We start from the raw sequence: 56,072 nt of genomic DNA on the forward strand, positions 1-56,072 counted from the left end.
GCGGCGGGGCCGCTGTCGGCCCGGCGGCGGGACCGCTGTCGGCCCGGCGGCGGGGCCGCTGTCGGCGCGGGGCCGGGACGGCGGCCCTGCGTCCCCCGCAGGGGCGGCGGGCTACGACGCGCCGTGGCCGGGGGCGATCTGTTCGACGCGTTCGGCCAGGGCGAAGTCCTTCGCGGTGACCGCGCCGCCCGCGTCATGGGTGTGGACGGACAGGCCCAGGGTGTCGTAGCCGAGGGTGAGGTCCGAGTGGTGGTTCAGCTCGTCCTGGATCCGGGCGATGTGCACGGCCATCGCGGCCGCCGCGAAGTGGCTTCCGAGTCGGTACGAGCGCGTGATCCGGTCGCCTTCCAGGGACCAGCCGGGGAGCTCCCGCAGCCGGTCCTCGATCTCCTTCTGCGACAAGGGCTCGGTGGGCATGGGCGGCATCCCTTCCTGGAACGGGGCGGACTGCGGCGGTGGCAGCCACCATAGGGCGGGCGCAGCCTTGCCGTCTTCAGGCGCTCCCGCGTGCGGCGAGGACCTGTTCGACGGTGTCGGCGTCGGCCGCCGGCTTGTCGGGGCGGTGGCGCAGCACGCGGGCGAAGCGCAGGGTGACGCCCGCCGGGTAGCGCGGGGAGCGCTGGACGCCGTCGTAGGCGATCTCCACGACGAGCTCCGGGCGTACGGTCACGGTGAATCCGTCGTCGTCGAGGGCGAGTTCCCGCAGCCGTTCGGTCTGCCAGCTCAGCATCTCGTCCGTGAGCCCCTTGAACGTCTTGCCGAGCATGACGAAGCCGCCGTCGGCGGCGCGGGCGCCGAGGTGGAGGTTGGACAGCAGCCCGGTGCGTCTGCCGTGCCCCCATTCGGCGGCGAGGATCACCAGATCGAGGGTGTGCACGGGTTTGACCTTCAGCCAGGAGCGGCCGCGGCGGCCGGCGCTGTAGGGGGCGGCCAGCGACTTCACCAGGACGCCTTCATGGCCGCGGCGCAGCGTCTCGGCGAAGAACTCCTCGGCGGCGGCGATCTGCTCCCCGGACACGGGGTCGTCGACGACGGCGCGGCGCACCCGCATCGGCTCGGGGACGAGCCGAGCCAGCACGGTGTGGCGCTCGCCGCCCGGGAGGTCGAGCACGGGCTCGCCCTCCGCGGCGAGCACGTCGAAGAACACCGGCGAGAGCGGCAGCGCGGCATGGGCCGCGACCACGTCGGCGCGGGAGCCCACCCGGGAGGCGACGTCCTGGAATGCCACGGGCCGCCCGGCGGCGTCGAGGGCGATCACCTCGCCGTCCAGGATGAACCGGTCCCCCGCCAGCCCGGCAGCGGCGGCGCGGACGTCCGGCAGCCGTTCGGTGATGTCGTCGAGCGAGCGGGTGTAGATCCGCACCTCGCGGCCGGAGACGTGGACCTGGACGCGGATGCCGTCGAGCTTCTCCTCGACGGCGCAGGCGGCGTCGAGGGTGCGCACGGCGTCGTCGACGGAGGCGGCGGTGTGGGCCAGCATCGGCTGCACCGGGGTGCCCACCCGCAGCCGGAACCGGCCGAGCGCCCCCGGCCCCTCGGCGAGGACGGCCCGGGCGACGCGGGGCAGCGAGCCCTCCAGCATCACGGCTCGCCGCACCTCGTCCGGCGGGGCCCCGGCGGCCCGGGCGACGGCCTCCAGGGCGATGGCGTCCAGGGCGCCCTGGCGCACCTCCCCGGTGAGCAGCCGGTGCAGAAAGCGCTGTTCCTCCTCGGTCGCCGCGCCCATGAGCCGGTCGATCAGCCTTCTGCGCTCGCGCTGCGCGCCGGGTCCGGAGACCCGGGAGAGGGCGTCGAGGGAGGCGTCCACCTCGGTGACGGTCAGCGAGGGAGCGGCGGCGGGCGGGACGGGCTCGCTGAGGGTGCTCCAGCCGACGCCGATGCGGCCCTGCGGCACGCGCCCGGCGAGATACGAGATGACCAGGGGCGCTTCCTCCGGCCCGGCCGCGGCGAACAGCCGGGCCAGCGCGGCGGTCTTCCGCGATCTGGCCGGGGCGGCGGCGACCTCGCGTGAGACCTCGGCGAGGCGGGCGAACAGCATGGGCCCATCCTCGCCCGCGCCGCACCTCCCCGCACGCCGGAGGGCGCCGCCTCGCCGCGCCGTACCGCGTCGACCGCATCGGCGCCCGCGCCGTGTCGACCGTGCCCGCGGACGGCTGGACCCCGTCTCCCCTTGTTCACTCAACTCCCCTACGATGCAGCCGACTTGAGGGAGTCATGACCACCTCAAGGCACCCGCATCCCATCGACGTACAGACAGGGGACCCATGGGGAAGCTCTCGCGCGCCGCCGCGACCGCAGCCGCCGCGACCGGACTGCTCGCGGCCGCGCTCACACCCGCCCAGGCGACCGCCGCGCCCCGCACCGCGCACGCCGGCGAAGCGAGTTACGCCGCATCGACCTGGGTGGGCGTCCACAACGCGTATGAGAAGGACAAGTTCGGATACTTCGCCGACGCCCTCGACTCGGGCGCCGGCATGCTCGAACTCGACGTGTGGACCAATGGGCTGGGCCGTTCATGGCGCGTCTCGCACAGCAACCCCTTCGGCAACGACAACAACTGTGAGAACGCCGCCCACGCGGACCAGTTGCGCACCCGGGCGAGGAACCAGGACCTCGGCGGCTGCCTCGCCGACATGCGGGCCTGGCACGACGCCAACCCCGGCCACCGTCCGATTCTCATCAAGATCGAGATGAAGGACGGCTTCCAGGGGAAGCGCGGGCGCGGCCCCGCCGCGCTCGACGCGCTGCTCACCGCCCGCCTGGGCGACGCCCTCTTCCGGCCGGCCGATCTGGCCGGCGGGCATCCCGACCTGGACACAGCGGTCCGGGCGGACGGCTGGCCGAGCCGCTCGGCGATGGCGGGCAGGTTCGTCGTCGAACTGATCCCCGGAACACTCGAGGAGCGGAACCCCTTCGACTCACTGTGGACCGACCGCGAGTACGCCATGCATCTGCGTTCCCTGAAGGCGGCGGGCCGGCTCGGCGAGGCGGCCGCGTTCCCGGCGGTGCACGGAGCCGCCTCGGGCGATCCGCGCACGCGGTACGCGGACGCCGGGCTGCGGCCCTGGTTCGTCGTCTTCGACGGCGACGCGAACGCATACGCGGGAGGCTCGATCGACACCGCCTGGTACGACCGGAACCGCTATCTGGTCGTCATGACCTCCGCCCACAACGTAGCGCCCGCCATCGACGCCGTCCGCCCGACGGAGGCCGAGGCCCGGGACCGGGTCTCCCTGCTGGCCGGCCGGCACGCCAGCGTCGTCTCCGCCGACTGGTACCCACTGCCGTCCGTGCTGGCCGCCGTGGTGCCGAGAGGCGGGCAGCCGTAGCCGCACCCCCGGCGCAGGGCGCCACAACATGATGATTTAAGCTTCATCTACACAGACCGCCCCGGCCGGTGGCCCCCGTGCCGGCCGGGGCTTCTTCACCGAGTGACGCAGATCACATCACTTACTCATGGGTCGCCTGTAATCGCTCCGCCCTTGGCGGCGTCGTAAGGAGAACAGGGTCCGTTCGCACCCTGTGGACCTGTCTCATGGACGCCCGCAGCCAAAGGAGCGAGTCGATGTCCTCCACCGTCGCGCAGTCGGTCCCGGCCCGGCTCATCAACGATGCCGCCCCGCACACCGGCCCCGCCATTCCGGTGCGGCTGCGGTACACCGCCGAGGACCCTTACGCGATGCGCATGGACTTCCCGGCCGAGGCGTCCCTCGCCGACACCGGCGTGACCTGGGTCTTCGCCCGCAGTCTGCTGGAGTCCGGGCTGAGCAGCCCGTCGGGCGCCGGCGATGTGCACATCTGGCCGTGGGGACCCGCCCAGACCATGGTGGAGCTGCGCTCCCCCGAAGGGGTGGCGCTGCTCCGGTTCGGCACGGCCGCCCTGCGGAGCTTCCTGGTCCGGTCCTACGGCGTCGTGCCGGCCGGCGGCGAGGCGGACGGCATGGACGTGGAGGAGGCACTCGCCCTGCTGCTCGGGGAGACCCACGGCTGATCTGCCCGCCCGCGTCACGCCCCGCCGACGCGGCGTCGTACCGCGGTCGGGACATCGCCATCGCCGAAACCGCTCCCTCCGGCCGGGACACGCCCCCCTGAGCGGGGCCGCTGCTACGCGGGCGCCGTGAGCGACGACTGCCGAGCCGGCGCGAACCCGCCCTGCTCGCCCACTCGTCGGCGTACCCCTGACGCCCCGCGGCGTCAGGGGCCCACTCCCGCGCGGGGCCCGCGCCTCAAGCCCGTCGACGCTTGAGGCGCGGAAGCAGCACCACCAAGCCCCGCCGGCGATTGAGGCGCGGGGGTCCGGGGCGGAGCCCCGCGCGGGGGCCGGGGGCTCCGCCCCCCGGGGAAGGGGATCAGGCCCCGGTCGGGGCCTGCGGCGGGCGGCCGCGGCCGCGGGTCAGGCGGTGGCCCCAGACGCCCGCCAGCGCCGCGACCAGTCCGCCCGCGGCCGTCCAGATCCACCGGTCCGTCCACCATCCGGAGGACCAGCCGCCCTCCGGCGCCGCGGCGTCGTCCCCTTCCGTCCCGGCGCCGGGCACAAGGGGCGCGCCGAGGACGCCGTCCACCGCGTAGGCGCCGCCGCGTTCGGCAGAGGTCGCCTCGATGCGGGCGGTCACCGGCTGCCCGAGGTCCTCCTCGGGCAGCCGGGCGACGGTGAGACGGATGTAGTACGTGCCGGGGAGCGGCTCGTTCGACCAGGTGTCCGCCCAGGAGCGCACGGTGCGCAGGGTGCAGGTCAGCTTGACGGAGGAGGCGTCCTGCGCGGCCGTACGGCTGGGCATGCCGTATTTGCAGGGCTGGTGGCGGCGCAGCCCGTCGTAGACGTCGAGCCGCCAGGTCGCCGCGCCGTGGCGGCTCGCGGCCTCGGGCAGCGTGACCTCGGCCTCGATCACGGGGCGCTGTCCGGCGTCCGCGGGGAAGGACCAGTAGAGGTAGTCGCCCGTGGACCCCTGCGCGGTGGCGGGCCGACCCTGCTCGACCGCCGTCGCGGTACGGAAGGAGGTGCCCGCCTCCGTCGGACCGGCCGCGGGCTCGGCGTCGTCGGCCAAGGCGGGTGTGGCCGTGGTCAGCAGCGCGGCCGCCGCGAGGGACAGTGCCGCCATGCGGGTGAACACGCGCATCAGTGGGTCCTCCAGACGGCGACGCGCCAGCGTGAGATCCAGCCCCAGAGCAGTCCGGTGAGCAGACCGGCCAGGGCGAGGACGGCGAGCGGCCACCAGCCGCGGCCGAGGCCGAAGGCGGCGACGTCGGACGCCTCGTCGGGGCCTTCCACCAGGTCGATCGCCAGCTCGACCGGCAGGCCCGGGGTCTTCTTGACCGCGTCGGGGGCCGAGAAGGAGCTGCTGACTTCCAGGCAGACGGTTTCCGCCGCCGGTTCGCCCGTGCCGTTCGCGTCGTCCTCGTCGTCGAGCGGCGGCTTCGGGTAGCGCAGCCCGGTGGAGATGACGTCGGTGCGGCCGTTGCCCGCCTCCGCGCCGCGTACGATCTCCCGGCCGTGCACGGTCACGGCCCGCAGCAGCACTCCGTAGTCGTCGTCGACGGCGCGGTCCGCCGCGATGCTCACCGAGGCGCGCAGCTCCCGTCCGGGCGGTACGTCCACCCGGTACCAGCGGTGCTCGCCGAACTCCTCGCGGTCGGTGTAGAGGCCGGGGCGGAGCTGCGGCGCGTCCGTGCACTGGGCGGCGCCCTCGGTGGCCACGGGGGTGACCACGGGGTCGGCGGCGCGGTCGACGAGCTGGCTGACCCTGCCGGACAGTTCGTCGGTGTGCCGGACGGAGGTGTAGGTGCCGCCGGTGGCCTCTGCGATGCAGGTGAGCTGGCGGCGGGTCTTGGCGTCGGGGACGAGCCCGAGCGTGTCGATGACGAGATGTATGCCCTTGGCGGCGATGTCCCGGGCGACTTCGCACGGGTCGAGCGGCGCGCAGGTGTCCTCGCCGTCCGTGATGAGCACGATCCGCCGGGTGCCGTCGCCTCCCTCGAGGTCCTCGGCCGCGCCGAGGAGCGCGGGTCCGATCGGCGTCCAGCCGGTGGGGGCGAGCGTGCCGACGGCGGTCTTCGCCTCGGTGCGGTCCAGCGGTCCGACCGGGTAGAGCTGCCGGGTGTCCTTGCAGCCGAGCTTGCGGTCCTCGCCCGGGTAGTTCGCGCCGAGCGTGCGGATGCCGAGCCGCACCTCTTCGGGTACGGCGTCGAGCACCTCGTTGAAGGCCTGCTTCGCGGCGGCCATCCGGCTCTGTCCGTCGATGTCGCGGGTGCGCATGGAGCCGCTGACGTCGAGGACGAGGTCGACCTTCGGAGCTGGTCCGGAGGAGGGTTCGGCATCGGCGGCGTCGGCGGCCGCGCCGGAGGGGAAGAGCCCGACGGCGAGGGTGGCGAGCAGCCCGCACACCCCGGCCGCAAGCCGTTTTCTTGTGATCATCCGCGGATCGTATTGACGATCGCGCGTCGGTCCAAAACCCGGTGTCACATCCCTCGCGGAACCGGGTCAGTTGACCGCTGTCGTCTCCAGTACGCGGTCCGCCGCGGCGGAGGCCGGCTCCGCGGGGGCCGGCTCCGCGGGCAGCGGCTTCGCGGGCAGCGGCCTGAACTCCCGTACGGCGTCGAGCGGAACGAGCGAGGACCGCGGCACCCGCTGAGCGGCCTTCACGCGTCTGCTGAACCAGATCACCTTGCCGGTCGCGGTGGCGCATGTCCCCCAGCTGTCGCTGAGGGCGGCGACCGTGGCCAGCCCGCCCCTCGCCGGGTGCGGACTGGTCAGCTTGGGCATCCGGCGATCGGTGTCCGCGACGGAGGCGATCACATGGCGGCCGGTCCAGCGGAGTTCCACGACGCAGCTCTTGTCGCCGGTCACATGCCGCACGACGTTGCCGACGAGTTCGTCGACGGCGCGGCAGACCGGCGCGATGTGCGCGTCGAGACTCCAGTATCGGAGATGCGCCGCGAGAATGCGCCGGATCTGGGGGATCCGCTCGATGGATGCCTGCACGTCCAAGGTGTAGCGGCAGGCGGACTGGTGGTCCATGACCAGCTCCTCACCGCGACCTGCCACCCGTTCGGCTCTGAGCCCCGAGTGCGAAGAGTGAGCGTGTGTCGCTTATGGGTCATTAACAGGGTGACGTCACACCGTCGCCCGCGCAACACAGAGCGTTCGCGCGGGAGCGGACGCGGCGGCGGAGCGGCGCGCTCGCCGCGACGGGCTTATGGTGACGTCGGCGCGGGAGCCGAGGGCTCGGCGGCGCCGGCGTCGTCCGTGCCCGCGGCGGGTATCCGCGGTCCACGCCCCGGCCCGCGGCCCTCCGCCAGCCAGCGGCGCAGCACCCGGTGCAGCTGCTCCGCGCCGACCAGCTCCGCGCCGTCCGCCACCGGCGCGGACAGCTCCGCCGGGGACAGCAGGAACGCATGGGACTGCTCCCCGCCCAGACCGCCGTGCGAGCCGATCTGCGGCTCGAAGGCGTGCACCGTGCCGGCAACCGGGTCGTACATCGAGTTGACCATGATGTCGGCGACATGCGGGAAGCCGTCGGTGCGGCGTACGGCGGCGGCCGATCCGCGCCCGAAACCCGTCAGGGGCGGTACATCGTCGGCGAGTTCGGCCAGCGGTGTGGCCGTGCCGTCCCGCCCCAGCGCCACCGAGCCGTGCTTCTCGCTGCGCACCAGCAGGAACCCGATGCCCGGATGGTTGGCCAGGGTCCGCAGCAGCGCGGGGTGGCGGCGGTCGATCTGCTCGCGGCTGAGCCGCTCATCGGTGTCGGGGAAGGAGATCAGCGCCAGATTCCCGGAGGCGAGCACGATGGGCTCCGAGCCGGTGGGGGGCTCCTGCTCCGCACCCTCGTCGACCGTGCGGTGCAGAGCGCTGCGCAGGGCGTCCCGGGCAGCGTCACGCGCCTCCGCGCCGCTCTTGGAGCGTTCGGCGCGCCGGGACACCGGCAGTCCGCAGCCGGCCCGTACGAGATCCTTCAGCGTCAGCCCGTACGCGGCTTCGAAGGTCTCGCCGGGACTCTGGCCGTGGTCGGACAGCACCACGATCCGGTAGCGGCGGGGCGCGTGTTCGGCGACCTTGGCGATCAGCGCGAGCGACCGGTCGAGGCGCTCAAGCACCGTCGAGGCGTCCTTGCTGTGCGGCCCGGAGTGGTGGGCCACCTCGTCATAGGCGACGAGGTCGGCGTAGACGGCGCTGCGCCCGGCGAGCATGTCGCCCATCACCGCGGCGACCACCACGTCGCGTTCGACGACGGTGGCGAAGGCCCGGATGAAGGGGTAGAGCCCGCCGCGGCCGACCCTGGGCCGGTCGCCGCGCATCCGGGACCGGGTCGACTGGCCGATCTCGCGGAGCACTTCGGCGACAAAGGACACCGCGGTGCGGACCGCGTTGGCGGGGTCGGAGAAGTAGGCGAAGTAGCCTGCGCGGGAGCGGTTCGCCCGGCCGCGGCGCGCCGCCACGGAGAGCACCAGGGCGAGCTGGTCGGCGCCGCCGCTGAACAGGTTGCCGCGGCTGGCCCCGTCGGAGGCGAGCAGCCCGGCGTCGCCTGTGCGTTCGACGGCGCGGCGCTGGAGTTCGCCCGCGCTGGCGGGCCGGTTGCTCACCATCAGCCGGCCGCGGTCCTTCTCGTACCAGCGGAAGGCGGGCACATCGTAGGTGGTGCCGTGCAGTATGCCGAGCTGGCTGGCGCCGGTCTGGGAGGACCAGTCCGTGTGCCAGGGGGTGAGCCGGTGCGTGGTGTCCAGCCACTCGGCGACGGTCGGCATCACGCCGTCGGCCGCGGCGCGCCGCAGCACCTCGCAGCCGACGCCGTCGAGCTGGACGAAGACCGTGCCGGGCGGCTGCTCCTCGCCGTCGCCTTCCGCGCCGCTCGGGCCGCGCCGCCGGTCGCGGCGGTGGGCGAGCCGGTAGAGCCTGCGGCGGTAGGCGTCGTCGTCGCGCACGGCCAGGGCGGTGGAGGTGGCGGAGGCCACGGCGGACATCACGGCCGCGACGACGACCGCCGTCTCCGGGTCGGCGGCCCCGCGCCCGTCCGGGATCAGCCAGAGGGCGATCAGCAGCAGGGATCCGTTGAGGAAGAAGACGAGCATGCCCAGGACCAGGGCGGGCACCAGCAGCAGCGCGCGTACGACGACCGGCCACACCAGCGCGGTGAGCAGACCGAAAGCGCCCGCGCCCCAGGCGGCGGTGACGGCGGTCCGGGTGATGCTGTCGCCGTCGGGTGATTGGAGTTCGAAGTCGGGGAGCAGCCCGGCGAGCGCCAGCATGGTGACCGTGGACGCCGCCCACACCAGGGTCACGCGCAGCAGGGCCCTGCCCGCCGTCCGCCATCGCCCCGTGCCGCCCACGCCGCCGTCACCCCGCCTCTCGCCGCGCGCTCCTGGCTCCGTACTCCGCCAGCCGCTCTCCAGCCTGGCACAGCGGAGGCCGTGATCCGGTGGAGCGGTGTGAGGGGCGGCCGACATCGCGTTCGCATGGTCGGGCCTACCGCGGACGTCCGCCGCCGGCGGACGTAGGGAGAGGCCGCCGCGCGCCGACGCCGTGGGTCGGCAGCCGTCGTAGCCGGCCATCGGCCCCTCTGGTCCCGGGGCGGCGGGTGGTCCCGGGGCGGCGGGCGGATGCGTCCCGTCCGCCTCGGCGCCGGCCGGGGCCGTAGCCGGACGGACGGGCGCTCGGCAGTCCGCGGGAAGCACGGGACGGCGCGACAGGGCAAGGCCCGTCGGCCGCGCCGCTAGTCTCGTAGGAAAGGGCGCCGGGACGGGGTCCGGAGACGGCGTCCGCCGCGGACGGCGCTCGGCACAACGGCGAGGAGGCGTGCTCGTGCCGGTGGAGATCACCTGGTGGGGCCATGCCACCTGCACCATCGAGGACTCCGGGGTCCGGCTGCTGACGGACCCGCTGTTCGTGTGGCGGCTGGCGCATCTGCGCAGACGGCGCGGGGCGCTGCCTCCGCCGCGGGCGGCCGCGGCGGAGGCGGTGCTGGTGTCCCATCTGCACGCCGACCATCTGCATCTGCCGTCGCTCGCCCGGCTCGCCCCGGGCACCGCGCTGATCGTTCCGCGCGGGGCCTGCCGTGCCGTGCCCGGTCTGCGGCGGCTCGTGGAAGGCGCCGGGTTGCGGATCACGGAGGTGGCTCCGGGGGATGAGGTGACGGTGGACGGGGGTGTACGGGTGCGTGCCGTGCCCGCGCTGCACGACGGGCGGCGGCTGCCGGTGGGGCCGCGCCGCTCGCCGGCGCTCGGCTATGTCGTCGACGGGGAGGCGCGGACCTACTTCGCGGGCGACACCGGGCTCTTCGACACGATGGCCAAGGAGGTGGGCCCGGTGGACGTGGCGCTGCTGCCGGTGGGCGGCTGGGGGCCTTACCTGGGCCACGGCCATCTGGACGCGGCCCGCGCGGCGCAGGCGCTGGCGGCGCTGGGGCCGAGCGCCGCGGTGCCGGTGCACTACGGCACGTACTGGCCGATCGGGATGGACGGCGTCCGGCCGCACGAGTTCCACGCTCCGGGTGTGGAGTTCGTACGCAAGGCGGCGCTGCTGGCGCCGGATGTGACCGTCCACCGGCTCGGGCATGGCGAGGGGTTCCGGCCGGGGGCCGTCCGGTGAGCCCGTCGCGCTTCTCCGATCTGGCCCGGGGCGTGTCCCGGAGCGTGTCCGAGGGGTTCGGTCAGCTGTCGGAGTCGGTGACGCGGCTGCCTCCGGAGTCGACTCAGCAGGCGGTCGGCTATCCCTCTCTGTTTCTGCTGGTGGCGCTGGGTTCGCTGGTGCCGGTGGTGCCGACGGGGGCGGTGGTGAGTTCGGCGGCGGTGGTGGCGTTCCATCAGACGTCCCCGCTGGCGCTGCTGTTCGTGTTCCTGGTGGCGGCTTTCGCGGCGTTCCTCGGCGATGTGGCGCTCTACTGGCTCGGCGGGCGGGGCGTCCGCTCGAGGAACGGCTCGCGTTGGCTGGCCGCGCTGCGGGGTCGGGCCGCCCCCGACCGCCTGGAGCAGGCGCAGTGGAAGCTGCGGGAGCACGGGGTGACGGTGCTGGTGCTCTCCCGGCTGGTGCCCGCGGGGCGGATTCCGGTGATGCTGGCGTGTCTGCTCGCCCGAATGCCGCTGCGGACGTTCGTGCGGGGCGACGTGCCGGCTTGTCTGGCGTGGGCTGCGACGTATCAGCTCATCGGGATTCTGGGCGGCTCCCTCTTCGACGAGGCGTGGCAGGGCGTGCTGGCGGCGGTCACGCTTGCGCTGCTGGTCAGCGTGGCGCCGACGCTGTGGCGGCGGCTGCGTGGAGCGGGCGGCGACGGAGGCGACGGCCCGGACGGCGGCCCTGAGGACCCCCGCCCGCGCAGCCTCCAGCCGGACGGCCCGCAACCCGGCGACTGACGCCGGGCCGCGCCCCTGCAGGTCCGGGGCGAGATCCGGCCCCCCGTACGCCTTCGGCCGTGCCCTGCCCTGCCCTGCCGGACCGTGCCGGGCCGCGCCCCCGCAGATCCGGGGCGAGGTCCCGGCCCCCCGTACGCCTTCGGCCGTGCCCTGCCGTGCCGGGCCGTGCCACTACGGCAGCGTGCGCGAGCCTCCCACCGGCAGGTCCCACAGCTCGTCGCGCGGGCGGCCCGTACGGGACCAGGCGGCGCGGACGCGGGTGAGGGGTTCGAGCACCGGCTCGGCGGAGAGCACGAAGGTCGCCCAGTGCATGGGCGCCATGTGTCGCGCCCCGAGGACCTCGAAGGCGCGCACCGCCTCCTCCGGGTCGGTGTGCACATCGCCGAGCCACCAGCGCGGCTCATACGCGCCGATCGGCAGCAGCGCCACATCGAGTCCGGGGTGGCGGCGTCCGATCTCCTTGAACCAGTGGCCGTAGCCGGTGTCGCCCGCGAAGTACACGGAGCGGCCCGAGGAGGCTGTGAGCACCCAGCCGCCCCACAGGGAGCGGCAGGTGTCGGTGAGGGTCCGCTTGGACCAGTGGTGGGCCGGCACGAAGTCGAAGCGCACGCCGCGCCCGCCGGGCGCGGGCAGCTCGGCCCCCTCCCACCAGTCGAGTTCCGTCACCCGGGTGTAGCGGCGGCGCCGGAACCAGCGGCCCAGACCTGCGGGGACGAACACCGGCGTGCCGTGCGGGAGCCGCCGCAGCGTGGGCGCGTCCAGGTGGTCGAAGTGGTTGTGGCTGATGACGACGGCGTCGACGCGCGGCAGATCCTCCCAGGGCACCCCGACGGGCGTGAGCCGGGCCGGGGTGCCGAGGATGCGGCGCGACCAGACGGGGTCGGTCAGAACGGTCAGCCCGCCGATCGACAGCACCCAGCTGGCGTGCCCCGCCCAGGTGACGGCGAGACCGGAGGGGTCCGCAGCCGGCAGCGGACCGGGGGCGAAGGGCAGCAGCGGGGTGTCGCGCAGCCCCTCCGCTCCGGGACGCACGGCGCCCTCCCTGGCCAGGCGCGCAAGCGCCCGCACACCGGGCAGCGGCGCGGTCAGCCGGTCGGCGAAGGAACGGGGCCAGCGGCGCAGCTCGTACAGCGGGCGGGTGCGGGAGCGGGGCGGCGGCGCATCGCCCGGTCCCCCGGGCCGCTCCGGCCGCGGCCGATGCGGGGGTTCCGTACGCTCCGCGTGGTCCGTCATCGCGGCTCCGTTCAACGCCGTTCACGCGGCGCCGGTCATCCGGCGCGGTGTCGTCGGGTCAGCTCGTCGCTCAGCTCGTCGAAGACCGATGCGAGAATCCTCAACGCGTCTGCGACGTGCGGCAATTCCAGTGGCGCCGGAGTGGTGAGGGATTCACACCGCTGGTCGTGACTGACTCCCAGCAGCGGCCCCGTGGCCAGCCGCACGCGCAGGGCGCCCAGTTCGTCCCCGAACCGGTGCCCGCCCGGCGCCGGCGTGCCGAGCCGCCGCGTCAGATACTCCTCGAGCTCCATGGAGTCGGTGACGCCCCGCTCCGCCAGCGGGGCGCGCAGCGGGCCAAGGTCGGCGTAGAGATGGCGGCCGGCCTGCGGCGGGCGGGCGAGCGCGCCGGAGCCGAGCACGGCGCGGTGCACGGCGGCGGCGATCCGGGCGTGCAGCGCGGCGGCGCGTACGGCCCTCTCGGCGACCGGCGGCGGTTCCCCGAGGGCGTACGCGGCAGCGGCCGCGACCGGGCCCGCCGCCTCCGCCCCCAGCGCGGTGAGGATGTCGAGGGTTCTGGCGCGGCGCGCGGCCGCCCGCCCGGTGTGCGGGAACCGGGCGACGGCGACCGGCCAGGCCGCCGGGGCGAGCGCCCCGGCGAGGTCGCTGATGACGGTGACCTCCTCCGGCCACATCTCGGCGGGGCTGAACAGCACGGTGTCGTGCGGACGGTGGAGGGTGTCCCGCCAGGTCTCGTCGCTGATGATGTGCAGGCCCTCGCCGACGGCCGCTTCACATGCCTCCCGGACGGTCTCCGGCGGAGCGACGGTGGCGGTCGGGTCGTCGGCGACGGAGAGCAGCAGCAGGCGCGGCGAGCCTCCCTCGGCGCGCACCCGCCGCACGGTCTCCAGCAGGGCGTACGGGTCGGGGACGCCGCCGCACTCTGCCGGGGTGGGCACATGGTAGGCGGGTCTGCCAAGGAGCCGCGCCTGCGGGGTCCACCAGGCGGGGCAGGGCCGGGGCATCAGCACATCGCCGCCGTAGGCGGCGATCAGCGCGAACAGCAGCGGCTGGGCGCCGGGAGCCGCTGCCACCTCCTCGGGCCGGGTGCGCAGTCCTCGCCGCTGCCAGTAGGCGCAGGCGGCCTCCCGCAGCCGCGGGCCGCCGCCGGGCGGCTCGGCCGGCTGCCCGGCCGAGGCGGCGAGCACGGCGGCGAGTTCGGGGAGGACGGGCAGCCCGGTCTCGGGCGCGGAGGGTCCGTAGCGGACGGGCCCCCGGCCTTCCGGAGCCGTGTGCCGCATGCCGTCACCTCCGCCGCGCCTGGGCCGCCGCGGCTGGCCGTCGTGCCCCGGCTGTCACACCCGTCTCGCCGTACCTGCGCCGCCGTACGTCTGCCCCGTCCATGAGCCCTTTATACGAAGGTTCGCACCATCCCGCCGGGCGGGCCGGGCCGCAGGGCCGTGTGGGCGTACCGGCGGTTCTCCCCCGTGGCCCGCCCCGTCCGCCGGGGTACACGCGCGGTATGTCCGACCGCCCTGCCGCTCCCCGCACGCCGAGGCTCGCGCCCTCCGGGCCTCAGCCCGGAGCCACACCGAGGCCGCCCGGAACACCCAGGCGGCTCGGATTCCTCGGGCTCCTCAGGCCGCCCGGGCTCCTTGTGCGGCTCAGGCAGCTCAGGCACCCCGGCGACCACAGGCGGCTCGGGCCACTCAGGCAGCTCGGGTGCCGCGGGCAGCCTAAGCGGCTCCAGCCGCTCAGGCGGCTCAGGCAGCTCAGGCGGCTCAGGCAGCTCAGGCGGCTCAGGCAGCTCGGGCCGCTCAGGCACCCCGGCGGCCACAGGCGGCTCGGGCCACTCACGCCACTCAGGCAGCTCGGGTGCCGCGGGCGGCGCAAACGGCTCGGGCCACTCAAGCAGCTCGTGCCGCTCAGGCCCTCGCGGCCGTGGGCACCAGTCACCCGGATCCCCGCGGTGCTCGGCGGCTGGGACCGGCGGCTCCTGCACGCGGTGGCCGACCGCGAATGGCCGGGCGCCGAGCGGGCGCTTCCCCTCCTGAGCCGCAGCGCGAACCACGGGCTGCTGTGGTTCGGCACGGCCGCCGCCATGGCACTGCTGGATCGCAGGCCACGCACCCGCAGGGCCGCCGCGCGGGGCGTGGTGTCCCTGGCCCTGGCCTCCGCCGCCATCAACACGGTGGGCAAGCGGTCGGTGGGCCGGGCGCGGCCCGTGCTGGACGCGATCCCCGTGATACGGCGGCTGAAGCGGCAGCCCTTCACCACCTCGTTCCCCTCGGGCCACTCGGCTTCGGCCGCCGCCTTCGCGACCGGGGTGGCTCTGGAGTCCCGGGGCTGGGGCGCTGCGGTGGCTCCGGTGGCGGTCGCGGTGGCGGCGTCGCGGGTCTACACGGGCGCGCACTATCCGGGCGATGTGCTGGCAGGCGCGGCACTGGGGGTGGGCGCGGCCTGGGCGGTCCGGGGCGTGACCGGACCCGGGCCGCATCCGTCCGCCGCCGCCCCGCCGGCGGCGGACGCGCCGGCACTGCCCGGCGGTGCGGGCCTGGTGGTCGTGGTGAACGAGGGGGCCGGTTCGGCCGGTTCCGCGGCGGCGGTGCGCGAGGCGCTGCCGCACGCCGAGTATGTCCGGTGCGCGCCCCGCGCCCTGCGGCGCGAGTTGGAAGGTGCCGCGGCCCGGTGCCGGGCCCTGGGGATCCTGGGCGGTGACGGCACGGTCGGCGTGGCTGCGGCCGCGGCCGTGGCGTACGGCGTGCCGCTGGCCGTCTTCCCCGGCGGCACGCTCAACCACTTCGCGCAGGACCTGGGCGTCGAGTCGCCGCTCGACGTGTGCCGGGCCGTGGAGCGCGGCACGGCGGTCCGGGTGGATCTGGGCCGGTTCACTCCGGGGCCGGGCGGCGCCGCGGAGCCCGGCTGGTTCGTCAACACCCTCAGCCTCGGCGTCTACCCGGAGCTGGTCCGACTCCGTGAGCGGTGGTCGCACCGGATCGGCGGCTGGCCGGCCGGGGTGCTGGCGGCGGCCGCGGTGCTGAGGGGCGAACACCCGCTCCGGGCGCGGGTGCAGGGCCGGGACCGTGCCATGTGGCTGCTGTTCGCGGGCAACTGCGCATACGGGCAGTCGGGCCCTTCACCGGGCCGCAGGAGCGACCTGGCGGACGGCCTGCTGGATGTGCGGGTGGTGCACGGCGGCTGGCTGCCGGGGCTGCGGCTGCTGGCCGCGGCGCTCGCCGGACCGCTCGGCCGCTCGCCGGTGCACGCGGCCCGGCGGCTGAGCACCCTGCGGATCTCCGGGATCGGACCGGGGACGCCGTTGGCCTACGACGGTGAACTGGCAAAGGCCCCGCAGGAGCTGACGGTGGACAAGGTCGTGCGGGCACTGACCGTCTACCGGCCGCTCCCCACCGCCGGAGTATCCACATAACGAGACACGCATCTCGCATTCTGGCCAATGGGCGTACGGTGGCCTCATATCGGCCCCCAGGCCGCCAGGGCCGGGGTGCAGGAGAGGAGTCCGGCCGTGCCGAAGGAGACCGCCGTCTACACACACGGGCACCACGCGTCCGTGCTGCGCTCGCACCAGTGGCGGACCGCCGCCAACTCCGCCGCGTACCTGGTCGGCGAACTCAGGCCGGGCATGGAGGTGCTGGACGTCGGATGCGGTCCCGGAACCATCACGGCCGACCTCGCGGAACTGGTCGCGCCGGGCCGGGTGACCGGCGTCGACGCCGCCGAGGACGTACTGAGCCGGGCACGCGCGACCGCGGAGGCGCGCGGTCTGGACACGGTCCGCTTCGCGGTCGCCGACGTCCACGCCCTGGACTTCCCCGATGACTCGTTCGACGTGGTCCACGCCCACCAGGTGCTCCAGCACGTGGGCGACCCGGTCGGGGCGCTGCGCGAGATGCGGCGTGTGTGCCGGCCCGGCGGGATCGTCGCCGCGCGCGACAGCGACTACCAGGCGTTCACCTGGTTCCCCGAAGTCCCCGGTCTCGACGCATGGCAGCGGGTGTACCGGCAGGTGGCCCGCGCGAGCGGCGGAGAGCCCGACGCCGGCCGTCGGCTGCTGTCCTGGGCCCGGCAGGCGGGGTTCGCGGACGTCACGGCGTCGGCCGACGCCTGGTGCTTCGCCGACGAGGAGTCACGAGCCTGGTGGAGCGGCCTGTGGGCGGAGCGGACGACCGAATCCGACTACGCCCGGCTCGCGGTCGAGGGCGGTCACGCCTCCGCCGAGGACCTGGCCTCCTTCGCCGAGGCCTGGCGAGCCTGGGGCCGGGCGGAGGACGCCTGGTTCATGGTCCCGCACGGTGAGATCCTCTGCCGTGTGTGAACCGGCCGCTGCGGTCGAGCCGGTCCGGCGGCGGGGCGAGGGTGCACCCGGCCGGTGATCCGGCGCGCCTCGGCCGACGCGGCTGGACGATCCCGTGTCAGGAGGAGCGTGGCACTGCCTCGGTGCGGCCTTCGGCCGTGTCCTCAATCTCCCCCGGCTGCCTCCCCCGGACTCCGTCCGGGGTCCCCCCCGAAGGTGCCCCCAGGGGTACCCCGCGGGGGCCCCGGCCGGGCTCCGCAGAAGCCCGGCCGCCCGATTGAGGACACGGGGTCCGGGGGCGGAGCCCCCGCAGGGGGCTGCGGCGGAGCCCCAGTTCGGGGAGGGGCGGGGAGGGGAAACATCCCCCGGAGAGGCCCTACGCTCGCAGGTATGGAGATCCTCGGTACCACGCTCCGCATCTGCGTCGACGACCTGGAGGCGGCCGCCTCCTTCTACGAACAGCTCACCGGCGCCTCGGCGCAGCGATTCGAGCGCGGAGGGGTCTCGGCGGCCGCCGTCGGCTGCTTTCTGCTGATGAGCGGCCCGGAGTCGGAACTGGAAGTGCTGCGCAAGGTGTCGGCGACGATCGCGGTCCGCGATGTGGAGCAGGCCTGCGTCACGCTGGAGGCGGTGGGTGCGCGGGTCGTCGCGGGCCCGCTGCCGACCCCGGCGGGGCGCAATCTGATCGCCGTGCACCCGGACGGCTCCGTCTTCGAGTACGTGGACCGCGGCCCGGCCGCATGACGTCACCGTACGGGCGCACCGGCGGTCATCTCCTGGGTGATCGCCCAGCGTTCGTGGTCGCGCCACGCCCCGTCGATGAACAGATAGTCCGGTGAGAAGCCCTCGAGGCGGAAGCCCGCCCTCCGTACGAGCGCGACCGACGGCGCGTTGCCGGGCTGGATGTTGGCCTCCAGCCGGTGCAGGCCCATCGGCCCGAAGGCATGGCGCAACACCAGGCGCAGCCCCTCGGACATCAGCCCGCGGCCGGCGGCGTGCGCGAACGCGCCGTAGCCGAGGAAGCCGCAGCGGAACGCACCGCCGATGATGCTGTTGACGTTGACGAAGCCGGCGATCGCCCCGGTGTCGCGCATGCAGACCAGCAATCCGGCATGCGCCGGGTCCTCGATGAGCCGGCCCGCGTAGGCCGCGTACTTCTCGGCGGTCTCGGGCGGAAACAGCCAGGGCCGGCAGTGCTCTGCGCTCTCGCGGGCTCGGGCGGTGAACTCCTCGCCGTCGCCGTATGAGATGAGGCGCAGTCCCACCCGGGGACCGACGGCGAGGAACTCGGACGGGGCTGCGGAGCGGGGTGCTGACGGTTCGTGCATCGCGGCAGCGTAGCCCGGGCGGTCCTGACGGCCGCTCACCGCACGCGTCTGCGGAAGAGGTAGCCGCCGCACAGCACGCCGACGGCGAACATCGCGAGCAGCGCCAGATAGAGCGGCATGGTCACTTCGGGGATCAGCAGCCTGATCTTGACCTGGCGGGTGTTCTCGAAGATGAAGATGATCGCGAGGAGCGCGATCACGAGGACAGTGGCCCTGGCCGGGGTGAGCCAGTCACGGATGCCGCCGCCGCGTCGCCTGCTGCCGCCGCTGCTCGATGCTTCCCTGGGGCTCATGGGACCAGGATGGACGGATCCTGGCCCCATGAGCGTCTGGAGCGGGCCGTACGGGTGACGGGGTCCGGCGGCCACGGTCCCGGCAGGCCCGGCTGAGGGTCGGGTCAGTGGTGCGCGAGCACGAGCTGCGGCTCGTCCTCGTCGCCGGCGGACCGCGGCGTGCCGCCGTCCTCGGGCCGCTGGATCAGCAGGGAGGACACCACGCCGAGCGCCAGCAGCGCCAGCGCCGCGTACATCGCGTGCTGGTAGCCCGCCTCGGTCGGCCCCTGCGCGTCGCTGCCCGCCGTGATCATCGCGGAGGCGAGGGCGATGCCCAGCGACGCCCCGATGCCGAAGCAGGCTCCGTTGAGGCCGGAGAGGGACCCCGGCTTGTCCTTGGGGGCGGTGGTGACGGCCAGGCCGTTGAGGCCGGTCAGCATAAAACCGCCGTAGGTGACGCCGAGCGCCGCCAGCGAGGCGATGAGGATCCACTCGTGGTGCAGGAAGAGCGTGGCGAAGAGGAAGATCGCGAAGTTGGCGACGGCTCCGGCGACCACCACGGTGCGCCAGCCGATCCGGGGTCCGAGCCGCCCGGTCAGCGGTGCGGAGATGACGCCGATCAGCTGGATGGGGGTCAGGAACAGCACGGCGGCGGCGACGGCGGAGAGGCCGAGCCCCACGCGCGTGTCCTGGGAGAACAGCGGGATGGTCAGGGCGATCGCGCCGAACGCGCCGCCGAGCGTGCACACGGTGGTGATCAGCAGCGGCCAGGCGCGGCGCGAGGACAGCACCTCGATGTCGATGACGGGGTTGGGCGCGCTCTTCTGCGAGACGACGAAGACGACGAGCGCGGCGAGCCCGCCGAGCAGGAAGGCGGCGGTGAGCGGCGAGGTCCAGCCCCAGCTCGCACCCTGCGCCAGACCGACGAGCACTCCGGTGAGGCCGAGGGCGAGCGCGGTGATGCCGCGCGAGTCGAAACGGCCGTCGGCGGCGGTCGGCGGGACGTCGGGGACGTACCTGCGGACGCCGAACAGCCCGGCGACTGCGATCAGCGTCGAGCAGACGAAGATGCCGCGGAAGCCGATGGTGTCGGCGATCTGGCCGCCGGCGATGGCGTCGATTCCGGCGAGACCGCCGTTGACCGCGGTGATGATGCCGGCCGCCTTGCCGAAGCCCGCCGGGCTGAGCAGCTGGTTCAGGGTGAGGAAGGTGAGCGTGAACATCGCGGCGGAGACACCCTGGAGGATGCGGCCCGCGATGAAGATCTCGATGTTCGGCGCGAAGACGCAGAGCAGATTGCCGATGATCAGGACGAAGGCGCAGAGGATCATCATCGGCTTGCGGCCGCGCTGGTCGCTGAGGCGGGCGAGGGTGACCTGGCCGATGGCCGCCATCAGGAAGAACAGCGTCTGGGAGAGGCCGGCGGCCGCGGTCGAGGTGCCGAGGCGCTCGATGACGTCGGGCAGCGCGGGGCTGAGCATCGTGGCATTGATCTGATAGCCGAGAACGGCCAGCACCATGGCCAGCAGCATGCTGCCCCGGCCTGTGAGATCGGATGCGGCCCCGGACGGTGTCCGGCCGAGCCTGGTCGACATGTCGGCCCCTTTGCCTCGGATGTCTTGCGGTCTTGCGGTCTTGCCGTTCCGGATACTTGTCAGACAAGTAGCCTCACACAGAGTGGAATCTACGTGCGTAGAACGTCAAGACCTTCCCGCCGTGAATTGCGCAGCAGCCTCGTTTTCGGCTGAAATCGCAGCTCGGACCGGTGGTCGTCGACACATGGGCGATTGCCCGGCCATCGGAATCGGCATAGCGTGATGACGAGAGCCAGCTGACAAGTGGGCCGAGGAGGGGCAGTGGCAGTCAGCGGAGCCCAGCGCAGACCGGTCGTCGCGCTGTACGAGCGGATCGCGGACGCCATCCACGACGGCACCTATCCGCCGGGGTCCACCCTGCCGTCCGAGCCCCGGCTCGCCGGGGCGCTGGGAGTAAGCCGACCGGCCCTGCGCGAGGCGCTGCTGCTGCTCCAGGAGGACGGCCTGCTGACCGTGCGCCGAGGCGTGGGCAGAACGGTCAACGACCGTGCGCCCCGGCGGGGCTACGAGCGCATCCAGCCGCTCGAGGAGCTGCTGTCGGCGGGGGCCGCCCTGCGGGTGCGCCCGCTGTTGCGCGCGGTGGAGGAGCCCACCGACTTCACCGCCCAGCATCTGCTGGCCGCGGCCCGCGCCGAGCTGCGGTTCTGGGAGTCCCTGCTGACCGGGGAGGGCACGGCGGCGGCGCTCAGCCAGGAGTGGGCGGCGGAGGAGGAAGTGCTGGAACGCGCCCATCCGGCGTTCGCGCGGGCCCTGCGTGCCGAGCCCGCCCCGGCGGCGTCCATGCTCTCGGTGCTCGCGGCGGCGTCCCGGGGCGTCCAGCTCACCGGTCACAGCGCGGTGACGGCGACCGTGCTCGGTCAGCGCCGCGGCGAACAGCTGGACCGCTCGGCGGACACACCCGCGGTCCTGGTCACCCAGGTGATCCGGGTGGCCGAGACACCGGTCCTCGCGGCCAAGCACATGCTGCCCACGGGCGCGCCGGCGCTGCCGGTGCTGCACACGACGTAACCGGGGGCGGGGCTCCAGGCCCCCGCGCCTCGATCTCCTCCGACTTCCTGCGCCGGGCTGGGCTTGCCCGCCCGGCGCTTGAGGGCCGGGGCTCCGGGGGCGGAGCCCCCGGGGAGGGGTCGGCGGCGTGCCGTACACTCAGCGGGTATGCACTTGTCTGACATCCTGCGCGCACCCAAGGCCGTCCTCCACGACCACCTCGACGGCGGTCTGCGCCCCGCCACCATCATCGAACTGGCCCGTGAGTGCGGATACCGCGGGCTGCCGACCGAGGACCCCGAGGCGCTCGGCGTCTGGTTCCGGGACGCCGCGGACTCCGGATCGCTGGAGCGCTATCTGGAGACCTTCGCCCACACCTGCGCGGTGATGCAGACCCGTGAGTCGCTCGAGCGGGTCGCCGCGGAGTGCGCCGAGGATCTGGCCGCCGACGGCGTGGTGTACGCCGAGGTGCGGTACGCCCCCGAGCAGCACCAGGAACGCGGCCTGACCCTCGACGAGGTAGTGGACGCGGTCAACGCCGGCTTCCGGGAGGGCGAGCGCCGCACCGGCGGGCGGATCACCGTGCGGGCGCTGCTCACGGGCATGCGGCACACGGACCGCTCCCTGGAGATAGCCGAGCTGACCGTCGCGCACCGTGAGCGCGGGGTGGCGGGCTTTGACATCGCAGGCGGCGAGATCGGCAACCCGCCCGCGCGTCATCTGCCCGCCTTCCAGCACCTCAGGCGGCACAACTGCCACTTCACGATCCACGCGGGCGAGGCGGTCGGCGCGGAGTCGATCCACGAGGCGGTGCAGATCTGCGGCGCGGAGCGCATCGGCCACGGCGTGCGCATCACGGACGACATCACCGTGCACGACGACGGTTCGGCGGCGCTGGGCCATCTCGCGGCCTACATCCGCGACAACCGCATCGCACTGGAGGTCTGCCCGACCTCCAATCTGCAGACCGGCGCCGCGAAGGACTACGCCACCCACCCCATCGACCTGCTGCGCCGCCTCGGCTTCCGGATCACGCTGAACACCGACAACCGACTGGTCTCCGGCACCACCATGAGCCGGGAGTTCCAGCACATGGCGGAGGCCTTCGGTTATGGCCCGGAGGTGTTCGAGGAGTTCACCGTGGCCGCGGTCGAGTCGGCGTTCCTGCCGCTGCCGGAGCGCCGCAGGCTGATCGACGAGGTGATCCGCCCGGGGTACGCGGCGCTGCGCTAGCGAGCCCCCCGGGCCCCCTCAGTCCCGGGGCCCTCAGTCCCGGGGCCGGACAGGCCCGAGGCCGGAGCGGGCCCCGGATCAGAGCAGGGCGGGCTCGTCCAGCGTCAGCGTGCCGGCGTCGGCGTCCAGTACGGCGCGGACGCCGAGGGGCACGGTGAGCGCCGGGGAGCCATGGCCAAACCCCAGCTCCTCCACGACCGGCACGCCGAGCCCGCCCAGCCGGTCGCGGAGGACCGCCCGCACCCTGTCGTACGGTCCGCACTGCGCCCATGATCCGAGGGCGACGCCCATGACGCCGTCCAGCGTTCCCGCGCGCAGCAGCTGGGTGAGCGCCCGGTCGATCCGGTAGTCCTCCTCCCCGACGTCCTCGATCAGCAGCAGGCCGCCGTGGGCGGCGCGCCGGGCGTGCGGAGTGCCGACGTCGGCCGCGAGGAGGGTGAGGCAGCCGCCGAAGGTGATGCCCGCCGCCCGGCCCGGCACCAGGGTGCGGGCCGTGTCCAGGCCCAGTACGCGCACCGACTCGGGCTCGAAGAGCGTGGCCCGCAACTGCTCCCTGGAGGGCGGGTCGCCGATGAAGCCGGGCGACCCCACCATGGGGCCGTGCAGCGTGGCCAGGCCCATGCGCTGGGCGAACGCCTCGTGCAGCGTGGTGATGTCGCTGTATCCGACGAAGACCTTGGGGCCCGCGGCCCGCACCGCCGTCCAGTCGACCAGCTCGGCCGTACGGGCGGCGCCGTAGCCGCCGCGGGCGCAGAGCACGGCGGTCACGGACTTCTCGCACCATGCCTCGGTCAGCTCGCGCGCCCGCACCGCGTCGGCGTCGGCCAGATAGGGCAGGTCCGGGTGGCGCCTGCGGACATGGGGCGGCGTCACCGGGTCGAGCCCCCAGTCGCGCAGGATGCCGAGTCCGGCCTCGAGCTGTTCCTCGGGGACGGGCCCCGCGGGGGCCACGACGGCGACCCTGTCCCCCGGCCGCAGCCGCCGTGGGCGGGCCAGGGGCGGCGTGGTCACTTCTTCAGCTCCAGCACCGGGGTGTCGGACCGTTCGATGCCGAAGGTCTGGAGGTACAGGGAGAGTTCGGCTTCCAGCGCCCGGATCAGGGTGTCGGCCCTGCGGAAGCCGTGTCCCTCCCCCTCGAAGGCGATGTACGCGTGCGGGATGCCGCGTCCGGCGGTCCGCTCAAGGAACCGCTCGCACTGCACGGGCGGGCAGATCACATCGTCCAGTCCCTGGAGCAGCAGGAACGGCACGCTGATCCGGTCGACGTGGTGGAGCGGCGAGCGCTCCCGGTAGCGGCCGGGAACCTCTTCAAGCGGGCCGACGAGTGACCGCAGATACTGCGATTCAAAGTCATGTGTCTCGCCGTCGGCCCAGCTTTCCAGATCGAGGATGGGGTAGCTGACTGCCCCGCAGGCATAGACGTCCGTGGCGGTCAGGGACGCGGCCGCCGTCCAGCCGCCGGCGCTGCCGCCGCGGATGGCAAGCCGAGCCGGGTCGGCGGTGCCCTCCGCGGCAAGGGTGCGGGCGACCGCCGCGCAGTCCTCGACGTCGACCACGCCCCACTGCTCGCGCAGCCGGTCGCGGTACTCCCGGCCGTATCCGGTGGAGCCGCCGTAGTTGACTTCTGCGACGCCGATGCCACGCGAGGTGAAGTAGGCGATCTCCAGGTCGAGTACCGGCGGGGCATGACCGGTGGGGCCGCCGTGGGCGCGCACGACGAACGGCGGAAGCTCGTCGTCGGGGGCGACCCGGTCCGGGCTGTGCGGCGGATAGACATGGGCGTGGATCTCGCGGCCGCCGGGGCCCGTGAAGGTGCGGAGCTGCGGCTCGGGGTAGTACGCGGGGTCCACCGGGTCGTCATGGGCAGAGCCCACGACCCGGGTGCGCCCGGTGCGGGTGTCCAGTTCCACGATCTCGGCGGCGCTGCGCGGGCTGGCCGCGACGCCGATGACGCGGTCGCCGTGCACGGCGAGGGTGGGCGCCCATGCGGTCCAGGGGCCTGCGGCGTCGACCAGTTCGCCGGTCTCGGGGTCCAGTATGCCGAGGGAGGTGGCGCCCTTGCCGTGGATGACGGCGATCAGCCCGTCGGCCAGCGGGGCGAACCAGCTGAGGCCGATCTTCCACAGCGGTCCGCCGAACTCCTCCTCCCGGCCGGGGCACAGCTCCGTGCGCCGCAGAGGCTCCTGAGGGGTGTCCGCGGCAGCGGCGGCCACCGGCGCGGCGGACCCGGGCGATGACGCGGTCAGCGCGTGCGCCGCGATGCGCTGCGGCTCCCACCAGCCGCCCCGGTCGGAGACGAGCAGCAGCGAGCCGTCGGGGGCCCAGCCGACCTGGGCCACGGATTCGTCGGCGCCGCCGGCCACACAGCGGACCCGGGTGAACTCCGTCCCGCCTGCGCCACTCGAGCCGCCGTCGCCGGCAGCGGCGCCGACCATGTCGCTGACGTCGACGCCGGTGACGTCGACGCCGGTGATGTCGGCGACCAGGACCGAGGTGCCGTCCCACGGCATCTGCGGATGGTCCCAGGCGAGCCAGGCGACGCGCCTGCCGTCCGGCGAGAGCCGTGGCCCGGTGACGAAGCGCCGCCGGTCGTCGGTGAGCTCCCGCAGGGCGGCGCGGTCCGCGGCGGCGGACCCGTCCAGCGGCACGGCGGCGATCACCCGGCGTACGTCGGTGGGCCCCGGGCCGGTGAACTCCTCCAGCACGCACCAGACCTCGCCGTGCTCCGGCCGGATCCGCGGGTCGGCCCAGCGCAGCCCGCCCCCGACGTCCGACACGGGGGTGAGGGGACGCGGCGCGGCTCCGGGAGCGTCGGGCTCATAGGCGTACAGCCGCTGGTCCGGGAGGTGGACGAAGACCACGAGGGGACCGCGGCCGCCGGGCGGCAGGATCCCGGCCCAGGGCTGTCCTCCGTACTCGATGACTCTGCTGCGGACGTTCCACGGAGCGGGCAGCACCGACTCCTCGTCTCCGTCGGCGCGCCGGCGGACCAGGGTCCGCCGGCCGCCTTCCGCCGGGCGCGGCGCGGTCCACCACACCTCGTCGCCGACCATGCCGAGGAACTCCGGCCGGCCGTCGTGCGAGGCGGCGAGCGCCGCGTCGATCGGCGACGGCCACGTCCCGTAGGCCCCCGTGGGTACCATGCCCAACTCCCCCTATGCGGACTTCAGATAGTGGTCCAGAACGTCGACTCCGAAATGCAGCGCCTCGGCGGGGACGCGCTCGTCGACGCCGTGGAACATCGCCGGATAGTCGAAGCCGACGGGCAGCTTCAAGGGTGAGAAGCCGTATCCCTCGATGCCCAGCCGAGCGAAGTGCTTGGCGTCCGTGCCGCCCGACATGCAGAACGGCACGATGTGCGCGTCCGGGTCGAACCGCTTCAGAGAGGCCCTGAGCCGGGCGAAGGTGGCGGAGTCCACCGGGGCCTCCAGCGGGATCTCACGGTGGTGGAACTCCCACTCGACGTCGGAGCCGGTCAACCGGTCCATGGTGGCCGTGAACTCCTCCTCGTGGCCCGGCAGCATCCGCCCGTCCACATAGGCGACGGCGCGCCCCGGGATCACATTGATCTTGTATCCGGCGTCCAGCATGGTGGGGTTGGCGCTGTGCCGCACGGTGGGCCGGACGAGCGCCCCGGCCGGGCCGAGCTTCTGCAGAAGGCCGTCCGCGTCGAAGTCGCGCGCTTCGACGTCCGTGTCGATGCCCTGGAGTGCGGCCAGCTCGGTCAGTGCGGCCCGCACCGTCGCCGTGAGGCGCACGGGCCACTCGTGTTCGCCGATCCGGGCGACGGCCCGGGCCAGCTTCGTCACCGCGTTGGCGGGGTTGGGCTTGGAGCCGTGGCCCGCGGTGCCGTGAGCGGTGAGCTTGAGCCAGGCGGTGCCGCGCTCGCCGGCGGCCACCGGGTAGAGCCGCATGCCCCCGCCCGCGTGGAAGGTGAAGGCTCCGGCTTCGCCGATGCCTTCCGTGCACCCTTCGAAGAGGTCCGCGTGGGCGTCGGCGAGGAAGGCCGCGCCGTCGGAGCCGCTGTCCTCCTCATCGGCGGTGTAGGCGATCACGATGTCCCGCCTGGGCGCGACTCCGGCCCGCGCCCAGGCCCGTACGAGCGCGAGCACCATGGCGTCCATGTTCTTCATGTCGACCGCGCCCCGGCCCCACACCACCCCGTTGCGGATCTCCCCGGAGAAGGGGGGCACGGTCCATTCGGCCGCCTCTGCGGGCACCACGTCGAGATGGCCGTGGACGAGGAGGGCGTCGGCGGAGGGGTCGCTGCCGGCGATCCTGGCCACGACGTTGGTGCGGCCGGGCGTGCGTTCCAGCAGGACGGGCTCGAGTCCCGCACCGGCGAGCCGCTCTGCGACGTACTCGGCGGCGGGGCGCTCCCGGCAGTCGCCTCCCCCGCGGTTCGTCGTGTCGATGCGGATGAGGTCGGAGGTGAAGGTCACCGCCTCGTCGTACGCCTGCGCGTCGACGGACGGGGCCGCATCGGCACGGTCGGGGTGGACGTGGGGGGCTGTCACATCAGCCATACTGCTCCTCCATGGCCGCGGAGACGATCGTTGTGACCGCTTTGAATGTGCGAATGGCCTCATACATCGTCTCGCCGGCATAGGCGACGCGCCGCTCGCCCTCGCATACGACCCCGGGCACCACGGTGGCCGCAGCCCCCAGGTGCTCGGCGTCGAACTCCAGAGCCACGGTGAACGGGCCGCCCCGCACAGGCTCATGGCGCACCGCGAGCGCAGTGGCCTCCTTCGCCGCGGCGCGGATCTCTCCTGCCGTACGCGCCGGGGTGCGGCACACGGCGGCATAGCGGGACACGCAGTCCTTGACCGCGACCTTGCGGGCGGCGGGCGCATAGCCCTCCGCATCGGCGCAGGTCAGATCGTCCCCGGTGATCAGCACCACCGGAACTCCGTACTCCGCGGCCACATGCGCGTTCAGCAGGCCCTCACCGGCCCGCACGCCGTTGAGCCACACCCCGGTGACGGCATTGGGGAGGTAGGTGTGGGCGAGCACGCCGTCCATGCCCGCGCCGGTGTGGTAGCCGACGAAGGCGATGCCGTCCACGTCGCCGTGTTGCACGCCCTCCACCATGGACAGGGACTTGTGCTTCCCGGTGAGCATCTGCGCCCGCTCGTCCAGCCGCTCCAGCAGCAGATTGCGCATGGACCAGTGCGCTTCGTTGATCAGCACGTGGTCGGCGCCGCCGTCGAAGAAGCCCAGCACCGCCGCATTCACATCGGAGGTGAACATGGGCCGGCAGCGCTCCCACTGAGGGGTGCCGGGCAGCACATCGGCCGGCCAGGTGACGCCGGTGGCGCCTTCCATGTCGGCGCTGATGAGGATCTTCATGCCCTGTCACGTTACGCGCCGCGGAAGCGGCGGGCCAAGAGGCCGCGTCACGCCTTGCAGCGATGTGCACACCCGGGAGATGCGACTTCCGGCTCGGCGGCGGCTACGCGCCCGCCACGGGCTGGACGCCGGTGGCCGAGTCACGGACCAAGAGCTCGCCGGTCAAGGCGTCCCTGACGGCCTCAGGCCAGGCCAAGGCCGTGCTGGGCGCGCAGGCGTCCGGGTCCTCACCCGGCGCGCCAAGCGGCGTCCCAGCGGGCGCTTCGGCACGTCGGATCAGCCGTCGTCCCGGCCGCTGCCGCGCCCCACGACCAGCCACCTGGAGGGCAGTTCCAGCCGCGAGCCGTCGGACGCGTACTCGGTGGTGGCCAGCGGCAGCTCCCCCTCGGCGATCACATCGAGTCCCGCGGCGGCGAAGAGCCGAGATGCCTCCGCATCCGTGACGGCACCCGGCACGATGCCGTGCCGCAGCACCGGCAGCAGCTTGGCCGGCGGCCCCGCCTCACCCTGCGCCAGGGCCATGAGCCGCGCCCCCGCGGCTTCGCCGAGCTCCACGACGAACGCCCTGCCCCGCTCCCCCACGAGCGTCGCAATGGTGTCGGCGAGCGCCTGCCGGTCCTTCTCCACGCACTGATGCAGCACCCCGCGCATATAGACATTGGCATCGCCCAGTTCGGCGTGCAGCTGTGCGACCGCGTCGCCGTCGACGGCATCGAGCTCTCTGAAGCGCTGCTCCCCCGAAGGGTCCTGTCGTCTGGCGTGCTCTACCGCGGCCGCCGAGAGGTCCACGCCCAGCACCTGGTGGAAGCGGCCGGCCAGAAAGCGGGTCTGGGTGCCGTTGCCGCAGCCCAGGTCGACCAGGGTCAGGGCGGGATCGGCCACATGAGGTTCGAACAGCGTCAGGTGCGCTCCCGCGGTGACGGCGGGCTCGGCGTCCCAGAGGACCTCCCCGGGAACGTCGGGGGCCTCGCTCCAGAACCCCTCCCACGCGTCCTTGTACTGACTCGTCACGCTCATGACCGCTCCCCAGGGTCGGCACCTTGTCAAGATCGGTCTACCCGTCCCGGGGGCAGACGACAAGCACTCTGACCGCTGAGGGCCGTTCCTTCACGAGGAGTTCGACCGACGGGGAGCATCCCGCCCGGGGCAGGGCAACTCGAACCAGACCGTCTTGCCCTCCGGTGTGTGGCTGGTGCCCCACTCCCGGGCCAGGGCGCTCACCACATGCAGCCCGCGCCCCAGCTCGTCGTCCGGGCCCGCGTCGAGCAGGGCGGGCAGCGCCGGGTCCTCGTCGGCGAGTTCGCACACCAGGGCGTCCGCCCGCACCACACGCAGTGTGGCGCGGGTGCCCTTCGCATGGCGTACGGCATTGGCCGTCACCTCACCGACCAGCAGTTCGGCGGTGTCGGCCACGGCGTGCAGCCCCCATGCGGCCAGCTGGTCCCGGACGAGCAGACGCGCCCGGCGCGCCTCGCGCGGATCGAGCGTCAGCTCCCAGGAGGCGACCGAGCCGGTGTCTATCCCGTTGAGCCGGGCCATGAGGAGGGCCACGTCGTCCTTGCGTCCGCCGCGGGTGTTGAGGGCACGGATGATCGTGTCGCAGGCGGTGTCCATGGAGGCGGCCGGGTGCGCGGCCGACTCGCAGAGCGTCGCCAGACCGACGCCGATGTCCTCGCCCCGCACCTCCACCAGCCCGTCGGTGCACATGATGAGCCGGTCCCCGGGCGACACCGGGATGCGGACGCATCGGAACGGCACCCCTCCGACGCCGATGGGCGCGCCCGTGGGCAGATGCAGCAGTTCGCTGCGTCCGTCGGCGGCGCGCACCAGTACCGGAGGGACATGACCGGCGTTGGCCATGCGCAGCTCGTGGCGGATGGGGTCGTAGACGGCGTAGAGGCAGGTCGCCAGATAGTGCTCGCCGAGCCGCTGGGCGAGGTCGTCGAGATTGCGCAGCAGTTGCTCGGGCGGCAGGTCCAGGGCGGCCATGGTCTGCACGGCGGTGCGCAGCTGCCCCATCATGGCTGCCGAGTTGAGGCCGTGGCCCATGACGTCGCCGACCACCAGGGCGGTCCGGGAGCCGGGCAGTTTGACGGTGTCGAACCAGTCGCCGCCGACCCGGCCGAGCATGGTGCCCGGAAGATAGCGGGTGGCTGTGTCGCAGCCCGGCATGCGCGGGGTGACATGCGGCAGCATCGAGTCCTGGAGGGTCTCGGCGACGGCCTCCTGGTACGTGTACATCCGCGCGTTGTCGAGGACGAGCCCGGCACGTGCGGCCAGTTCGGCGCCGGTGACCCGGTCCATGTCGTTGAAGAGGCTGCGCTCCGGGTGGCGGAGGAGGATCATGAAGCCGAGCACCACGTTCCGTGCCTTGAGCGGCACGACGAGCATGGAGCGGCCGTTGATCAGCGGCCGGATGTCGCGCTTTTCGAACTGTGAGGCGATGGCGGTACCCATCTCCTCACTGATCCGCGGCACCAGCACCGGTTCGCCGGTGGTCATGCACTGGAAGAAGGGCGTGTGCGCGGGGAACGGCATGGACTCGCCGACCGGCACCACATCGTCCCAGCGGCCCGGCTCGTCCACATGCTCGACGGCGACGCGGTGCCACATGGTGGTGGCGTCGGGCGGCCCGTCCGGGAAGCCCTCGCCGGCGATGACCTGCTCGCGCAGATAGGTTCCGGCGACATCGGTGAAGCGCGGCACGACGGCCGCGCTGACCTCCTGGATCGTTCGGGCGAGGTCGAGCGAGGAGCCGATGCGTCCGCTGACCTCGTTGAGGAACTCGAGCCTTTCGCGTACCGCGGCGTATTCGAGGTCCTGCGCCAGGTCGGCGGCGTCCACATGCTCTCCGGCCGCGGCCGCCCGCTGGGCCGCGCGGCGGCGCGCGGCGGCGCGCGGTGCGCTCGACGCGCCTGGGCACGCCCCAGTCGGGGGTGACGGGCACCCGGTCGTGGTGGCTGAACTCCAGTACCGGATAGCCCAGCTCCAGCACCTGGGAGACGATGCGGGAGGACTCCTGCACGCTCATGCTGGGCAGGATCTCGGGCAGTCGCAGCGCGAGTTCGTCGAAGCCGGGGAACTCGGTGTGCAGGGCGAAGCCGGGTGCGATGCGCTCGACGCTCGCGTCGTCGGTCGTGAGCCGGGCGGCGTCGGCGGCGAGCACGAGAAGGCGCTCGGCGCCGGGGCCGACGAGCGGATAGGCCCACCAGAGCACGTCGACGCGGTCGCGTCGCCCGTCCCGCGCGGGCGTCTGCTGGGAGATCCGGGCCCGGCCGGCGGCCGGGTAGGCGGTCAGCCCGTGCAGGGAGGCGTCGAGCCCGGGGCCGGGTGATTCCGTGTCGTACGGGGACGGTTCATGGCCGTATGCGCCCGGGGCGTCGTCCGCGGAGAGCGCACCGGAGACCGGGAGCAGATCGACGACCGGCGCTCCGACCGCCTCCCGCCTGTCCGGTCCGAACAGCCGCCGCGCCCCGGTGGACCAGTGGGACACCAGTCCGTTCCCGTCCACGACGACCACGGCAAGCGGAATCCGCCCGGCTGCGGCGCGCGACGGCGGCTCCGGCGGAACACCACTGTCCATGGGTGTCAGGCTCCTTCCCCGCGGCCCTGGCCGCGGCCTCGCCACCACCGTACGGGTCTTGGTCCGCCGTGTGCGGGGCAACGCGGGAATAGGTCGTGCGCCCGCGCGAATCGATGAAGGAGCTGAAGAGAAGTCAGTCCTCGGGCGCCTCCCGGAGAGCTTTGCGGCCCGTGGCGCGGACGCGCACCACGGACCGCGGCCAAACCACTCGAACCGGTGAGCCCGGTGGCTACTTCTCCACCTCGGCGGCGAGCTTGGCGAGCACCATGTCGTAGATCCGGGCGAGGCCCTTGGGCGCGAAGGTGCGCTCGAAGAAGCCGCCGATGCCGCCGGCGCCGTTCCAGACCGTGGTGACGACGGCCTTCGACCTGCCCTCGCCTGCGGGGGTGACGGTCCAGGTGGTGACCATCGAGGAGTTGCGGTCTTTCTCGACGAGCTGCCCGTCGGTCGGCTCGGTCACCTCGAGCAGGCAGTCGCGGACCCGCTTGCTGGTGGCCTGGAGCTTCCAGTGGACGACGGTGCCCTCGCCGTCGCCGCCCTCCTTGACCTCGTACTCGCTGAAGTGCTCGGGCAGGAGCTTTGCGCGGGTGTTCTCGTAGTCGGCCAGCGCATCGAACACCGTCTCCGCGTCCGCCGAGATGATCCGTTCTGTGGTGGCCTCGACCTGCGCCATTCCTGTTCCTCCAGCATTCGGTTGTTGCTCGGGCAGCGCTAGCCAACCACCTCGGCTGCGGCCGCCCAAATCAGAGGCGCAACGATCAAGGGAACACATGTTCTATTCTGTGGCCAGAGCGACCGAGGAGGCGTCCATGCGCTGGAACCATCTGGCCGAGAACCCCACGGCAGCCGCGGACCCCGCGCTGTTCAGCGCCTCGGCGGTGACCACGAGGACCTTCGACGCCCCCGAGTTCCGGGGGATCACGTTCCACGAGATCCGGGCGCGTTCGATTCTGAACCGGGTGCCGGGGGCGTCACAGATGCCGTTCGAGTGGACCGTCAACCCGTACCGCGGATGTACACACGCATGTGTGTACTGCTTCGCCCGCAAGACTCATGGATATCTGGACCTGGACACAGGACTCGGGTTCGACACCCAGATCGTGGTGAAGATCAACGCGCCGGAGCTGCTGCGGCGGCAGCTCGCCGCGCACGGCTGGCAGGGAGCGCATGTCGCCATGGGCACCAATGTGGACTGCTACCAGCGGGCAGAGGGGCGCTACCGGCTGATGCCGGGGATCATCGAGGCGCTGCGCGACCGCGCGAACCCCTTCTCCATCCTCACCAAGGGCACGCTGATCCTGCGGGACCTCCCACTGCTGCGGCAGGCGGCGGAGGTGACGGACGTGGGGATCTCGGTCTCCGTCGGCTTCACCGACTGCGAGCTGTGGCGCACCGTGGAGCCGGGCACGCCCTCGCCCGAGCGCCGCCTCGATGTCGTGCGCGCGTTCGCCGACAGCGGCATCGGGTGCGGAGTGCTGATGGCCCCGGTGATCCCGTTCCTCGGAGACCGCCCGGACCAGCTCCGCGCGACCGTGCGGGCGATCGCCTCGGCGGGCGCGTCGTCGGTGACGCCTCTGGTGCTGCATCTGCGGCCGGGTGCGCGGGAATGGTTCATGGCATGGCTGGCGCGCACGCACCCGCATCTCGTGGGGCGGTACGAGCGGCTGTACGGGGACGGGGCGTACGCGCCCCGGTGGTACCAGCGGCGGATCACGCGGCAGGTTCACGAGCTGGCCGCGGAGTTCGGCGTGGGGCCCGCGGCGGATCGCGGCGGGCGCCGCGGCGCCCGCCCGCAGCCGACTCCGGTGCCGACACCGGCACCGGAGTCGGAGCGCGGCACACAGCTCACGCTTCTGTGAGCCGGTCCGCCTGCGGGCGTGCGCTTGCCCCTGCCCCGCCCTTCCCGGAACTGGGGCAAGCCCCCAGACCCCCGGTACGGCCTGAAGGCCGAGTCCTCAAGCGGGTGCCACACCCCAGCCCCGCCGGCGATTGAGGCGGGGGGCCGGGGGCGGAGCCCCCGTTCAACTCAGCCGCGCCAGCGCCGCCTCCGCCGCCGCGCACAACCGCGGATGCGTCCGCGCCGTGTCCAGCAGCGGCGCCGCCCGCTTGTCGCCCAGCGCGCCAAGCCCCTCCACGCACGCCAGCCCGACCTTCCAGTACGGGTCTCCGGGCGCCAGCCGGCGGCGCAGAACGGTCATCAGGGCGGGGGCGGACTCCGGGGCCCGCAGCCTGGTGAGCAGGCGCACCGGCAGCAGCGCATAGGCGACGCGCAGCTCGTTCGTGGCCAGCGCGGCCGCCGCCTTCGGGGTGCGGGGGTCGTTCAGGCGGGCCAGCGCCTGGGCCGCGGAGACGTTGCGGGCCGGGTCGCGGTGGTTGAGCAGCAGCACCAGCGCCTCGAAGGACCGGCTGTCACCGGCGCAGCCGAGCCTGAAGGCTGCCATCTCCCTCGCCCACAAGGGGCGTTCCTGTGCCGTGAGCACATCCGCGAGCTCCTCCCCGTCCTCCGTGACCAGCAGCCGCTCGTACTCCTCAGAGCCCCCCGACTCCTTCCGCAGCCGCTCCGCCAGTGACCGTAACTCCGCGTCCATGGCCGTCAGCCTATCGGCGTCCGGCCGGTCGCGACCCAGATCACACTCGCCCAGCTCTGGCGCGCTCGTTACCCGCGAGTTAATCTCAAGTGAGCGGGTTACCCCCGTTCGGCTCCCGGTGGCCTGGTGACGCAGCCGCCGAGAGTCAGGTCGGTTTCGGCATGCAGTACGGCGCGACTCCGGGACAGAGTCCGCCGGCCCTTCACCACGCACTGCCCTGCGCTGCGCGGTCAGCGATTCCCGTGCGCCGCGCGCGCCTCACGGCGTTTCCCCTCATACGCCGTTCATCAGTCGTCACTCATCCCTGGAGTCCTGTGATGGACACGCCTACGGACACCCCTCTGCGCACCGTCGCCGTCGTCGGCCTCGGCACCATGGGCACCGGCATCGCCGAGGTGCTCGCCCGCGCCGGCCGCGAGGTCATCGGCATCGACGTCAGCGAGATAGCCGCCCGCAAGGCGGTCGACGCCCTCGAGGCGGCCACCGCGCGCGCCGTGGAGCGCGGACGCATCACGGAGGAGGAGCGCCGCAACACCCTCGCCCGCTTCCGTACCTTCTCCGATCTCCAGGCCGCCGCGGACGCGGATCTGGTGATCGAGGTGGTCCCGGAGTCGTACGAGGCCAAGCAGCAGGTCTTCCGTGCGCTGGACGCGGTCGTCCGCCCCGACACGATCATCGCCACCGGCACCAACGCCCTCTCCGTCACCCGACTGGCCGCGGACTCCGAGCACCCCGAGCGGGTTCTCGGACTGCACTTCTTCAACCCGGCGCCGGCGATGAAGCTGGTCGAGGTGGTCTCCTCGGTGCTGACCGCCCCGCATGCCGTGGAGGCGGTCACCGCCCTCGCTCGCGAGCTGGGCAAGGAGCCCGTCGCGGTGGGCGACCGGCCCGGTTTTGTCGCCGACGGGCTGCTGTTCGGCTATCTGAACCAGGCCGCCGCGATGTACGAGGCCAGGTACGCCTCCCGCGAGGACATCGACGCCGCGATGAAGCTCGGCTGCGGTCTGCCCATGGGTCCGCTGGCGCTGCTCGACCTGATCGGCATCGACACGGCGCGCACCGTGCTGGAGGCGATGTACGCGGCCTCCGGCGACCGGCTGCACGCGCCCGCGCCGGTCCTCAGACAGCTGAGCGAGGCGGGGCTGACCGGCCGCAAGGCGGGCCGCGGCTTCTACACGTATGCCGCGCCCGGCACCGATGTTCTCGTGGCGGACGAGCTGGCCCCCAAGCAGTCCGCCGCTCAGGCCGTGCCGGCCCGCGAGGTGCGTTCGGTCGGCGTGGCCGGCTCGGGGACGATGGCGAGCGGCATCGCCGAGGTGTTCGCCAAGGCCGGCTACGACGTGGTGCTCGCGGCCCGCAGCCAGGAGAAGGCGGAGACGGCCAAGTCCCGTATCGCCAAGTCGCTCGCCCGCTCCGTCGACAAGGGCAGGATGACGGCGGAGGCGCGCGACGGCGCGCTGGCGCGCATCACCCCGGCCGGCTCGCTGGACTCCTTCGCGGACGTCGATCTGGCGGTCGAGGCGGTCGCCGAGGACCTGGAGATCAAGCAGCAGCTGTTCGCCACGCTGGACAAGGTGTGCAAGGACGGCGCGGTGCTCGCCACCACCACCTCCTCGCTTCCGGTCGTGGCCTGCGCCCGAGCCACCTCGCGCCCGCAGGACGTCATCGGGATGCACTTCTTCAACCCGGCGCCGGCGATGAAGCTGGTCGAGGTGGTCCGCACCGTGCTGACCTCGCCCGAGGTCCACGCCACGGTGCGGGAGGTGACCGCGAAGATCAAGAAGCACCCGGTGGACTGCGGCGACCGGGCCGGGTTCATCGTGAACGCGCTGCTCTTCCCGTACCTCAACAACGCGATCAAGATGGTCGAGGACCACTACGCCTCGCTGGACGACATCGACGCGGCGATGAAGCTCGGCGGCGGCTATCCGATGGGTCCCTTCGAGCTGCTTGACGTGGTCGGTCTGGATGTCTCGCTGGCCATCGAGAAGGTGCTGCACCAGGAGTTCCGCGACCCGGGCCTGGCGCCCGCGCCGCTGCTGGAGCACCTGGTGGCCGCGGGCTGCCTGGGCCGCAAGACGGGGCGCGGCTTCCGCGAATATGCCCGGCGCTGAGCCGTACGGGGGCTGGGGCGGGCTGCTCGATCCGGCGGCCGAGCCGTCGGCGGGCGGCCCCGCCCCCGGCGGCACTCCCGGTCCGCAGGGGCCGCGCCCGGCCCCTCAGGCGCGCTCTCCTGCACGGATGCAGTACGTTCAGGGCATGTCCCAGCCGCCCAAGTCCGCCCAGACGACCGCCGCCGCACCCGACGCCGCCGAGAACACGGCGGGCGGCCGGGCAGCCGCTCAGCGCCTCAGGATGCGCCGTGAGCTGGCGGCCGCGGCCATGGAGCTGTTCGCCACGAAGGGGTACGAGGCGACGACGGTCGACGAGATCGCGGCCGCGGCCGGGGTCGCCCGCCGCACCTTCTTCCGGCACTTCCGGTCCAAGGAGGAGGCGATCTTCCCGGACCACGACGACACGCTGGTGCGGGCGGAGGCGGTGCTGAACGCTGCCCCGGCCCATGAGCATCCGCTGGACACCGTCTGCCGGGGCATCAAGGAGGTCATGCGGATGTACGCGGCCTCCCCCGCGGTCTCCGTCGAGCGCTACCGCCTCACACGTGAGGTGCCGACGCTGCGGGAACGGGAGATCGCGTCGGTGGCCCGCTACGAGCGGCTTTTCACCCGCTATCTGCTGGGCCACTTCGACGAACGCGACCACCACGACGGCAATGACGACCCGCTGCTGGCGGAAGTGGCCGCATCGGCGGTCGTCACCGCGCACAACCATGTGCTGCGGCGCTGGCTGCGGGCGGGCGGCAAGGGCGACGTCGAGGCCCAGCTCGACCACGCCTTCGCGATCGTCCGGGAGACCTTCGGCACGGGCATCGGCGTGGGGCGGGGCATGGCGACCAGAAGCCCCAGGGCCGCCGAGCCCTCGGAGGTGGCGGCGGAGTCCCGCGACGTGGTGGTCACCGTCACCCGAACGGACGCACCTCTGGAAGAGGTCATGAGCGCCATCCGGAAGGCCCTGGCCAAGGGCTGACCGCTCCCGCTGCGACCGCCCCCGCACCCGCAGAACCGCACCTGCCCGGACAACGGCCGCCCCGACGGGGCGGCCGTTGTTGCTCATGCGTGCCCGCGGGATGACAATTGAGAGAAATTGTTGGCACGCAGTGTCTTGCCACCTGGCACGCCGTGCCATACGTTGATGTCGTCCGGGCGGCCGGCGTGCAGAGACACCTCGTACGCCGGCTGTCCCCGCAACCATCTGCGCGCCCGGACGCCTGCGTCACAGGCACCTTTACCGCGCCCACAGCGCGCTGCCACAGCACCACCCGCCGAACCGACGGCACACCACCTCCACAGCAGCAGCAAGCAAAGCTCCGACGTACCCCTCTGCGTTCCCTCAACGCACCGTTTGCCGGAGGCAACACCGTGAAGGAAATCCTGGACGCGATTTCGTCGACGGACAGCACGTCCGCCGACTTCGCCGCACTGACGCTCCCCGAGTCGTACCGCGCGGTGACCGTGCACAAGGACGAGGTCGAGATGTTCGCCGGCCTCGACACCCGGGAGAAGGACCCCCGCAAGTCACTCCACGTCGAGGACGTCCCGCTGCCCGAGCTCGGGCCCGGCGAGGCGCTCGTCGCGGTCATGGCCAGCTCGGTGAACTACAACTCCGTCTGGACCTCGATCTTCGAGCCGCTGCCCACCTTCGGCTTCCTGGAGCGCTACGGGCGGCTCAGCGAGCTGACCCGCCGCCATGACCTGCCGTACCACATCATCGGCTCCGACCTCGCGGGCGTGGTCCTGCGCACAGGACCGGGCGTCAACGCCTGGCGGCCCGGTGACGAGGTCGTCGCCCACTGCCTCTCCGTCGAGCTGGAGTCCTCCGACGGCCACAACGACACCATGCTCGACCCCGAGCAGCGCATCTGGGGCTTCGAGACCAACTTCGGCGGACTCGCCGAGGTCGCACTGGTCAAGTCCAACCAGCTGATGCCCAAGCCCGACCATCTGAGCTGGGAGGAGGCGGCCGCTCCGGGCCTGGTGAACTCCACCGCGTACCGCCAGCTGGTCTCCCGCAACGGCGCGCAGATGAAGCAGGGCGACAATGTGCTGATCTGGGGCGCGAGCGGCGGTCTCGGCTCCTACGCCACCCAGTTCGCCCTCGCCGGCGGCGCCACGCCGATCTGCGTCGTGTCGAGCGACCAGAAGGCGGAGATATGCCGCTCCATGGGCGCGGAGGCGATCATCGACCGCAACGCCGAGGGCTACAAGTTCTGGAAGGACGAGCAGACCCAGGACCCCAGGGAGTGGAAGCGCTTCGGCAAGCGCATCCGCGAGCTGACCGGCGGCGAGGACGTCGACATCGTCTTCGAGCACCCCGGCCGGGAGACCTTCGGCGCGTCCGTGTACGTCACCCGCAAGGGCGGCACCATCGTCACCTGCGCCTCGACCTCCGGCTACCAGCACGAGTACGACAACCGCTATCTGTGGATGTCGCTCAAGCGCATCATCGGCTCGCACTTCGCCAACTACCGCGAGGCGTGGGAGGCCAACCGCCTGATCGCCAAGGGCAAGATCCACCCCACGCTGTCAAAGGTCTACTCCCTCGACGACACCGGCCAGGCCGCGTACGACGTCCACCGCAACCGCCACCAGGGCAAGGTCGGCGTCCTCTGCCTCGCCCCCGAAGAGGGCCTGGGCGTGCGCGACGAGGAGATGCGCGCCAAGCACCTCGACGCCATCAACCTGTTCCGTGACGCGCCGGCGGAGCGGACTGCCGAACACAGCCGGAACGTCTGAGGTTCCTGACATGACAGAGCGCAAGAGGGACCGGCCGTGGCTGATGCGGACATACGCCGGCCATTCCACGGCCGAGGCGTCCAACGAGCTCTACCGGCGCAATCTCGCCAAGGGCCAGACCGGTCTGTCGGTGGCGTTCGACCTGCCGACGCAGACCGGCTACGACCCCGATCACATCCTCGCCCGCGGCGAGGTGGGCCGGGTCGGGGTCCCGGTCTCCCATCTCGGGGACATGCGCCGGCTGTTCCAGGACATCCCGCTGGAGCAGATGAACACCTCGATGACCATCAACGCCACCGCCATGTGGCTGCTGGCCCTCTACCAGGTGGTCGCCGAGGAGCAGGGCGCCGATGCCGCCAGGCTGTCGGGCACGACGCAGAACGACATCGTCAAGGAGTATCTGTCCCGCGGGACGCATGTCTTCCCGCCCGGTCCCTCGCTGCGCCTGACCACCGACATGATCACCTACACGGTGGCGCACATCCCCAAGTGGAACCCCATCAACATCTGCAGCTACCACCTCCAGGAGGCCGGGGCCACACCCGTCCAGGAGATCGCCTATGCGATGTCCACCGCGATCGCCGTCCTGGACGCCGTTCGCGACTCCGGTCAGGTGCCGCAGGAGAAGTTCGGCGACGTCGTCGCCCGTATCTCCTTCTTCGTGAACGCGGGCGTCCGGTTCATCGAGGAGATGTGCAAGATGCGCGCCTTCGGCCGCATCTGGGACCAGGTCACCCGTGAGCGGTACGGGGTCGAGAACCCCAAGCAGCGCCGCTTCCGCTACGGCGTCCAGGTCAACTCGCTCGGTCTGACCGAGGCGCAGCCCGAGAACAACGTCCAGCGCATCGTGCTGGAGATGCTGGCGGTGACCCTGTCCAAGGACGCCCGCGCCCGGGCGGTGCAGCTCCCGGCGTGGAACGAGGCGCTGGGCCTGCCCCGGCCCTGGGACCAGCAGTGGTCGCTGCGCATCCAGCAGGTCCTCGCCCACGAGAGCGACCTGCTGGAGTACGAGGACATCTTCGCCGGCTCGCATGTCATCGAGGCCAAGGTGGACGCCCTGGTCGAGGAGTCGCTCGCGGAGATCGGACGCATCCAGGAGATGGGCGGCGCCATGGCGGCCGTCGAGTCCGGCTATCTCAAGTCGCAGCTCGTCTCCTCGCACGCCGAGCGCCGGGCGCGGATCGAGGCCGGCGAGGAGAAGATCGTCGGTGTGAACTGCTTCGAGTCGACCGAGCCCAATCCGCTCACCGCCGATCTGGACACCGCGATCATGACGGTGGACCCGGAGAACGAGGCGCGGGTCGTCGCCTCGCTGCACGAGTGGCGGGCGCGCCGTGACGAGACGCGGGCCGCCGAGGCGCTGTCCGCGCTGAAGAAGGCCGCGGCCGGCACCGAGAACCTGATGGCCGCCACCGTGGAGTGCGCCCGCGCGGGCGTCACCACCGGCGAGTGGGCCTGGGCGCTGCGGGACGTCTTCGGTGAGTTCCGTGCGCCGACCGGGGTCTCCAGCGCCCCCGTGGCAGTGGCCGCCGAGGCGGGCTCGCCGCTCGCGGTCGTACGGGAGAAGGTCGCCCGCACGGCCGAGGAGCTGGGGTCCGGCCGGCTGCGGCTGCTGGTCGGCAAGCCCGGACTGGACGGCCACTCCAACGGCGCGGAGCAGATCGCCGTACGGGCCCGTGACGCGGGCTTCGAAGTGGTCTACCAGGGCATCAGACTGACCCCGGAGCAGATCGTCAACGCCGCGCTCGCGGAGGACGTGCACTGCGTCGGCCTGTCGATCCTGTCCGGCTCGCACGCCGAACTGGTGCCCGATGTGCTGCACCGGCTCCGCGAGGCCGGGGCGTCCCCCGGGGCAAGCGACGCGGGAGACACCCCCATTCCGGTCATCGTCGGCGGGATCATCCCCAACGGCGACGCCGCCGAACTGAAGGCGGCGGGCGTCGCCGCCGTTTTCACCCCGAAGGACTTCGGCATCACGGAGATCATCGGCCGTATCGTCGACGAGATCCGCAAAGCGAACAAGCTCAGCCCTCTCGAAAACACGGAGGTCCCCGTATGACCCGCCCGTCGCCCGCCACCGCCCAGCCTGACGGCCGCTCCGCGACCGGCCCCTCCGGCGCCGTGAACCGGCTGCGCCCACGCCGCTCCTGCCTCGCGGTGCCCGGGTCCAACCCCCGCTTCCTGGAGAAGGCCCAGGGGCTGCCGGCCGACCAGGTCTTCCTGGACCTCGAGGACGCCTGCGCACCGCTGGCCAAGCCCGAGGCGCGGCACACCATCGTCAAGTTCCTCAACGAGGGCGACTGGACGGGCAAGACGCGTGTCGTCCGGGTGAACGACTGGACGACCCACTGGACGTACCGGGACGTCGTGACGGTCGTCGAGGGCGCGGGCCCGAACCTCGACTGCATCATGCTGCCGAAGGTCCAGAGCGCCGAGCAGATCACCGCGCTGGATCTGCTGCTGACGCAGATCGAGAAGACGATGGGCTTTGAAGTCGGCAGGATCGGCATCGAGGCGCAGATCGAGAACGCGCAGGGGCTGAACAACGTCAACGCGATCGCGCAGGCGTCGCCGCGCATCGAGACCATCATCTTCGGCCCCGCCGACTTCATGGCGTCCATCAACATGAAGTCCCTGGTCGTCGGCGAGCAGCCGCCCGGCTACCCGGCGGACGCGTACCACTACATCCTGATGAAGATCCTGATGGCCGCCCGCGCCAACGACCTCCAGGCGATCGACGGCCCCTACCTCCAGATCAAGAACGTCGACGGCTTCCGCGAGGTCGCCGGCCGCGCCGCCGCCCTGGGCTTCGACGGCAAGTGGGTGCTGCACCCGGGCCAGGTCGACGCGGCCAACGAGGTCTTCTCGCCCTCGCAGGAGGACTACGACCACGCGGAGCTGATCCTCGACGCCTACGACTACTTCACGTCGGAGGAGGGCGGCAAGAAGGGCTCCGCGATGCTCGGCGACGAGATGATCGACGAGGCCAGCCGCAAGATGGCCCTGGTCATCGCCGGCAAGGGCCGCGCCGCCGGCATGGCCCGCACGTCGACGTTCGAGAAGCCGGAGGCCTGACGCCGGCCCATGCGGTTCGGCGCGACCGAGATCCCCCGCCCCGGGCCCCGCAGGGGCCCGGGGCCAGCACCCGGAGAGGCAGCACCCATGCAGTTCGGCCGCACCTACGAGGAGTTCACGGTAGGCGACGTCTATCGGCACTGGCCGGGAAAGACCGTCACCGAGTACGACGACCACCTGTTCTGTCTGCTCACCATGAACCACCACCCGCTTCACATGGATGTGAACTACGCGGAGAAGACGACGGACTTCGGCAGGAACGTCGTCGTGGGCAACTACATCTACTCGCTGCTGCTCGGCATGTCCGTGCCGGACGTCTCCGGCAAGGCGATCGCCAACCTGGAGATCGAGTCGCTGCGGCACGTCGCCCCGACCTTCCACGGGGACACGATCTACGGCGAGACGAGAGTGCTGGACAAGACGCCCTCGAAGTCCAAGTCGGACCGCGGGATCGTGTACGTGGAGACCAAGGGCTACAAGCAGGACGGCACGCTGGTCTGCGTCTTCCGCCGCAAGGTGATGGTGCCGACCGAGACGTACATCAAGGACCGCGGCGGCGAGCAGCCGGGCAGGCCCGAGCTGAACGAGCCCCCGAAGAAGGCGGAGAAGTAAGCCATGACCCGACTCGCCCAGACGCACGGGCTGACCGACGTCCAGCAGGAGATCCTGGCCACGGTCCGGGACTTCGTCGACAAGGAGATCATCCCGGTCGCCACCGAGCTGGAGCACCGTGACGAGTATCCGACGCAGATCGTCGAAGGGCTCAAGGAGCTCGGCCTGTTCGGGCTGATGATTCCCGAGGAGTACGGCGGGCTGGGCGAGTCGCTGCTCACCTACGCCCTGTGCGTGGAGGAGATCGCCCGCGGCTGGATGTCCGTCTCGGGCATCATCAACACGCACTTCATCGTGGCGTACATGCTCAAGCAGCACGGCACCCAGGAGCAGAAGGACACCTTCCTGCCCCGGATGGCGCTCGGCGAGGTGCGCGGCGCGTTCTCCATGTCCGAGCCGGGGCTCGGCTCGGATGTGTCGGCCATCACGTCGAAGGCGGTGAAGGACGGCGAGGAGTACGTCCTGAACGGCCAGAAGATGTGGCTGACGAACGGCGGCTCCTCGACGCTGGTGGCCGTGCTGGTGCGGAGTGACGAAGGACACCCCGAGGGAACCGCGCCGCACAAGTCGATGACGACCTTCCTGGTGGAGAAGGAGCCCGGCTTTGGAGAGGTCCGTCCCGGACTCACCATCCCCGGGAAGATCGACAAGATGGGTTACAAGGGCGTCGACACGACCGAGCTCATCATGGACGGACTGCGCATTCCGGCCAATCGGGTACTCGGGGGCGCCACCGGCCGAGGGTTTTACCAAATGATGGACGGCGTCGAGGTCGGGCGCGTGAATGTCGCGGCACGTGGCTGCGGCGTCGCTCAGCGTGCGTTCGAACTGGGTGTCTCCTATGCCCAGCAGCGCCACACCTTCGGCAAGCCGATCGCCCAGCACCAGGCGATCCAGTTCAAACTCGCGGAGATGGCCACCAAGGTCGAGGCCGCTCATGCGATGATGGTCAACGCAGCTCGCAAAAAGGACTCCGGGGAGCGAAACGACCTGGAGGCAGGGATGGCGAAGTACCTCGCCTCCGAGTACTGCAAGGAAGTCGTCGAGGACGCCTTCCGCATCCACGGCGGCTACGGCTTCTCCAAGGAGTACGAGATCGAGCGCCTCTACCGCGAGGCCCCGATGCTGCTGATCGGTGAAGGTACCGCCGAGATCCAGAAAATGATCATTGGGCGTCGGCTGCTCGAGGAGTACCGGTTCCAGGGTTGATTGCCGCGTTTGAGCCGGTTTGGCCGCGAAGAAGATCACACCCTGTTATCCGCTTCCGGCCGCCGACTCGTCTTCTGGCTTTCCCAGTTGCGGCCCGCACCCGATAACATCGCGGGAAAGCCGCCGTCCCCCCGTTGCCAGCGCGGCATCATCCGCTACGAAGGTCATCCATGCCCCACAGCCAAACCTCTGCACCTCGCGACAGCCTCCTCGGCGTACGCCTCGCGCGCGGAGCATCGCCGTGGCTTCTGCCGACCGTCGCCACCGCGGCACTCAGCCTGGCGCGCTCGCGCCGCTCCAGGCGCGCCGCGGCCATCGCCGTGCCCACCACCGCCCTCGCGGCGGGCATGCTGTGGTTCTTCCGCGACCCCGAGCGCGAGATCGCCCAGGGCCGGGTCATCTCGCCCGCCGACGGTGTGGTGCAGAGCATCATGCCGTGGAAGGACGGACGCACCCGCGTCGCGATCTTCATGAGCCCGCTGAACGTCCATGTCAACCGTGCGCCGCTCGCGGGCACCGTGACCTCGGTCGAGCACGTCCCCGGCGGATTCGTTCCCGCTTTCAACAAGGAGAGCGAGAACAACGAGCGCGTCGTATGGCACTTCGACACCGAGCTCGGCGACATCGAGATGGTGCAGATCGCCGGCGCCGTGGCCCGGCGGATCGTGCCGTACCTCCCCCAGGGCGCCAAGGTCGAGCAGGGCGAGCGCATCGGGCTCATCCGGTTCGGCTCGCGCGTTGACATCTACCTCCCGGAAGGTGTCGAGGTCGCCGTCGAGGTCGGGCAGGCCACGACCGCGGGGGTGACTCGCATTGACCGTGATTGACCCCAACACACAGGCGGCCGGCTGGGCGGCGGAGACCGAGGAAGAGGACGACACGGAGGACATGCCGCTGTCGCTGCGGCTGTCGATAGCGGACACCCTCACCCTGGGCAACGCGACCTGCGGCTTCATGGCGGTGTACTTCACCACCACCGGCATTCTGATCCCACATCTCACCGGCAGCGACGAGACCGGCATGGCGCGGCACTCCGCCGCGACCGCCGTGATCCTGATGCTCTGCGCGGCGATCTTCGACCTGTTCGACGGTCTGGTCGCGCGCAAGCTGCGCAGCTCGCCGATGGGTGCGGAGCTGGACAATCTCTCCGACCTGATCAGCTTCGGGCTGGCCCCGGCGTACTTCGTGCTGGTCTACGGCATGGTCGCCGACGACGCGCACCAGCGGGTCTCGGCGGTGGCGGCGATCGTGGTGCTGCTGGCGGTGGTGCTGCGGCTTGCCAGATTCTCCTGCGTGACGATGAAGGACGGCATGTTCCAGGGCATGCCGAGCCCCTTCGGGGCGCTCACGGTCGTCTCGATCGTGCTCCTCGAGCTGCCCTTCATCCCCACCCTGCTGGCGATCATCGGCACCGCTTGGCTGATGGTGAGCCGGGTCGAGTACCCCAAGCCGCGGGGCGTCCTCGCGGTGGCGATGCTCGGCTGGATCATCTCCGCAATGGGCCTGCTGGCGGCGTGGGCGTTCGACGCACCGGGCGGCCAGCTGCTGCTGCAGACGGGCTGTGCGCTTCAGGTGGTGCTGGGGGCGGTGATCCCGCTCTTCGCGACGGCACGTCGTGTGAACACGTTCCGCGACAACCGGCGCGAGGCGAGGGCGGCCTCGCAGCTGCCCTGACGGACGGCGAACGAGTAGGAGGGCCCCGGCGCGCAGTGCGCCGGGGCCCTCCCCCTTTCCCCCTTTTCCGCCTCCACCCCGGCGGGCAGCACGCCCCCTGTGCCCCCGCCGATCCAGCGGGGGCACAGGTCCGAAGCCGCCGCTCCGAGCGAGCGCCCCGCCACGCCCCCGGCTTCCGGTCTGCCGGCTTCCGGCTCCCGGTCTGCCGGCTCCCGGTCTGCCGGTCTCCAGGCCCGTGGGCTCACCTTGGGTGGGGGCCGGGGGCTGAGCCTCCGGTTGCGGGAAGGGGCGGGGAGGGGGAACGGCCCACCCTCAGCCCAGGAACTCCCACGCGATGTTCTCCGCCACCCTCTCCAGCAGCCGTCCCGCCTCCGCCATACAGCGGGCCGGGTCGGGCTCCAGGTCGAGGAGAGGGTACGCACGGCGGATGCCCGCGCGGCCGAGGGCTTCGGGCGACAGGGCCAGGCGGCCGCAGACCGCGACGACCTCGACGCCCCGGGCGCGGGCCGCCGCCGCCACTCCCGCCGGGGCCTTGCCATGGAGGGTCTGCTCGTCGAGGGAGCCCTCGCCGGTGATGACGAGGGTCGCCCGCTCCAGCGCCGGGGCAAACCCGAGCACGTCGAGCATGACCTCGATGCCGGGGCGGAAGCCGGCGCCGAGCCCGACCAGCGCCCCGTAGCCGATGCCGCCCGCCGCGCCCGCCCCGGGCGCCAGCGCGCACTCCGCGGCCCGGGGGCCGACCGCCGTCTCCAGCACGGACGCGTAGTGGGCGAGCGCCGCGTCCAGCGTGGCGACGTCCTCCGCGCTCGCCCCCTTCTGGGGGCCGTAGACGGCCGGCGCGCCCTTGGGCCCGGTCAGCGGATTGTCGACGTCGCTGGCGAGTACCAGCTCCACGTCCTTGAAACGTGCGTCGAGGCCGGAGAGATCGGCCGCGGCGAGCTCCCGCAGCCCGCCGCCACCCGGCGGCACGGGCTCACCCTGCGCGTCGAGGAAGCGCGCCCCGAGCGCCGCGAGCATCCCCGCCCCGCCGTCCGTCGTCGCACTGCCGCCGACGCCGAAGACGATGGTGTTCGCGCCCGCGTCCAGCGCGGCCCGCAGCAGTTCCCCCGAGCCGTACGTCGTCGAGGTGAGGGGGGCGAACACTCCCTCGGGCAGATGCTGCAGGCCGGAGGCCTCGGCCATCTCCACCACCGCGGTGCCGTCCCGGAGCGCGAACGCCGCCGTCAGCGGCTCCCCGAGCGGCCCGGTCACTCGCACTTCGCGCCGCTCGAAACCGGCCGCGACCGCCGCCGCGACGGTGCCGTCTCCGCCGTCCGCCACGGGCAGCGTCTCGACCGCGAGCCCCGGCACCGCCCGCCGCAGGCCGGTCATGACCCGTTCCGCGACTTCCACGGCCGTGAGCGAGCCCTTGAACTTGTCAGCCGCGACGAGCACGCGCGCAGGCTGAATCACTGCTCCGTCCGTCACCTTGCATCCTTTGCTGTCGAACAGGCAGTCGCGCCGCACCGACCCTATCCGCACCCGCAGACGGCGTGCCACCCCGTCATGCACGGATATCGCACACCATAGTGTGACGCCATGAGCACGGAACCGATCGATCATCTGAGGCCTGAGGAGGCCAGACCCGATCACACCATCGTCAGCATCGGCATCCTGGCGGTCGCGGGGGTGGTGGCCTGGGCGGCCCTCGGCAAGGAGTCGTTCGACGAGGTTTCGTCCACCGCCCTGGGGTGGGTCCTCGACAACTTCGCCTGGCTGTTCGTGGTGGCGGCCGATGTCTTCCTGGTGCTGAGCATTCTGATCGCCTTCAGCCGGTTCGGCCGGGTGCGCCTCGGCAGTGACGACTCGGAGCCGGAGTTCACCAATCTCGCGTGGATCGCGATGATGTTCAGCGCCGGCATGGGCATCGGACTGATGTTCTTCGGCGTCGGCGAGCCGCTCCAGCACTATCTGAGCCCGCCGCCCGCGAGCGGCGCCGAGCCGCAGACCAACGCCGCCGCTGCCGCCGCGATGGAGTTCTCCTTCTTCCACTGGACGCTCACCCCCTGGGCGATCTACGGCATCGCCGGACTCGCCCTGGCGTACGCGGGCTTCCGCAAGGGCCGAGGCAACCGGCTGAGCGCCGCGTTCGTGCCGCTGATCGGCGCGCGCCGCGCGGTGTCCTGGCAGGGCAAGGTGATCGACCTGCTCGCGGTGTTCGCGACGGTCTTCGGCACCGCGACCAGCCTGGGCCTCGGCGCGCTCCAGGTGGCGAAGGGCCTGAACCTGACGGCCGATGTCACCGACGACATCTCCACCCAGCTGACGATCATCGTCGTGCTGGGATCGGCGTTTGTGGTCTCGGCCTTCTCCGGGCTGCACCGGGGCGTGAAGTGGCTGAGCACGATCAACATCGTGCTGGCCGCCGTGCTGATGACCTTCGTCTTCCTCCTCGGGCCGACGGTCTACATCCTGGACACGATCCCGGAGTCGGTCGGCGGCTATCTGAACGACCTGCTGTCGATGGCCACCGCCACCGGGGCGTTCACCGACGCCGAGTGGATGGGCGCGTGGACCATCTTCTACTGGGCCTGGTGGCTGTCCTGGGCCCCGTTCGTGGGCACCTTCATCGCCCGTATCTCCCATGGGCGCACCGTCCGGGAGTTCCTGATCGGCGTGCTGCTGGTGCCCAGCGGCGCGACCGTCCTCTGGTTCTGCGTGATGGGCGGCACCGCGATCCGGCTGGACTCGACCGGCGAGGAAGACCTGAGCGCGACGGTCGCCCAAGGGGTGGAGGCCTCGCTCTTCGGCATGCTGGACGGGCTGCCGCTGTCCACGGTCACCTCCTATGTCGCCATGGTGCTGGTGATGACGTACTTCGTCACCAGCGCCGACTCCGCCTCACTGGTGATGGGCTCGCTCACCAGCCGCGGGGCGCTGCACCCGCCGACCTGGCTGGTCGTCATCTGGGGCGTGCTGATGGCGTCGGTCGCCGCGGTCCTGCTGGTCGTCGGCGGACTGACCTCGCTGCAGACCGCCACGATTCTGGTGGCGCTGCCCTTCGTGGTCGTGATGCTGGGGCTGTGCTGGGCACTGCTGACGGAGCTGCTGACCGATCCGGGCGCGGGTCCGCCCCGGCATCACGCCCTGCACGGGCTGCGCGACGCGGTCAGGGCGATGGTCGGCGAGGCGATCACCGAGCAGACGCCGGGCCGGCACCACCGGCTGCGCCGTGCGGCGAAGTCCCGCTCCGAGACCGACGAGCGCGACGGCGGGACGGGCTGAACCAAACCGGATGGCGTCAAGACGCCGCGCCCCAGGACACCGTCCGCACCGGTCGCCGCCCATGTCCTACGCTGCCACGTGTGACCAGCACTTCCGGCCCTTCCAGCGTTTCCGGCCCTTCCGGCCCTTCCGGCCCTTCCGACCGTGAGCCCGGCGCCGACTACTCCTCGTACATCGCCTCCCTGCCCCGCATCCTGGCCGGGGCGGCCGCGCTGTTCCGGGACGAGGAGGGCCGCGTCCTGATCGTGGAGCCCAACTACCGTCCGGGCTGGGCGCTTCCCGGCGGGACCGTCGAGTCGGACCACGGGGAGAGCCCGCGCGAGGCGGCCCGCCGGGAGACCCTGGAGGAGATCGGCCTCGATGTGGAGTTGGGCGCGCTGCTCGCTGTCGACTGGGTGCCGGGCCCCGGGCGGCCTCCGATCGTGGCGTACGTGTACGACGGCGGGGTGCTGAGCAAGGCGCGACTCAAGGCGATCCGGCTGCAGGAGGACGAACTGCTCTCCTGGCGCACGGTCTCCCGCGCCGACATCCCGGCCCATCTGCCGGGGGCGCTCGGCCGCCGCGTGCTGGCCTCGCTGGACGCGCTGGAGGCGCGGACGGGCCCGGTGGAGTTGGAGAGCGGACGGCCGCCGGCCACCGGTCCCGGCTGACCGTGCGGCGGCGGTCCGCTCCGGCCGCGGGATGCCGACGGCCGGAAGGACCCCGGCCGCTGAACGGCCGGCGGGCTCCGGTCCGTCGCCGTCGCCGTACATGGTCCGCGGTCTCGGCCGTCGCTGTGCGTGGTCGACGGCGCCCCGGATAACGGCTCGCCGTCGCCGCAAGTCCCTGCGTACGCTCGCGGCATGACTCTCGTCGCCATCCTCAGCGGCGCCGGCATCTCCACGGACTCCGGCATCCCCGACTACCGCGGTCCCCAGGGCCTGTGGCGGCGTGATCCGGAGGCCGAGAAGCTCGTCACCTACGACTTCTACATGGCCGATCCCGAGATCCGCCGCCGCTCGTGGCTGATGCGCCAGGAGAGCGCCACCTGGCGCGCCGAGCCGAACGCCGCGCACCGGGCCGTCGCGGAGCTGGAGCGGCAACCCGGCGTCTCACTGCGGGTGATCACGCAGAACGTCGACGGACTCCACCAGCTGGGCGGCATGCCCGAACGCAAGGTGCTCGAACTGCACGGCACCGCGCGGACGGTGGAGTGCACCGGCTGCCATGCCCGTACCCCGATGGCCGAGGCGCTTCGGCGGGTGGCGGCGGGCGAGGGCGACCCGCCGTGCCTGGACTGCGGCGGCATCCTCAAGTCGGCGACGGTGATGTTCGGACAGCGGCTCGACCCCGTCGTGCTGAGCCAGGCGATGTCCGTCGCCAAGGCCTGCGAGGTGTTCGTCGCGGTCGGCTCCTCGCTCCAGGTGCAGCCCGCCGCGTCCCTCGCGGGCATCGCGGCGGAGCACGGGGCGCGGCTGATCGTGGTGAACGCCGAGCCGACTCCGTACGACGAACTGGCCGAGGAGGTCATCCGCGAGCCGATCGGCACGGCGCTTCCGGCGCTGCTGAAGCGGATCGCCGCGGTTTAGCGCTCGGGGCTCCGCCCGCGGACCCCGCTCCGAAGTCCCCCGGGACACACCGTGTCGGCGTCGTGCCCTGAGGGCGAACACCCGCCGCGCCTGTGACTCGGCTCGTCCCTAAGCGACCGTGAGCACGATCTTGCCCTGGATGTGTCCTCGGGCGGCTCGTTCGTGCGCCGCTCGGGCATCCGCGAGCGGAAACGTGCTGTCTATCGCCACCCGGACCGCGCCCGAGTCGAGCAGGCGTCCCAGTTCAGCGAGCTGAGCGCCGTTCGAGCGGACCTGGGTGCCCGAGACCGTGACGCCCAGCTTCGCGGTCTCTGTGTCGTCGTATTCGGCGAAGAACACGGGGAACAGGGCGCCGCCGCGCTTGAGCGTGCGCAGGAAGCGACTGCTGTCGCGGCCGCCGACGGTGTCGAGGACGAGGTCGACGCCGGGGACGAGTTCCTCGGGACGACTCCTGGTGTAGTCGATGAACCGGTCGACGCCGAGCTCGCGCAGGAACGAATCATGAGCGCCCGATGCCACCGCGATGACGTGTGCGCCCTTCCACTTCGCCAGCTGCAGCGCGAAGTGCCCCACGCCGCCCGCAGCGCCGTTGACGAGCACCGTCGTGTCGGGGCCGAGGGCCACCGGACAGTGCCGCGCCGCCTGGAAGGGCGACGGGTGATCGTGTCCGAGCTCGATCAGGAACTGCCACGCCGTCAGCCCGGCCATGGGAGCCCCGGCGGCGTGCACATGGTCGATGCCGGCCGGCTTGCGTGCGAGGTCCGAGGCGGGCGCGGCCACGTACTCGGCATACGCCCTGCCGTCGAAGCTGGGAAACCGAAGGAGACCGAAGACTTCGTCGCCTATGGACAGACCGTCCACGTCCGCGGCTACGGCCTCGACGACGCCCGACACGTCCGTCCCCGGAATCACGGGCAGGTCGAACTTCGGCCTCGTCTCCGGAGGCAGGTTGGTCAGCCCGTCGCGCAGGTACCAGTCGGGAGGGTTGACGCCGACCGCGTGTACGCGAACGAGCACCTCCCCCGGCCTCGGCTCGGGAATCGGCACCTCGTCGTAGCGCAGAACCTCAGGGCCGCCGTGCTTATGCAGCCGGATCGCTCTCATCGTGTGTGTCGGCATCGTTTTCTCCCGCCCTCGCCAGGGGATACGCTTATCCGGATCAGCGATCCACATTATCCGGATCACTGATCCGAATATATGGATCAGTGATCCGGATAGTCAAGAGGGACAGATGCGGGCCGACGCCAGGAAGAATCGTGACCACCTGCTCGCCATTGCGGGCGCCGTCATCACCGAGCAGGGCGTCGACGCATCACTGCGCGACATCGCGCGCAGGGCCGGCGTCGGGCTCGCCACGCTGCTCCGTCACTTCCCGACACGCGAGGCGCTGCTCGATGCCCTGCTCCGCACGAGCTTCGACGAGCTGACGGCAAGGGCGGGCGAACTTGAAACCTCGAGCTCCCCCGAGGATGCCCTCGTTTCGTGGCTGCGCGACTGCGTCGCCTGCGCGCATGAGTATCGGGGCGTTGTGGCGCTGATGACGGCCGCCATCGAGGACACCGAGTCCGCACTCCATGCCTCGTGCGTCACCATGCGCGCGGCCGGCACGCGTCTCCTCGCCCGCGCTCAGGCCGCGGGCACCGCGCGGACCGACATCGACGGCGCCGATCTGTTTGCGCTGGTAGCGGCGCTCGCGTGGCTCGGCGATCAGCCCTCGCTCACGCCACGCGCCGATCACCTCTTCGATGTCGTCGCGGGCGCGATCCTGGCAAGCGCAGAGAACGGCGGTGCCGGGGAGAAGCGCCGTCCTCACACCCGTGGCTGAAACCGCCGCGGGCCCGGCGAACCCGGCCGCGCGCTCGGCAAGGGGCGGTTCGACGTCAGGTCGGAACGCCCCGGGCTCAGCCGGACGTGCCGCTCTCGAACGCCAGCAGACGCTGCTTGCGATCCAGACCGCCGCCATAGCCGACCAGGCCGCCCGAAGCGCCGACGACCCGATGGCACGGGACGATGATCCCGACCGGGTTCCTGCCGTTGGCGAGGCCGACGGCGCGGGCGGCGCCCGGTCTGCCCAGGGCCTGGGCCAGGTTGCCGTATGAGCGGGTCTCGCCGTAGGGGATCTTCCGGAGCTGCTCCCAGACGCTGCGCTGGAACGGCGTGCCCTCCAGGTGCAGAGGGAGGTCGAACTCCGTGAGTTCGCGGGCGAAGTAGGCGTTCAGCTGCCGGATCGTCTCGTCGAAGGGGCGCGGGTCCGGTTCGCCGAAGGTCTGCTCGGGTGGACGGTGGCGCTGGTTCTCCATATGGAGGCGGGCGAGGACTCCGTCGACGGCGACGAGGACCAAGGGGCCGTAGGGGCTGTCGATGACGGTGTGCTGACGGGAGCTCATGAGAAGGGTCCTTACACCGGAAGGAAGTTGATGGGGTGGCTGTCGGCCGCCCACAGGTACTGGACTGCGTAAGCACGCCAGGGCCGCCAGGCCGCCGCGCGTGCGGTGAGCGCGGCGGGGGTGGACGGCAGGCCGAGCTCCGCGGCCGCGCGGCGAATGCCGAGGTCGGTGGGGAGGAAGGCGTCGGGGTCGCCCAGAGCCCGCATCGCGATCACGTCGACGGTCCACGGGCCGAAGCCGGGGAGCGCGGCGAGCTGGTGGCGGGCGTGGCCCCAGTCGCTGCCGGGGTCGAGGGACAGTGTGCCGTCTGCCAGTGCCGCGACCAGCGTGGTGAGGGTGGTGCGGCGGCTGCGCGGCAGGGCGAGGCTCTCCGGGTCGAGCGCGGCGAGCCGGCGCGGGGGCGGGAAGAGGTGGGTGAGTCCGCCTTCGGGGTCGTCGACGGGCTGCCCGTGGGCGGCGACGAGTCGGCCGGCGTGGGTGCGGGCCGCGGCCGTGGACACCTGCTGGCCGAGGACGGCGCGGACGGCGAACTCCGCGGCGTCGACGGTGCGCGGCACCCGCCGTCCCGGTTCCTTGTCGACGAGCGGGGCGAGCGCCGGATCGGCGCGCAGCCGGTCGTCGACGGCGGCCGGGTCGGCGTCCAGATCGAGCATCCAGCGGCAGCGGCTGATGGCGATGGTGAGGTCGCGGTGGTCGGTGAGGGAGAGCCGGCAGGCGATATGGCCGGGCTGCGGGGCGAGCGCCACGATGCCGTGCCCATACGGGAGGGTGAGTGTGCGCCGGTATGCGCCGTCGCGCCACTCCTCGACTCCGGGGACGGCGGTGGCGGCGAGATGCCCGAAGAGGTTTCCGGGGGTGAGCGGGGTGCGGTACGGCAGCCGCAGGGTGATCACTCCGGGCGTCTGGCCGGGCGCGGCGCCCGGGGAGCGGCGGGCGGCGCGGGTGCGCAGCTCACCGGGGGTGAGGGCGAAGACCTCGCGGACGGTGTCGTTGAAGGTGCGGATGGAGGAGAAGCCCGAGGCGAAGGCGATGTCGGCCATCGGCAGCGGCGTCGTCTCGATGAGCAACCGCGCGGTCTGGGCGCGCTGGGCGCGGGCGAGCGCCAGCGGCCCGGCGCCGAGCTCGGCACGGAGCTGCCGTTCGATCTGGCGGGTCGAGTAGCCGAGGCGGGCGGCGAGGCCCGGGACGCCCTCGCGGTCGACGACCCCGTCCCGGATCAGCCGCATGGCGCGGGCGACGGCGTCGGCGCGGGCGTTCCATTCGGGGGAGCCGGGGCTGGTGTCCGGGCGGCAGCGCTTGCAGGCCCGGTAGCCGGCCTGCTGGCAGGCGGCGGCGCTCGGGTAGAAGGTCATGTTCTCCGGCTTGGGCGGAACCGCGGGGCAGCTGGGGCGGCAGTAGATCCCCGTGGTGCGCACGGCCGTGAAGAACCAGCCGTCGAAGCGGGCGTCCTTCGACTGGACGGCGCGTACACAGCGTTCCGTGTCGGTGTGCATGGCTCAAGCATGGTCCACGGCGCTGAGCCCCGGCTGGCGGAAAAACGACATCACCCTTTGTCTGCCTGTGCCGGCGCGATCCGCGGTGTCGGTGCTCCTTCCGTCAAGGCTGTGCCCGGCGCGCGCGAGTGCGGCCGATCGGGCAAGCCCGGCCGGCCGCGGCGCTTCCGGCGAAGCGCTCAGCCCATCTCGTCCATCGGCGCGGAGGGCTCAAGGCCGGGCAGGAGCCAGCTCTGGAACGGGGCGAGCACGGCGAGGACCAGGAACACCACACCGACGGCGACGCTGAACAGCGGGCCGAGCCGCCACAGCTTCTCCACCAGGATGACGACCGAGATCGCGGCCATGGCCGCGATGTTCATCGTGCCCAGCGGAATGAGGACGATCATCAGGCCCCAGCAGCAGCCGACGCAGTAGAGCCCGTGGTGCAGGCCGACGCGCAGATCCCGGGCCCAGGGCCGGAAGCCCGCGTAGCGCACCAACTGTCCCATGGGGCTGCGGCAGTGGGTGAGGCACATGTCCTTCAGCGGGCCGACCTGCTGGAGTCCGGCGAGCAGGAAGGCCCCGGCGCCGATCCACCGTCCGGCCTGGGGGTGGTCGGCCACGAGGCTGCCGGTGCCGACGAGGATCCCGTAGGTGAGGAGTCCGTAGGCCGTCCAGGCGATCAGATAGCCGCTGGTGAACTGGGCGATCCGTGCCGCGCGGGCGGCTCCGGACGACTGGCGGCCGATGCCCCGGACCCAGGTGACGGCGACCGGGGCCATGGAGGGGAACATCATGGCGATCATCATGACCACCCAGAGCAGCAGAAACAGCGGCAGGCTCATGCCCATCGTCCCCGCGCCGACGCCCATGCCGCCGGCCTGCTCGGCCACCAGAAGCCATGCGAGCAGCGCGATCAGGACCATCAGGGTCCAGGCGGCGGTCATCTGGCGGGCGGTGAGCAGATTTCCCGGACGCATGGGTGCGGACAAGGAGGCGCGCTTGAGGAACAGCACGCTTCCAGGTCAGCACAGAATGCTACGGGTCGCGCGGCGCCGGGCGGTCCTCGTCCGCTTGGCTCGGCAGAGCGGCGGGAGGACACTGGAGACGAGGGCCCGCGTTGCCGGGCGTCTGTTCCCCGCGACCGGTGCAGGGCCGTGAGGAGGCAGTGAGATGCCGGAAGCGACGACGATTCCCAAGTGGCACGTGTCCGGGGACTGGTTCGACACCTGTAAATGCGATGTGCCGTGCCCCTGTTCGTTCGCGCAGCCTCCGACCTACGGGCAGTGCGACGGCGTCCTGGTCTGGCATGTCCGTGAAGGGCACTACGGCGATGTGAAGCTGGACGGCCTCAATGTGCTGATGCTCGGCTCGTTCGTCGGCAATGTGTGGGCGGAGCACAGCGACGCCTATGCGGCTGTCTTCCTGGACGAGAGGGCCGACCAGGCACAGCGGGAGGCTCTGCAAATGATCTTCGGGGGTGAGGCGGGCAGCTGGCCTGCCGAGATGATCAGCATGTTCGGCGCGGAGATGCGCGGCATGGACTTCGCCCCCATCGAGTTCTCGGTCGACGACGACCTGGGCAGCTGGCGGGCAGCCATCCCGGGCCGGGTGGAAGCGAGCGCGATGGCGCTGACCGGGCCCACCACTCCGGAGGGCGCACGCGTCCAGACATACAATCTGCCGGGCTCCGAGACCGGACCCGGCCAGGTGGCGACATGGGGCCGGTCGACGGCCGACCGCGCGGACGCCTTCGGCTTTGAGTGGAGCCGGGAGGGCCAGTCCAGCAAGCACATCACCTTCGACTGGTCCGGCCCTGAGTAGACCCCTCCCGGACAGCTCCGCCCTGGCACGTCACCGGGCAGCCCCGCCCTGCGCGGCGCTGCTCAGCGGGACAGCCGGTCAGCGGGGCAGCGGGGCAGCCGGTCAGCCGATGTACGCGGCGAACGCCCTGTACGCCCCTTCGTCGAAGGCGACGAACCGCACCTCCTGCACCGCCGTTCGCGTCTGTCGCACGGTCTCGACCGCGATGCGGGCCGCGTCCTCCATGGGCCATCGGTAGACACCGGTCGAAATGGCCGGAACGGCGACGGTCCGCGCGCCCAACTCGTCGGCCACCCGCAGCGCTTCGCGGTAGCAGGAGGCCAGCACCT

At 72.3% G+C, this 56,072-nt stretch carries 48 protein-coding genes and 1 pseudogene (1 of these 49 running past the window's edge); 24 read left to right on the forward strand and 25 right to left on the reverse strand.

Annotated elements, in window-relative coordinates; all coding sequences use genetic code 11:
* Positions 1–111 precede the first annotated feature (111 nt).
* Positions 112–417: a 4a-hydroxytetrahydrobiopterin dehydratase gene (locus QCN29_RS25040; protein ID WP_279930960.1), complete on the reverse strand. Its 306-nt coding sequence runs from the start codon at positions 415–417 to the stop codon at positions 112–114.
* Positions 418–493: 76 nt separating this feature from the next.
* On the reverse strand, positions 494–2,038 hold the full coding sequence (locus tag QCN29_RS25045) for an ATP-dependent DNA ligase (RefSeq protein ID WP_279930961.1): 1,545 nt from the start codon (positions 2,036–2,038) through the stop codon (positions 494–496).
* Positions 2,039–2,264: 226 nt separating this feature from the next.
* Between QCN29_RS25045 and QCN29_RS25050 the strand changes: the two genes are divergently transcribed.
* Together QCN29_RS25050 and QCN29_RS25055 are read left to right on the forward strand one after the other, a co-directional pair.
* Positions 2,265–3,329 carry a phosphatidylinositol-specific phospholipase C domain-containing protein gene (locus QCN29_RS25050; RefSeq protein ID WP_279930962.1) on the forward strand — a complete coding sequence of 355 codons (1,065 nt, stop codon included), beginning with the start codon at positions 2,265–2,267 and terminating at the stop codon, positions 3,327–3,329.
* Positions 3,330–3,565: 236 nt separating this feature from the next.
* Entirely contained in the window at positions 3,566–3,991 is a 426-nt protein-coding gene (locus QCN29_RS25055; protein WP_240135170.1) for an SsgA family sporulation/cell division regulator, read from the forward strand.
* 358 nt (positions 3,992–4,349) lie between these two features.
* Here QCN29_RS25055 and QCN29_RS25060 read toward each other — a convergent pair whose 3' ends face one another.
* From QCN29_RS25060 to QCN29_RS25075, 4 genes are all read right to left on the reverse strand, one after another.
* The gene (locus QCN29_RS25060; protein ID WP_279930963.1) at positions 4,350–5,117 is read right to left on the reverse strand and encodes a hypothetical protein; all 768 of its coding nucleotides are present in this window, start codon (positions 5,115–5,117) and stop codon (positions 4,350–4,352) included.
* Entirely contained in the window at positions 5,117–6,412 is a 1,296-nt protein-coding gene (locus tag QCN29_RS25065) for a VWA domain-containing protein (RefSeq protein ID WP_279930964.1), read from the reverse strand. Before QCN29_RS25065 ends, QCN29_RS25060 begins: the two co-directional genes overlap by 1 nt.
* Positions 6,413–6,478: 66 nt before the next feature.
* Positions 6,479–7,015 carry an ATP-binding protein gene (locus QCN29_RS25070; RefSeq protein ID WP_279930965.1) on the reverse strand — a complete coding sequence of 179 codons (537 nt, stop codon included), beginning with the start codon at positions 7,013–7,015 and terminating at the stop codon, positions 6,479–6,481.
* 176 nt (positions 7,016–7,191) lie between these two features.
* Entirely contained in the window at positions 7,192–9,240 is a 2,049-nt protein-coding gene (locus tag QCN29_RS25075; RefSeq protein WP_398859928.1) for a phage holin family protein, read from the reverse strand.
* 553 nt (positions 9,241–9,793) lie between these two features.
* Between QCN29_RS25075 and QCN29_RS25080 the strand changes: the two genes are divergently transcribed.
* Complete coding sequence (locus tag QCN29_RS25080) at positions 9,794–10,579, forward strand: MBL fold metallo-hydrolase (protein ID WP_279930968.1); 786 nt, start codon at positions 9,794–9,796, stop codon at positions 10,577–10,579.
* 77 nt (positions 10,580–10,656) lie between these two features.
* A complete protein-coding gene (locus tag QCN29_RS25085) occupies positions 10,657–11,340 on the forward strand; it encodes a DedA family protein (protein ID WP_279931032.1) in 684 nt (227 codons plus the stop codon).
* A gap of 171 nt (positions 11,341–11,511) precedes the next feature.
* Here QCN29_RS25085 and QCN29_RS25090 read toward each other — a convergent pair whose 3' ends face one another.
* Both QCN29_RS25090 and QCN29_RS25095 read right to left on the reverse strand, forming a co-directional pair.
* Positions 11,512–12,573: an MBL fold metallo-hydrolase gene (locus QCN29_RS25090; RefSeq protein ID WP_279930970.1), complete on the reverse strand. Its 1,062-nt coding sequence runs from the start codon at positions 12,571–12,573 to the stop codon at positions 11,512–11,514.
* Positions 12,574–12,608: 35 nt separating this feature from the next.
* Entirely contained in the window at positions 12,609–13,853 is a 1,245-nt protein-coding gene (locus tag QCN29_RS25095) for an aminotransferase class I/II-fold pyridoxal phosphate-dependent enzyme (protein WP_279930972.1), read from the reverse strand.
* A gap of 617 nt (positions 13,854–14,470) precedes the next feature.
* Here QCN29_RS25095 and QCN29_RS25100 point away from each other — a divergent pair.
* The 3 genes from QCN29_RS25100 to QCN29_RS25110 all read left to right on the forward strand — a co-directional run bounded on the left by QCN29_RS25100 (position 14,471) and on the right by QCN29_RS25110 (position 17,611).
* Positions 14,471–15,982 carry a bifunctional phosphatase PAP2/diacylglycerol kinase family protein gene (locus tag QCN29_RS25100; protein ID WP_398859906.1) on the forward strand — a complete coding sequence of 504 codons (1,512 nt, stop codon included), beginning with the start codon at positions 14,471–14,473 and terminating at the stop codon, positions 15,980–15,982.
* A gap of 96 nt (positions 15,983–16,078) precedes the next feature.
* Positions 16,079–16,888, forward strand: a complete 810-nt coding sequence (locus QCN29_RS25105) for a class I SAM-dependent methyltransferase (protein WP_279930974.1) — start codon at positions 16,079–16,081, stop codon at positions 16,886–16,888.
* 369 nt (positions 16,889–17,257) lie between these two features.
* A complete protein-coding gene (locus QCN29_RS25110) occupies positions 17,258–17,611 on the forward strand; it encodes a VOC family protein (protein WP_279930976.1) in 354 nt (117 codons plus the stop codon).
* Positions 17,612–17,613: 2 nt separating this feature from the next.
* Here the strand turns inward: QCN29_RS25110 and QCN29_RS25115 are convergent, their stop codons facing one another.
* The 3 genes from QCN29_RS25115 to QCN29_RS25125 form a co-directional block, all read right to left on the reverse strand.
* Entirely contained in the window at positions 17,614–18,195 is a 582-nt protein-coding gene (locus tag QCN29_RS25115; protein WP_279930977.1) for a GNAT family N-acetyltransferase, read from the reverse strand.
* A 35-nt stretch (positions 18,196–18,230) separates the two neighbouring features.
* Positions 18,231–18,488 (reverse strand): LapA family protein, encoded by a 258-nt coding sequence (locus tag QCN29_RS25120; protein ID WP_279930978.1) that lies wholly within the window; start codon positions 18,486–18,488, stop codon positions 18,231–18,233.
* Positions 18,489–18,592: 104 nt separating this feature from the next.
* The gene (locus QCN29_RS25125; protein ID WP_279930979.1) at positions 18,593–20,062 is read right to left on the reverse strand and encodes an MFS transporter; all 1,470 of its coding nucleotides are present in this window, start codon (positions 20,060–20,062) and stop codon (positions 18,593–18,595) included.
* 261 nt (positions 20,063–20,323) lie between these two features.
* Between QCN29_RS25125 and QCN29_RS25130 the strand changes: the two genes are divergently transcribed.
* Both QCN29_RS25130 and QCN29_RS25135 read left to right on the forward strand, forming a co-directional pair.
* Positions 20,324–21,070, forward strand: coding sequence for a GntR family transcriptional regulator (locus QCN29_RS25130; protein ID WP_279930981.1), 747 nt, complete (start codon positions 20,324–20,326; stop codon positions 21,068–21,070).
* Positions 21,071–21,217: 147 nt separating this feature from the next.
* Entirely contained in the window at positions 21,218–22,282 is a 1,065-nt protein-coding gene (locus tag QCN29_RS25135; protein ID WP_279930982.1) for an adenosine deaminase, read from the forward strand.
* Between the two features lie 78 nt (positions 22,283–22,360).
* On the opposite strand, the gene QCN29_RS25140 is transcribed toward QCN29_RS25135, so the two are convergent.
* The 7 genes and pseudogenes from QCN29_RS25140 to QCN29_RS25170 all read right to left on the reverse strand — a co-directional run bounded on the left by QCN29_RS25140 (position 22,361) and on the right by QCN29_RS25170 (position 31,890).
* Positions 22,361–23,293 carry a S66 peptidase family protein gene (locus tag QCN29_RS25140; RefSeq protein ID WP_279930984.1) on the reverse strand — a complete coding sequence of 311 codons (933 nt, stop codon included), beginning with the start codon at positions 23,291–23,293 and terminating at the stop codon, positions 22,361–22,363.
* Positions 23,290–25,425 (reverse strand): S9 family peptidase, encoded by a 2,136-nt coding sequence (locus tag QCN29_RS25145; RefSeq protein WP_279930985.1) that lies wholly within the window; start codon positions 25,423–25,425, stop codon positions 23,290–23,292. Before QCN29_RS25145 ends, QCN29_RS25140 begins: the two co-directional genes overlap by 4 nt.
* Before the next feature lie 12 nt (positions 25,426–25,437).
* Positions 25,438–26,808 (reverse strand): M20/M25/M40 family metallo-hydrolase, encoded by a 1,371-nt coding sequence (locus QCN29_RS25150; protein ID WP_279930986.1) that lies wholly within the window; start codon positions 26,806–26,808, stop codon positions 25,438–25,440.
* A complete protein-coding gene (locus tag QCN29_RS25155) occupies positions 26,801–27,634 on the reverse strand; it encodes a M55 family metallopeptidase (protein WP_279930987.1) in 834 nt (277 codons plus the stop codon). Before QCN29_RS25155 ends, QCN29_RS25150 begins: the two co-directional genes overlap by 8 nt.
* Before the next feature lie 276 nt (positions 27,635–27,910).
* Entirely contained in the window at positions 27,911–28,651 is a 741-nt protein-coding gene (locus QCN29_RS25160; protein WP_279930989.1) for a class I SAM-dependent methyltransferase, read from the reverse strand.
* Between the two features lie 90 nt (positions 28,652–28,741).
* Positions 28,742–31,217: pseudogene (locus QCN29_RS25165) on the reverse strand (SpoIIE family protein phosphatase).
* A gap of 229 nt (positions 31,218–31,446) precedes the next feature.
* Entirely contained in the window at positions 31,447–31,890 is a 444-nt protein-coding gene (locus tag QCN29_RS25170) for an SRPBCC family protein (RefSeq protein ID WP_279930991.1), read from the reverse strand.
* A 136-nt stretch (positions 31,891–32,026) separates the two neighbouring features.
* On the opposite strand from QCN29_RS25170, the gene QCN29_RS25175 reads away from it, so the two are divergent.
* Positions 32,027–33,076: an Rv2578c family radical SAM protein gene (locus QCN29_RS25175; RefSeq protein ID WP_279931034.1), complete on the forward strand. Its 1,050-nt coding sequence runs from the start codon at positions 32,027–32,029 to the stop codon at positions 33,074–33,076.
* A 162-nt stretch (positions 33,077–33,238) separates the two neighbouring features.
* On the opposite strand, the gene QCN29_RS25180 is transcribed toward QCN29_RS25175, so the two are convergent.
* Entirely contained in the window at positions 33,239–33,805 is a 567-nt protein-coding gene (locus tag QCN29_RS25180; protein ID WP_279930992.1) for a HEAT repeat domain-containing protein, read from the reverse strand.
* 317 nt (positions 33,806–34,122) lie between these two features.
* On the opposite strand from QCN29_RS25180, the gene QCN29_RS25185 reads away from it, so the two are divergent.
* The 9 genes from QCN29_RS25185 (at position 34,123) to pssA (ending at position 45,225) form a co-directional block, all read left to right on the forward strand.
* Positions 34,123–35,919 (forward strand): 3-hydroxyacyl-CoA dehydrogenase family protein, encoded by a 1,797-nt coding sequence (locus QCN29_RS25185; protein WP_279930993.1) that lies wholly within the window; start codon positions 34,123–34,125, stop codon positions 35,917–35,919.
* Between the two features lie 127 nt (positions 35,920–36,046).
* On the forward strand, positions 36,047–36,889 hold the full coding sequence (locus tag QCN29_RS25190) for a TetR family transcriptional regulator (RefSeq protein ID WP_398859913.1): 843 nt from the start codon (positions 36,047–36,049) through the stop codon (positions 36,887–36,889).
* A gap of 392 nt (positions 36,890–37,281) precedes the next feature.
* Entirely contained in the window at positions 37,282–38,655 is a 1,374-nt protein-coding gene (ccrA, locus tag QCN29_RS25195) for a crotonyl-CoA carboxylase/reductase (RefSeq protein ID WP_279930996.1), read from the forward strand.
* A gap of 10 nt (positions 38,656–38,665) precedes the next feature.
* A complete protein-coding gene (locus tag QCN29_RS25200; RefSeq protein WP_279930997.1) occupies positions 38,666–40,714 on the forward strand; it encodes a protein meaA in 2,049 nt (682 codons plus the stop codon).
* Positions 40,711–41,730: an HpcH/HpaI aldolase/citrate lyase family protein gene (locus QCN29_RS25205; RefSeq protein ID WP_279930999.1), complete on the forward strand. Its 1,020-nt coding sequence runs from the start codon at positions 40,711–40,713 to the stop codon at positions 41,728–41,730. Before QCN29_RS25200 ends, QCN29_RS25205 begins: the two co-directional genes overlap by 4 nt.
* Before the next feature lie 87 nt (positions 41,731–41,817).
* On the forward strand, positions 41,818–42,342 hold the full coding sequence (locus QCN29_RS25210; protein ID WP_240135143.1) for a MaoC family dehydratase: 525 nt from the start codon (positions 41,818–41,820) through the stop codon (positions 42,340–42,342).
* A gap of 3 nt (positions 42,343–42,345) precedes the next feature.
* Positions 42,346–43,551, forward strand: coding sequence for an acyl-CoA dehydrogenase family protein (locus tag QCN29_RS25215; protein ID WP_279931001.1), 1,206 nt, complete (start codon positions 42,346–42,348; stop codon positions 43,549–43,551).
* Between the two features lie 170 nt (positions 43,552–43,721).
* On the forward strand, positions 43,722–44,378 hold the full coding sequence (locus QCN29_RS25220) for a phosphatidylserine decarboxylase (protein WP_240135141.1): 657 nt from the start codon (positions 43,722–43,724) through the stop codon (positions 44,376–44,378).
* Positions 44,371–45,225 (forward strand): CDP-diacylglycerol--serine O-phosphatidyltransferase, encoded by an 855-nt coding sequence (gene pssA / locus QCN29_RS25225; protein ID WP_279931035.1) that lies wholly within the window; start codon positions 44,371–44,373, stop codon positions 45,223–45,225. Before QCN29_RS25220 ends, pssA begins: the two co-directional genes overlap by 8 nt.
* A 312-nt stretch (positions 45,226–45,537) precedes the next feature.
* Here pssA and QCN29_RS25230 read toward each other — a convergent pair whose 3' ends face one another.
* The gene (locus tag QCN29_RS25230; RefSeq protein ID WP_279931002.1) at positions 45,538–46,692 is read right to left on the reverse strand and encodes a glycerate kinase; all 1,155 of its coding nucleotides are present in this window, start codon (positions 46,690–46,692) and stop codon (positions 45,538–45,540) included.
* 111 nt (positions 46,693–46,803) lie between these two features.
* Here QCN29_RS25230 and QCN29_RS25235 point away from each other — a divergent pair, with 111 nt between their 5' ends.
* From QCN29_RS25235 to QCN29_RS25245, 3 genes are all read left to right on the forward strand, one after another.
* Complete coding sequence (locus tag QCN29_RS25235) at positions 46,804–48,489, forward strand: BCCT family transporter (protein ID WP_279931003.1); 1,686 nt, start codon at positions 46,804–46,806, stop codon at positions 48,487–48,489.
* A 173-nt stretch (positions 48,490–48,662) separates the two neighbouring features.
* The gene (locus QCN29_RS25240; RefSeq protein WP_279931036.1) at positions 48,663–49,139 is read left to right on the forward strand and encodes an NUDIX hydrolase; all 477 of its coding nucleotides are present in this window, start codon (positions 48,663–48,665) and stop codon (positions 49,137–49,139) included.
* A gap of 192 nt (positions 49,140–49,331) precedes the next feature.
* Complete coding sequence (locus QCN29_RS25245) at positions 49,332–50,057, forward strand: SIR2 family NAD-dependent protein deacylase (protein ID WP_279931004.1); 726 nt, start codon at positions 49,332–49,334, stop codon at positions 50,055–50,057.
* Between the two features lie 108 nt (positions 50,058–50,165).
* Here the strand turns inward: QCN29_RS25245 and QCN29_RS25250 are convergent, their stop codons facing one another.
* Positions 50,166–51,176, reverse strand: coding sequence for an NADP-dependent oxidoreductase (locus QCN29_RS25250; protein WP_279931005.1), 1,011 nt, complete (start codon positions 51,174–51,176; stop codon positions 50,166–50,168).
* A 112-nt stretch (positions 51,177–51,288) separates the two neighbouring features.
* Between QCN29_RS25250 and QCN29_RS25255 the strand changes: the two genes are divergently transcribed.
* Positions 51,289–51,882 (forward strand): TetR/AcrR family transcriptional regulator, encoded by a 594-nt coding sequence (locus tag QCN29_RS25255; RefSeq protein WP_279931006.1) that lies wholly within the window; start codon positions 51,289–51,291, stop codon positions 51,880–51,882.
* A gap of 76 nt (positions 51,883–51,958) precedes the next feature.
* On the opposite strand, the gene QCN29_RS25260 is transcribed toward QCN29_RS25255, so the two are convergent.
* The 3 genes from QCN29_RS25260 to QCN29_RS25270 form a co-directional block, all read right to left on the reverse strand.
* A complete protein-coding gene (locus QCN29_RS25260; protein WP_279931007.1) occupies positions 51,959–52,444 on the reverse strand; it encodes a methylated-DNA--[protein]-cysteine S-methyltransferase in 486 nt (161 codons plus the stop codon).
* 11 nt (positions 52,445–52,455) lie between these two features.
* On the reverse strand, positions 52,456–53,937 hold the full coding sequence (locus tag QCN29_RS25265; RefSeq protein ID WP_279931008.1) for a DNA-3-methyladenine glycosylase 2 family protein: 1,482 nt from the start codon (positions 53,935–53,937) through the stop codon (positions 52,456–52,458).
* Between the two features lie 179 nt (positions 53,938–54,116).
* On the reverse strand, positions 54,117–54,899 hold the full coding sequence (locus QCN29_RS25270; RefSeq protein WP_398859931.1) for a DUF2182 domain-containing protein: 783 nt from the start codon (positions 54,897–54,899) through the stop codon (positions 54,117–54,119).
* Between the two features lie 193 nt (positions 54,900–55,092).
* Between QCN29_RS25270 and QCN29_RS25275 the strand changes: the two genes are divergently transcribed.
* Positions 55,093–55,743, forward strand: coding sequence for a DUF1326 domain-containing protein (locus QCN29_RS25275; RefSeq protein WP_279931009.1), 651 nt, complete (start codon positions 55,093–55,095; stop codon positions 55,741–55,743).
* A gap of 102 nt (positions 55,744–55,845) precedes the next feature.
* Here the strand turns inward: QCN29_RS25275 and QCN29_RS25280 are convergent, their stop codons facing one another.
* Positions 55,846–56,072: the 3' portion of an O-acetyl-ADP-ribose deacetylase gene (locus QCN29_RS25280; protein WP_279931010.1), read on the reverse strand. It continues 283 nt past the right edge of the window; the window shows 227 of its 510 coding nt (coding positions 284–510); its start codon lies off the right edge, out of view — the gene reads right to left on this strand; the stop codon is at positions 55,846–55,848.

Origin of the sequence: Streptomyces chengmaiensis, assembly GCF_029846775.1 — a bacterium.
Classification (GTDB): domain Bacteria; phylum Actinomycetota; class Actinomycetes; order Streptomycetales; family Streptomycetaceae; genus Streptomyces; species Streptomyces chengmaiensis.

Excerpts from the sequence above, each read along its gene's own strand:
- QCN29_RS25135 (WP_279930982.1), top strand. The coding sequence starts at position 21,218 with ATGCACTTGTCTGACATCCTGCGCGCACCCAAGGCCGTCCTCCACGAC.
- QCN29_RS25065 (WP_279930964.1), bottom strand. The coding sequence starts at position 6,412 with ATGATCACAAGAAAACGGCTTGCGGCCGGGGTGTGCGGGCTGCTCGCC.
- QCN29_RS25045 (WP_279930961.1), bottom strand. The coding sequence starts at position 2,038 with ATGCTGTTCGCCCGCCTCGCCGAGGTCTCACGCGAGGTCGCCGCCGCC.
- QCN29_RS25190 (WP_398859913.1), top strand. The coding sequence starts at position 36,047 with ATGCAGTACGTTCAGGGCATGTCCCAGCCGCCCAAGTCCGCCCAGACG.
- QCN29_RS25120 (WP_279930978.1), bottom strand. The coding sequence starts at position 18,488 with ATGAGCCCCAGGGAAGCATCGAGCAGCGGCGGCAGCAGGCGACGCGGC.
- QCN29_RS25270 (WP_398859931.1), bottom strand. The coding sequence starts at position 54,899 with ATGCGTCCGGGAAATCTGCTCACCGCCCGCCAGATGACCGCCGCCTGG.
- QCN29_RS25180 (WP_279930992.1), bottom strand. The coding sequence starts at position 33,805 with ATGGACGCGGAGTTACGGTCACTGGCGGAGCGGCTGCGGAAGGAGTCG.
- QCN29_RS25125 (WP_279930979.1), bottom strand. The coding sequence starts at position 20,062 with ATGTCGACCAGGCTCGGCCGGACACCGTCCGGGGCCGCATCCGATCTC.
- QCN29_RS25040 (WP_279930960.1), bottom strand. The coding sequence starts at position 417 with ATGCCCACCGAGCCCTTGTCGCAGAAGGAGATCGAGGACCGGCTGCGG.
- QCN29_RS25160 (WP_279930989.1), bottom strand. The coding sequence starts at position 28,651 with ATGAGCGTGACGAGTCAGTACAAGGACGCGTGGGAGGGGTTCTGGAGC.
- QCN29_RS25200 (WP_279930997.1), top strand. The coding sequence starts at position 38,666 with ATGACAGAGCGCAAGAGGGACCGGCCGTGGCTGATGCGGACATACGCC.
- QCN29_RS25215 (WP_279931001.1), top strand. The coding sequence starts at position 42,346 with ATGACCCGACTCGCCCAGACGCACGGGCTGACCGACGTCCAGCAGGAG.
- QCN29_RS25245 (WP_279931004.1), top strand. The coding sequence starts at position 49,332 with ATGACTCTCGTCGCCATCCTCAGCGGCGCCGGCATCTCCACGGACTCC.
- QCN29_RS25055 (WP_240135170.1), top strand. The coding sequence starts at position 3,566 with ATGTCCTCCACCGTCGCGCAGTCGGTCCCGGCCCGGCTCATCAACGAT.
- QCN29_RS25210 (WP_240135143.1), top strand. The coding sequence starts at position 41,818 with ATGCAGTTCGGCCGCACCTACGAGGAGTTCACGGTAGGCGACGTCTAT.
- QCN29_RS25115 (WP_279930977.1), bottom strand. The coding sequence starts at position 18,195 with ATGCACGAACCGTCAGCACCCCGCTCCGCAGCCCCGTCCGAGTTCCTC.
- QCN29_RS25250 (WP_279931005.1), bottom strand. The coding sequence starts at position 51,176 with ATGCCGACACACACGATGAGAGCGATCCGGCTGCATAAGCACGGCGGC.
- QCN29_RS25265 (WP_279931008.1), bottom strand. The coding sequence starts at position 53,937 with ATGCACACCGACACGGAACGCTGTGTACGCGCCGTCCAGTCGAAGGAC.
- QCN29_RS25155 (WP_279930987.1), bottom strand. The coding sequence starts at position 27,634 with ATGAAGATCCTCATCAGCGCCGACATGGAAGGCGCCACCGGCGTCACC.
- QCN29_RS25205 (WP_279930999.1), top strand. The coding sequence starts at position 40,711 with ATGACCCGCCCGTCGCCCGCCACCGCCCAGCCTGACGGCCGCTCCGCG.
- QCN29_RS25235 (WP_279931003.1), top strand. The coding sequence starts at position 46,804 with ATGAGCACGGAACCGATCGATCATCTGAGGCCTGAGGAGGCCAGACCC.
- QCN29_RS25075 (WP_398859928.1), bottom strand. The coding sequence starts at position 9,240 with ATGCTGGCGCTCGCCGGGCTGCTCCCCGACTTCGAACTCCAATCACCC.
- QCN29_RS25090 (WP_279930970.1), bottom strand. The coding sequence starts at position 12,573 with ATGACGGACCACGCGGAGCGTACGGAACCCCCGCATCGGCCGCGGCCG.
- QCN29_RS25150 (WP_279930986.1), bottom strand. The coding sequence starts at position 26,808 with ATGGCTGATGTGACAGCCCCCCACGTCCACCCCGACCGTGCCGATGCG.
- QCN29_RS25170 (WP_279930991.1), bottom strand. The coding sequence starts at position 31,890 with ATGGCGCAGGTCGAGGCCACCACAGAACGGATCATCTCGGCGGACGCG.
- QCN29_RS25060 (WP_279930963.1), bottom strand. The coding sequence starts at position 5,117 with ATGCGCGTGTTCACCCGCATGGCGGCACTGTCCCTCGCGGCGGCCGCG.
- QCN29_RS25145 (WP_279930985.1), bottom strand. The coding sequence starts at position 25,425 with ATGGTACCCACGGGGGCCTACGGGACGTGGCCGTCGCCGATCGACGCG.
- QCN29_RS25255 (WP_279931006.1), top strand. The coding sequence starts at position 51,289 with ATGCGGGCCGACGCCAGGAAGAATCGTGACCACCTGCTCGCCATTGCG.
- QCN29_RS25275 (WP_279931009.1), top strand. The coding sequence starts at position 55,093 with ATGCCGGAAGCGACGACGATTCCCAAGTGGCACGTGTCCGGGGACTGG.
- QCN29_RS25260 (WP_279931007.1), bottom strand. The coding sequence starts at position 52,444 with ATGAGCTCCCGTCAGCACACCGTCATCGACAGCCCCTACGGCCCCTTG.
- QCN29_RS25050 (WP_279930962.1), top strand. The coding sequence starts at position 2,265 with ATGGGGAAGCTCTCGCGCGCCGCCGCGACCGCAGCCGCCGCGACCGGA.
- QCN29_RS25175 (WP_279931034.1), top strand. The coding sequence starts at position 32,027 with ATGCGCTGGAACCATCTGGCCGAGAACCCCACGGCAGCCGCGGACCCC.
- QCN29_RS25070 (WP_279930965.1), bottom strand. The coding sequence starts at position 7,015 with ATGGACCACCAGTCCGCCTGCCGCTACACCTTGGACGTGCAGGCATCC.
- QCN29_RS25220 (WP_240135141.1), top strand. The coding sequence starts at position 43,722 with ATGCCCCACAGCCAAACCTCTGCACCTCGCGACAGCCTCCTCGGCGTA.
- QCN29_RS25185 (WP_279930993.1), top strand. The coding sequence starts at position 34,123 with ATGGACACGCCTACGGACACCCCTCTGCGCACCGTCGCCGTCGTCGGC.
- QCN29_RS25095 (WP_279930972.1), bottom strand. The coding sequence starts at position 13,853 with ATGCGGCACACGGCTCCGGAAGGCCGGGGGCCCGTCCGCTACGGACCC.
- QCN29_RS25110 (WP_279930976.1), top strand. The coding sequence starts at position 17,258 with ATGGAGATCCTCGGTACCACGCTCCGCATCTGCGTCGACGACCTGGAG.